Genomic DNA, 57,496 nt, shown 5'->3' with positions numbered 1-57,496 from the left:
CGGTGAAGGCACCGCGACCTTCCTGATGTTCGACGAGCACACCGAGGAGGTGTGCCAGCAGCTCGGCCTCAAGGTGGCGTTTCCGCCGGCGGCGCTGCGCTCGCGCATGGACAACAAGATCGAGACCGTACGCATCGGCAACAAGGTCGGCGTGCCCAGCGTGCCCAACGTGCTGGCCAAGGTCGACAGCTATGCCCACCTGCAGGAGGTCAGCGCCGAACTGGGCACCCAGGACCTGGTGATCCAGTCCGCCTACGGCGACTCCGGGCACACCACCTTCTTCGTCTCCAACGAGGACGAGTACTACAAGTATGCCGAGGAGATCGAGGCCGAGCCCGAGGTCAAGATCATGAAGCGCATCAACTGCCGCGGCTCGGCCATCGAGGCCTGCACCACCCGCTGCGGCACCGTGGTCGGGCCGCTGATGACCGAGCTGGTGGGCTTCAAGACCCTGACCCCCTACAAGGGCGGCTGGTGCGGCAACGAGATGTTCGCCGGCGCCTTCAGCCAGGAGGTGCGCGACAAGGCCCGCGAATACACCTTCAAGTTCGGCGAGGCGCTGCGCGACGAGGGCTATCGCGGCTACTTCGAGCTCGACTTCCTGATCGACATGGACACCGAGGAGGTCTTCCTCGGCGAACTCAACCCGCGGGTCACCGGGGCCAGCTCGCTGACCAACGTGGCCGCCTTCGCCCACTCCGACGTGCCGCTATTCCTGTTCCATCTGCTGGAGTTCTCCGACGTCGACTTCGATATCGATATCGCCGAGATCAACGAGCGCTGGGCGCATCCCGACAGCATCGACAGTTGGAGCCAGTTGGTCATCAAGCACACCGACGAGAGCATCGACCTGCTGACCCAGGCGCCGCAGTCCGGGGTATGGAAGATGGCCGCCGACGGCAGCATCGACTACGACCACTACAGCTATCACCCCCACGCCGCGGAGAGCGAGCAGGAGGCCTTTTTCGTGCGCATCAGCGGCGTCGGCGATTTCCGCTACGAGGGTGCCGACCTGGGTATCCTGATTACCCGCGGCCGGCTGATGGACGACGATTTCCAACTCAATGCACGCGCCAAGGCCTGGATAGAGGGCATTCGTGGCCAGTTCGCCGGCCAGGCGCTGCAGGACCCGGTCGTCGAGGAAGTCGCGGTCAGTCACGCCATCGGCGGTGGCAATTTCAAGATCCTGTAGGTGCCATGAACAAGCAGCTCGAGTTTCGTAGTGTCGTGGAGGCGCAGCCTGGCGCCAAGTGGCAGGCGCTGTTCGAGCACCACTGGCCGGCCTATGAGCACTGGTACCTGTCGGAGACGGAGCGCGAGCGCCCCGGCTATCTGGCCTGCTACAACGCGCTCAGCCGGCATATGCCGGAACTGCTGCCGACCTACGAGCGGCTATGCGATCTCGCCGGCGGCGGCGACCTGGCCTCGCGTATGCTCAGCCTCTACCGGCCGCCGGCCTATATCACCGGCTGCTCTCAGGCAGTGCTGGCCAACGCTCATGCCAACCTGCTGGTGCGCAACTACGACTATCCACCGGAGCTGTGTGAGGGCACCATCCTCTCGACCTGTTGGAACGGCCGCCGGGTGATCGCCATGAGCGATTGCCTGTGGGGCGTGCTCGACGGCATCAACGAGCAGGGGCTGACGGTGTCGCTGGCCTTCGGTGGGCGCACCGTGGTCGGCGACGGCTTCGGCGCACCGATCATCCTGCGCTATATCCTCGAGTTCTGCGACACCACCCCCGAAGCGGTGGAGGTACTGGCCCGGGTGCCCACCCACATGGCCTACAACATTACTGTCAGCGATGCCCGCGGCCGCTACGTCACGGCGATGATCTCGCCAGACCGCCCGGCTTCGATCCGCCGTGTGGCGGTGGCCACCAACCACCAGAAGAAGATCGAGTGGTACGCCCACGCGCTGGCCTCGGAGACGCTGATTCGCGAGCGCCAGCTATCGATCCTGGTCGCCGACGAGGCCACTACCGAGCAGCGCCTGGTATCGGCGTTCTTCGCCCCACCGCTGTTTCGCCGCGACTATCGGCGCGGTCTGGGCACCATCTATACCGCGGTCTATCACCCGGCGGAGGGGCGGGCCAGCTTCTTCTGGCCCGGGGCGACACTCTCGATGTCGTTCGCCGACTCGCGGGAGCAGCAGCTGACGATCCACTACGGCAGTCGCGCGGCGAGCGCAGCCGAGGGCAACAGGACGGGGTACCATCATGAGTGAGATAATCGAATCGGATACGCCGTATACGGCGTTGGGCTTCTACCACAAGATCTCGCAGCTGCGCGCCGACACCTGGAATGCCCTCAAGCGCGACCTGGGCAAGCTGGTGCGTCTGCGCGACGAGGGCCAGGCACGCAACCTGATCAAGGCGATCGACGTCAAGCTGACCCGCCTGGAGATCATCGAGGACTACCACGCCTTTCCGTCCAAGGAGGATTTCCGTCACCTCTGGTCGCTGTTCGACCGCGAGGAGTACTCACTGCTCGAGAAGGTGGTCAAGCGCCTGGTGCGGGCGCTGATCAGCGAGTCCTATCGCCGCCGCCACGTCGACCTCAGCGAGTCCGACGCTGGTGCCGAGGATCTCGAGGCGCTGGATGCGCTGGCCCAGCTGCGCCGCGGCCATCCGGCCTCCAACAGCTCATCGCAGCCCTACTTCGAGCTGCTGATCGTCGACGCCATGTCGGTGCAGGAAGAGGAGGTGGTGCGCGAGGCATTCCACAACCTGCGCCGCCCCGAGGACCGCTTCGTCTACGATGTGGTTACGGTACGCAGCTTCGAGGATGCGCTGATCGCGATCCTGGTCAATCCCAATATCCAGGCTTGCCTGATCCGCTACGAGTTCCCCTACAAGTCGAAGTACAACCTCAGTGCACTGCGCAACTACCTGGAGGGGCTCTCGGAGAGCGAGTTGGAGAGCAAGTCCGAGGCCGAGCGCAGCATCCTGCTCAGCTCGATGATTCGCGAAATCCGCCCGGAGATCGACCAGTTCCTGGTCACCAGCGGCGACGTGGAGGCGACCGCCAGCCAGGATATTCGCCACTTCAATCGGATCTTCTACCGCGAGACCGACTACATCGAGCAGCACCACACCATTTTGCGTGCCATCGACGATCGCTACCGCACGCCGTTCTTCGATGCCCTGCGCGAATATAGCAAGAAGCCCACCGGGGTCTTCCACGCCATGCCCATCTCGCGCGGCAAGTCGGTGACTCGCTCGCACTGGGCGGGGCATATGATCGACTTCTATGGCATCAATATCTTCCTCGCCGAGACCTCGGCGACCTCCGGCGGGCTCGACTCGCTGCTGCAGCCCTACGGGCCGATCAAGAAGGCCCAGGAGTATGCCGCGCGTGCCTTCGGGGCGCGCCAGAGTTTCTTCGTCACCAACGGCACCTCCACCGCCAACAAGATCGTGGTCCAGGCGCTGGTCAAGCCCCGCGACATCGTGCTGATCGACCGCGACTGCCACAAGTCGCACCACTACGGCATGGTGCTGGCCGGCGCCCACGTCGCCTACCTCGACTCCTACCCGCTCAACGACTACTCGATGTACGGCGCGGTGCCGCTCAAGGAGATCAAGAAGACGCTGCTGGCGCTCAAGCGCTCGGGCCAGCTGCACAAGGTCAAGATGCTGCTGCTCACCAACTGCACCTTCGACGGGGTGGTCTACAACGTGCGGCGGGTGATGGAGGAGTGCCTGGCGATCAAGCCCGACCTGGTGTTTCTGTGGGACGAGGCGTGGTTCGCCTTTGCCACCTTTAACCCTACCTACCGGCCGCGCACCGCGATGCACGCTGCTCGCACCCTGCTCGACCGCTACCGCAGCGCCGCCTATCGCGAGGAGTACGCCGCCTGGAAGGCCGAATTCGATCAGTGCGACCCGGACGACGACGCCACCTGGCTCGAGCAGCGCCTGCTGCCCGATCCGGACCTGGTGCGGGTGCGCGCCTATGCCACCCACTCGACCCACAAGACCCTGACCTCGCTGCGCCAGGGCTCGATGATCCATGTTCATGACCAGGACTTCCGCCAAAAGGTCGAGGGGCCGTTTCACGAGGCCTATATGACCCATACCTCGACCTCGCCCAACTACCAGATCGTGGCCTCGCTGGACGTAGGGCGGATGCAGGCCGAGATGGAGGGCTTCGAGCTGGTGCATGCCCAGGTCGAGACGGCGCTGTCGCTGCGCGAGCAGCTGTATACCAACCCGCTGCTGCTGAAGTACTTCCAGGTGTTGAAGAACAGCGACATGATCCCGTTGGAGTATCGCCAATCCGGGGTCGACACCTTCTACGACCCCAGCACCGGCTGGAACAAGATGGAGGAGGCCTGGGCGCATGACGAGTTCGTCGTCGACCCCAGCCGCGTGACCATGGCGATCGGCCAGACCGGGATCGACGGCGATACCTTCAAGAATGAATACCTGATGAACAAGTACGGTATTCAGATCAACAAGACCTCGCGCAATACCGTGCTGTTCATGACCAATATCGGCACCACCCGCGGCTCCATCGCCTACCTGCTCGACGTGCTGATCAAGATGGCCAAGTCCTTCGACCGGCGCTGGGAGGATAGCAGCCGGCCCGAGCGCAAGATCATCGAGCACCAGATCAAGTCGCTGACCCAGGACCTGCCGCCGCTGCCCGACTTCAGCCGCTTCCATGATGCCTTCCGGCCCTTGGTCGACAGCCCTGAAGGGGATATCCGCCGCGCCTACTTCCTCAGCTACGACGAGGAGAACACCGAATATCTGCGCTTCGACAACGGCGCGCTGCAGGCCGAGATGCAGGCAGGGCGCGACCTGGTCTCGGCGAGCTTCGTGATTCCCTACCCCCCGGGCTTTCCGGTGCTGGTGCCGGGGCAGGTGATCAGCGCCGAGATCCTGCGCTTCCTGCAGGCCCTCGACGTCACCGAGATCCACGGCTATCGCCCCGAGCTCGGCCTGATCGTGTTCACCGAGGCGGCGCTGGCGGATACCGAGCAGGGCGGCGACTGACAGAAAGTTCTGCCTCTCCCGGCGCGGAGACAAAAAAAACCGCATCCCTCGCGGCGGCGAACGAAAAGTCTCGCCGCCGCCTGGGCGTTACCCTGTAGGCATGCAGCGAGCGGCACCAGCCGCCTGCGCCATGTTTTGCCAATGCCGGGTGCGCCACCAAGCCGCCCCGGCGTATCAGGGGAGGTGTCCAATGACCCAGTCCATCAAGCTCGAAGATCCGCGCCTGTTTCGTCAGCACGCCTACATCGACGGCAAGTGGACCTACGGCGACGGTGGCCGCGACGAGGCGGTGACCGATCCTGCCACCGGCGAGGTACTGGGGCATATCCCGCTGCTCGAGGCCGATCAGATTCGCGGCGCGGTAGATGCCGCCGAGACCGCCTTCGTACACTGGCGTGCGCTGCGTGCCGACGAGCGCTGCGAGCGCCTGCTGGCCTGGTACGATCTGCTGCAGGCCCATCGCGAGGATCTGGCCACCATCATGACCCTCGAGCAGGGCAAACCGCTGCCCGACGCGCGTGGTGAGGTGGAGTACGGTGCCAGCTTCGTGCGCTGGTTCGCCGAGGAGGGCAAGCGTACCTTCGGCGAGACCATTCCCAGCCATATTCCCAACGCCGCACTCGGCACCCTCAAGGAGCCGGTGGGCATCGCCGCGCTGATCACGCCGTGGAACTTCCCGCTGGCGATGATCACCCGCAAGGCCGCGGCGGCGCTGGCCGCCGGCTGTACGGTGATCGTCAAGCCGGCCAACGAGACGCCGTTCTCGGCGCTGGCGCTGGCCGAGCTGGCCGAGCGCGCCGGGATTCCCGCCGGGGTCTTCAACGTGGTGCTCGGCGATCCGCCCGAGGTGTCGCGCATCCTGTGTGCCGAGGAGCGCGTCAAGGCACTGTCGTTTACCGGCTCGACGCGGGTCGGGCGGCTGCTGCTCGAACAGTGCGCCGGGACCGTCAAGCGTGTATCCCTGGAGCTGGGCGGCAATGCGCCCTTTATCGTCGGCCCCGATATGGACCCCAAGGAGGCGGCCTTCGCCGCGGTGGCGGCCAAGTTCCAGACCGCCGGCCAGGATTGCCTGGCGGCCAACCGCATCCTGGTCCACGAGTCGATCCACGATGAGTTCGTCGAACACTTTGCCGAGCGCATGGCGGCGCTGACCGTGGGCAACGGCCTGGAGAGCGAGGTCGATCTCGGGCCGCTGATTCACGGCCAGGCGGTGGACAAGGCCGCGAGCATCGTCGACGACGCCCTGTCGCGTGGTGCGACCCTGGTCGCCGGCGACCAGAATCAGGCGCCGGGCCCCAACTTCTTCATGCCGGTACTGCTCACCGGGGTGACGCCGCAGATGCAGGTGTGGCGCGAGGAGAACTTCGCGCCGGTGGCGGGGATCACTGCCTATGCCGACGACGACCAGGTCATCGAGATGGCCAACGATACCGAGTACGGCCTGGCGGCCTACGTCTACACCCACGATATCCGCCGCATCTGGAAGCTGCTACGCGCCCTGGAGTTCGGCATGGTCAGCGTCAACTCGGTGAAGATGACCGGTCCGCCGGTGCCGTTCGGCGGCGTCAAGCAGTCGGGCCTGGGCCGCGAGGGCGGTATCACCGGTATCGATGAGTATCTGGAAACCAAGTATTACTGCCTGGGTGCCTTGGGTTCGGTGTCGGGGAGCTAACGACGCTAGGAGACTGCCAGCGTATCCCCTCTCGCGATGCCCAAGAACGAAACCCTGACGCTGCGCTTGAGGACTGCGCGTCGGACCGGAACAAGGTCCCTCTTGCCGGTCCGCGGCGCTGGCGCCAGCGTCCTTGGGTATATATCGCTCGATGGCACACCCTGGCAGCTGGCTTCAGGCATTAGCAACACACATGTATACCCGCATGGGCGGGGATCAAAAAAAGAGAGAAGCGAGATGAGCCTGCACAAGGAATTGATCGACCGCGACCGTAAGGTCACTTTCCATGCCTCCACCCACCTGCGCGACTTCGCCCACGGCGACGCGCCGGGCCGGGTGATCAGCGGCGGCAAGGGCATCCATATCGTCGACAAGGACGGCCGCGAGTTCATCGACGGCTTCGCCGGGCTCTACTGCGTCAATATCGGCTACGGGCGCACCGAGGTGGCCGAGGCGATCTACCGCCAGGCGCTGGAGCTCTCCTACTACCACACCTACGTAGGGCACTCCAACGAGCCGCAGATCCAGCTCTCCGAGAAGATTCTCGAGCTGGCCGGGCCCGGCATGTCCAAGGTCTACTACGGTATGTCCGGCTCGGATGCCAACGAGACCCAGCTCAAGATCGTACGCTACTACAACAACGTACTGGGTCGTCCCGAGAAGAAGAAAGTGATCTCACGGATGCGCGGCTATCACGGCTCGGGTATCGCCTCCGGTTCGCTGACCGGCCTCAAGGCATTCCATGATCACTTCGATCTGCCCATCGAGACCATTCGCCACACCGAAGCGCCTTACTACTACCATCGCAGCGCCGAGCAGGCGGGGATGAGCGAGCGCGAGTTTTCGCAGTACTGTGCCACCAAGCTCGAGGAGATGATCCTCGCCGAAGGCCCCGATACCGTGGCCGCCTTTATCGGTGAGCCGGTGCTGGGCACCGGTGGCATCGTGCCGCCGCCGGAAGGCTACTGGGAGGCGATCCAGGCAGTGCTCACCAAGTACGACGTGCTGCTGATTGCCGACGAGGTGGTGTGCGGCTTCGGGCGCATCGGCACCGACTTCGGTAGCCACTTCTATGGCATCAAGCCCGATCTGATCACCGTCGCCAAGGGCCTGACCAGCGCCTACCAGCCGCTCTCCGGGGTGATCGTCGGCGACCGTGTATGGCAGGTGCTGGAGCAGGGGACCGGCGAGTTCGGCCCCATCGGCCACGGCTGGACCTACTCCGGCCACGCCCTGGGCTGTGCCGCGGGCCTGGCCAACCTCGAGATCATCGAGCGCGAGGGCCTGACCCAGAACGCCGCCGAGACCGGCGGCTACCTGCAGCAGGCCATGGCCCAGGCGTTCGGCGACCACCCCATCGTCGGCAACGTGCGCGGCGTTGGCATGCTGGCGGCACTGGAGTTCTCGCCGGATCCCGCCAAGCGCACCCAGTTCGACCCGGCCCTCAAGGTCGGCCCGCGCATCGCCGCGGCGGCCATGGACGAGAACCTGATCGCCCGGGCCATGCCACAGGGCGATATCCTCGGCTTTGCACCGCCGTTGATCACCACCCGTGCCGAGGTCGACGAGATCGTCGCCCGTGCCCGGCGGGCGGTGGATCGGGTGCTGGACGAGCTGGCCAATAACGAAGACCTCAAGTAAGCCACGCCACCGGCGTGACGTGCGCCCCCGCCCTCACCAAGGGTGGGGGCGCTGTGTTTTGTGCGCTAGCGAGTTGAGCGAGCGGCACCGCTGAGCCAAGCTGACAGCATCCACTCCCTACCGGTTGGCAAGGAGATGCACCGCATGGCAACACTACTGGCCTTCGACGTCTACGGCACCCTGATCGATACCCACGGCGTGATCGCAGAACTGGAGACGACCCTCGGCGACGGCGCTGCAGAATTCTCACGCCGCTGGCGTGACAAGCAGCTCGAGTACAGCTTTCGCCGCAGCTTGATGGGTGCCTATGCCGATTTCTCGGTATGCACCCAGGAGGCGCTGGAGTACACCGACCGCGCGCTGGGGACCCAGCTCTCGGAGACCGCCAAGGAGCACCTGATGGCCGCCTACGGCCAGCTGCCGGCCTTTGCCGAAGTGCCCGAGGCGCTGGAACGGCTGACTCGCAGCGGCATTACCTGTGTGGCCTTCTCCAACGGCACTCGCGAGGCGGTAGAGGGGCTATTGCGCCAGGCCGGCATCGACCAGCACTTCAGCGATATCGTCAGCGTCGATGAGGTCAAGCGCTTCAAGCCCGACCCTGTCGTCTACTCCCATTTGCGCACCCGGCTCGAGACCAGCGTTGCGGATACCTGGCTGATCTCGAGCAACGCCTTCGATGTGATCGGCGCAGGCCACGCCGGCCTGCACGCCGTCTGGGTACGGCGCAGCAGCGACGCGCCTTTCGACCCCTGGGGCGGCGAGCCGGACATGACGGTGAGTGACCTGCTCAGCCTGGCCGAGCGTTTCTAGAACGCTCTCTGCCAACCGGGCCCAACTCGATTACCTGACCTCCGGCGGCATCGGCGTCGTCTCGATCATGGGTGACCAGCAGGCTCGGCAGGCCGGCGGCATGCAGTTGGTCGAACACCAGCTGGCGCATCTCGTGACGCAACGCCATGTCGAGCTTGGAGAAGGGCTCGTCGAGCAGCACCGCCTTCGGCGCCGAGAGCAGCAGGCGCATCAGGGCAACTCGCGCCTGCTGGCCGCCGGACAGCGTGGCGGGGTCGCGCTGGCCGAAGCCGGCCAGGCCGATATCGGCCAGCGCAGCTTCCACCTTGGCGGCCTTGTCGGGCGTGGCCCGCGGTAGGCCGAAGCGCAGGTTGCCGGCCACCGAGAGGTGCGGGAACAGCAGCGGGTCCTGAAACAGCAGGCCGATGCCGCGCCGCTCTGCCGGCAGCGCGGTGATCTCCTGCCCGCCCAGCAGGATCTGCCCGGAGGCCTGGAAGGCCGGGGCCAGAAAGCCGGCGGCATAGGCCAGCAGGGTCGACTTCCCCGAGCCGGAGGGGCCCATCACGGTGAGCACCTCGCCGGGGGCGAGGCGCGCGTCGAGCTCGAGTAGCGTCCTGCCGTGCAGGGCAATATGCACCTGCTTGAACTCGAGGCTGGGAGCAGTCATGGCGTTCCTCGCATTCCGCGGCGGTTGGTCCAGAGTAGCCGCGGCAGGCCCACGGCAATAATAAAGCCCAGCAGCGGCAGGCTGGCCTGGGCCAGTGCCCAGACGCCGATCAGGCGGCGGCTGCCGCCGCTGGCCAGGGCTACCGCCTCGGTGGTCACGGTGGTGACGCGACCGGCACCGAGCAGTAGGGTCGGCAGATACTGACCGATGCTCACTGCCAGGCCCACCGCCATGGCGGTGAGCAGCGGTGCCAGCAGCATCGGCAGGCGCACCCGCCAGAAGGCGCCGTTGGGCGTGGCGCCGAGGGTCAGCGCAACCCGCGACCAGCGCGGATCGAAGCGCCGGTAGGCTTCCGACAGCGACAGGAACACATAGGGCAGCACGAACAGCAGATGGCCGAAGATCACCAGCCAGCGAGTGGGGCGCGTACCGAGGGCTTCTATGACCACCACCAGGCCGAACAGGAAGGCGATCTGCGGCACGATCAACGGCAGGTAGAGCAGGGTGAGTGCCGAAGCCAACTGCCCCTGGGCCGGCTGGCGCCCGCTGCGCTGCTCGTGCTCCAGGGCCGCCAGCACCAGTCCTGCGGCCAGCAGGGTGGCCACCACGGCGATCGACAGCGTGGTGGTGACGGGGCCGCCCAGCGCGGGCAGCGCGCGCTGCCAGTGCTGCAGCGTAAAGCTCTGGGGCAGGCCGTCGGGGAAGCGCCACACCCCAGCCAGGGAGTTGAGGGCCAGGCCGGTGATGCCGACCAGCGCGGTCGCTGCGGCCAGCAGAATCAGCGCCTTGCCGGCCAGGCGCAGCATTCGCTCGCCGCGCTGGCGCTGGCCGCCGGCCACCCAGCCACGGCCGAGGCGCCGTACCAGGCACTCCAGCCCCCACCAGCTGGCCAGCGCCGCCAGCGTCACCCCCAGCTGCAGCAGGGCGCCGGCCGAGGCCATGAAACGCCGCGATAGGTCCGGGTCGTTGAACCAGGTGAGGATCGATACCGCCAGCGTAGGCGGCAGGGTCGGGCCGAGGATCATCGCCACGTCGACCACCGAGGAGGCGTAGGCGATGACCGCGAACACCGGCAGGCGAATCAGCGGATAGAGCGATGGTACCACTACCTTAAGCCAGGCAATGGTCGGCCGGTAGCCCAGCGAGCGAGCCATCGCGACGCGTCGTTCGGCGTCGAGCTGGTGCAGGGCAGCCAGGCTCATCAGCAGCAGGAAGGGGATCTCCTTGATCACCAGCCCGGCCATCAGCGATAGCCCCCAGGGGTCGTTGACGATGAGCAGGTCCGGCGGCCGCTCCCAGCCGCTCAGACCCGGCGAGGCGAGTCGTGCCAGCAGCCCCGAGGGGGCGATCAGGAAGGCCAGGCCGAAGGCCGCCGCGGCGTGGGGGATCGACAGCAGTGGCGAGACCATGCGCCGGATCCAGCGATCCAGCCGGCTGCCCGAGGCCGCGGCCAGGAACAGCAGCACGACGGTCAGCGATACCACAGTGGCGGCCAGGCCGCTGGTGAAGCTGACTGCCACTGAGCGCGCCAGGCCCGGCTGGGTCATCAGTGCCCGCCATGGGTCGAGGCTGAAGGCGTCGCCGCCGAGCGCCGGCAGATAGCCGAAGGCGGGCAGGGCGGCCATGGCCAGCCCGGCCAGGATCGGTCCCACCAGCAGGGTGGCGATCAGCCAGGGGGCGAGTCTGAGCATCACGTCGTCAGTCGATCAGCGGCCAACGTAGCGGGCCTGCCAGGCATCCTGCAGTGCCTCCATCCAGCTCGGGTGCGGCTCAGGCAGGGTTCTCTCCAGGGCATCCGGCGCCAGCAGGGCGGGATTGTCTTCAACGCCTTCGAAACGTGCCGCCTGTTCATCATCAAGGCGCGTCACATCCAGCACGGTCGGATCGCCCCACACGGCGAGATCCTGCTTGCGGGCCTGGGCCTCGGGGGTCAGCAGAAAATCGGCGAGCAGCATGGCGGCGGCCTTGTGCGGCGAGTTGTAGGGTATCGCCACGAAATGCACGTTGCCCAGCGTGCCGCCCTCAAAGACATAGCTGCGGGTACTCGGTGGCAGAGCGGCATCGGCCACGGCCGCGGCGGGCTCGGCCGGGTTGAAGGTGAAGGCCAGCGACAGTTCGGCGTCACCCACCAGGCGTAGCATATCGGGCCCGCTGGCGGGGAACTGTCGTCCACTGCGCCACAGGTGCGGATGCAGCGCATCGAGGTAGTCCCATAGCGGTGCACTGATGGCGTCGAAGTCGCTCTCCTCGACCGGGGCATAGAGCGCTTGGTCGGCATCGCTGAGCTCGATCAGTGCCTGCTTGAGGAAGGTACTGCCGGTGAAGTCGGGGATACGCGGATAGCTGAAGCGCCCAGGATTGGCCTCGGCCCAGGCCTTGAGTTCGACGATGCTCATCGGGGGAGTATCGATCTCTTGGCTATCGTAATAGAAGGTGATCTGGGCCTTGCCCCAGGGCGACTCGAAACCGTCGGTGGGCAGCGTGAAGTCGGTGACCACCTCGGGATTGTGCTCAGGGTGGGTCAGCGCGAAGTGCGGCAGCTGCTCGGTGAAGGGGCCGAACAGCAAGTCGTTGGCCCGCATGGCGGCGAAGTTCTCACCGTTGATCCAGACCAGGTCGACGCTGCCCTCGTCATCGTTGCCGGCCTGTTTCTCGGCCAGCACCCGCGACACGGCCTCGCTGGTATCGCCGAGCTTGACGTGAATCACGTCGACGTCGTATTCGGCCTGCATGCGCTCGGCGACCCACTCGAGATAGCGGTTGGTGCGACTGTCGCCGCCCCAGGCGTGCCAGTAGACGCTTTGGCCGCGGGCCTCCTCGACCACTGCCTGCCAGTCCCCCGGCGGCGCGCCGGCCAGGCTGGTGGCGCTGCCGAGCAGCGCGATCATGGCAAGGCTGGCGGTGAGGCTGTGATGTGAGCGAGGCAGTGATATCACCATGGTGTTCCTTGTCATAGGCTGTCGTTAGCGCACTCGATGGCGCCGGCTTACCGCCCGTCTTGACCGCGACGGTGCTCAAGGGTGCCATGCTTGGCTTTCAATGCTCGAGAGCACGAACCATGATGGACCGGTAGGCGGCGTTTGCCCACTCCGCGACTGGCTGGTTGGCAGGCGCGGTCACATGCGTGGTCTAAGCCGAGTGAACGAACGTGCGCTCCAGGCATCACATCAGTAACGCTAACGTGAGGCACAGGGATCATGTTGACGAGCGAGCGCGTCTTCCGGCGGCGCTGGTTGCTATGGGCCAGCCTGCTGAGTCTACTGGTCGGCGCCCTGCTGGCCTGGCACTCCCAGGCTCAGGAGCAGCAGCGTACGGCACTGCTGATGACCATCGAGGGTGCCATCGGCCCCGCCACCAGCGACTACTTCCAGCGCGGCTTGCGCCAGGCAAGCGAAGATGGCGCCGAGCTGGTGATCGTGCAGCTCGATACCCCTGGCGGCCTCGACGCCTCGATGCGCGACATGATCCGCGCCATGCTTACCGCCGACGTGCCGGTGGCGATCTACGTCTCGCCCAGCGGCGCACGAGCCGCCAGCGCCGGCACCTACCTCACCTACGCCAGCCACGTGGCAGCCATGGCCCCGGCCACCCATCTCGGCTCGGCGACGCCGGTGCAGATGGGCGGTGGCGGCCTGCCGGGGATTGGCGGCGATGAGCCCGACGACGCCGAAGGCAGCCAGGACGATGAGGCCGCCAATGGCGCGGATGAAGCGGCCAACGGCAATGACGAGGCCGAACGCGAGCCGCGACGCGGCGAGTCCGCCATGGAGCGCAAGGTGCTCGAGGACGCGGTGTCCTACATCCGCGGTCTCGCCGAGCGCCACGGTCGCAACGCCGACTGGGCCGAGGAGGCGGTGCGCGAGGCGGTCAACCTCACCGCGCCTGAAGCGCTGGAGCGCAACGTCGTCGACGTGGTGGCCAGCGACGTCGACGACCTGCTGGCGCAGATCGACGGTCGCGAGGTGGTGATGGAGCGCGGCGAGCGCACCCTGGAGACCGCCGATCTGGCCATTGAACGCTACGACCCCGACTGGCGCACCCAACTGCTGTCGGTGATCACCAACCCCAACGTCGCCTATTTCCTGATGATCATCGGCTTCTACGGGCTGATCTTCGAGCTCTCCAGCCCCGGCAGCCTGGTGCCGGGCACCATCGGCATCATCTCGCTGCTGCTGGCGCTGTTCGCCTTCCAGGTACTGCCCATCAACTACGCCGGCCTGGCCTTGATTCTTGCCGGCCTGGCGCTGATTGTGGGAGAGGCGTTGATGCCGAGCTTCGGGGTGCTCGGCATTGGCGGAATCGTGGCTTTCGTAATCGGCTCGGTGATTCTGATGGACGCAGACAACCTGCAGGTATCCCTGCCACTGATCGGCGGCGTGGCGCTGGTCGCCGCGGTCTTCATGCTGTGGACCGTGACCCGCTTCATGGGGCTGCGCAAGACCCGGGTACGCACCGGTCAGGAGGAACTGGTCGGCGCACGCGCCGTGGCGCTGGAGGATTTCGAAGGAGCGGGGCGCGTCAGGCTGCACGGCGAGTCCTGGAAGGCCCATAGCCCCACGCCGGTGAGCAAGGGCCAGACGCTTACGGTCACGGCACTCGACGGCTTGACCGTCGAGGTGGCGCCGCGGGACGGGGCCGAGCCGCCTGGCTAACCACTTCGCCTATCAACCGCACGCAAGGAGAGTCAGCCATGATGATTTCCTATCTCGTACCGCTGGTATTGGTGGTGATGATACTGGCGGCATCCATCCGCATCCTGCCCGAATACAAGCGCGGGGTGGTGTTCTTTCTCGGCCGCTTTCAGTCGGTGAAGGGGCCAGGGCTGATCATCATCATCCCCGGCATCCAGAAGATGCAGGTGGTCGATCTGCGCGTGATCACCATGGACGTGCCGGAGCAGGACGTGATCTCCCAGGACAACGTCACCGTCAAGGTCAACGCGGTGCTCTACTTCCGGGTCGTCGACCCCGAGAAGGCGATCATCCAGGTCGAGAACTTCACCGTGGCCACCAGCCAGCTGGCCCAGACCACGCTGCGCTCGGTGCTCGGCAAGCACGACCTGGACGAGATGCTCTCCGAGCGCGACAAGCTCAACGACGATATCCAGGAGATCATCGACTCGCAGACCGAATCCTGGGGCATCAAGGTGGCCAACGTCGAGATCAAGCATGTCGACCTCGACGAGAGCATGATCCGCGCCATCGCCCGCCAAGCCGAGGCCGAGCGCGAGCGTCGCGCCAAGGTGATTCACGCCGAGGGCGAGCTGCAGGCCTCGCGCAAGCTGGTCGAGGCCGCCAACGTGATGGCCGAGAACTCCGCCGCGCTGCAGCTGCGCTACCTGCAGACCATGAGCGACATGAGCAACAAGAACGCCTCGACCATCGTCTTCCCGCTGCCGATGGACATCATGGAGGCCTTCAAGCAGATGAAGGCATCGCCTGCCGCCCAGGCGCGCACCCAGGCCTCCTCAGACCCCGAGGCGTGACCTCTCCGGCCTGCCGCCCCGGCAGGCCTCTTCCCCCGCCCCTTAGATGCAATGCAGCGTAAGCTCTGGTAGACTTCGCGGCTCGCATGTGGTCAGCGCTACTACCAAGGTCTAATGCCTCGGAGTCAACCGCGCGACCCCTTATCCGATTCGAGTAACGGACCCCTAGCCGTGACGACCCGCAGCACCCTCCAGGCCGGCGCCACGCCGCCCTAGCGCACTACCTCTCCTCGGCGATGCATCGCTATCGCCAGGCACTTCCGTGCCTGGGCAACCGCCCTGTTAGCCATCCGGCCGACATCCCTCGACTGATCGCAGCGCTGCACGAACCCGTGCCGATAGCACTCTGGCGCCTTCGGGCCTGATAACCACCCTCGACTGGACCGCAGAATGTTCGAAACAATGAAACAGAGTTGGTTCTCCAACCTCAAGGGCGACACCCTCGCCGGCATCGTCGTCGCACTGGCGCTGATTCCCGAGGCCATTGCCTTCTCGATCATCGCCGGGGTCGACCCCAAGGTCGGTCTCTACGCGTCCTTCTGCATCGCGGTGATCATTGCCTTTACCGGTGGTCGTCCCGGCATGATCTCCGCCGCCACCGGCGCCATGGCGCTGCTGATGGTGACCCTGGTGCGCGACCACGGCCTCGAGTACCTGCTCGCCGCTACCCTGCTCACCGGGGTGCTGCAGATCGTCGCCGGTTATCTCAAGCTCGCCGAGTTGATGCGCTTCGTATCGCGCTCGGTGGTCACCGGCTTCGTCAACGCCCTGGCGATCCTGATCTTCATGGCCCAACTGCCGGAACTGACCGGCGTCACCTGGCATGTCTACGCCATGACGGTGGCGGGCCTGGCGATCATCTACGGCTTTCCCTACCTGCCGGTGATCGGCAAGTCGATCCCCTCGCCGCTGGTGTGCATCGTGGTACTGACCGCGGTGTACATGATCAGCGGCATGGATATCCGTAGCGTGGGTGACATGGGCGAGCTGCCGGATACCCTGCCGGTATTCCTGTGGCCGGACGTGCCGCTCAACCTCGAGACGCTATGGATCGTGCTGCCCTATGCGCTGATGCTCACCGTGGTCGGCCTGCTGGAGTCGATGATGACCGCCACCATCGTCGACGACCTCACCGATACGCCCAGCGACAAGAACCGCGAGTGCAAGGGCCAGGGTATCGCCAATATCGGCTCCGGTCTGATGGGCGGCATGGCCGGTTGCGCGATGATTGGCCAGTCGGTGATCAATGTGAAGTCCGGCGGTCGCGGACGGTTGTCGACGCTGGTCGCTGGGGTGCTGTTGCTGATTCTGGTGGTGTTCCTCGCCGACTGGGTGTCGCAGATTCCCATGGCGGCGCTAGTGGCGGTGATGATCATGGTCTCCATCGGCACCTTCAGCTGGGCCTCGATTCGCGACCTCAAGAAGCACCCGATGAGCACCAATATCGTGATGCTGGCCACTGTGGCGGTCACCGTCTTCACCCATAACCTGGCCATTGGGGTATTCGTCGGCGTGCTGCTGGCGGCGATGTTCTTCGCCAACAAGGTCGGCAACATCCTGTATATCGGCTCCGCAGAGACCGACGGGGGCAGCCGTCGGATCTACCGGATCGTCGGCCAGGTGTTCTTCGCCTCCTCCGAGCGCTTCGGTAACGCCTTCGACTTCAAGGAAACCGTGGAGAAGGTCACCATCGACCTGTCCCGCGCCCACTTCTGGGACATTACCGCCGTGCAGACCCTGGACCGGGTGGTGATCAAGTTCCGCCGCGAAGGCACCGAGGTCGAGCTGGTGGGTCTCAACGAGGCCAGCGCCACCATCGTCGACCGCTATGCCGTTCACGATGACCCCGCTGCCGTCGAGAAACTGATGGGCGGACACTGAGTCGCCTTGGCCCGCATGGCGCTGTGCTAATCCGGGCCGATGGTGTAGAACGAGGTGTTATAGCTTGAGAGTAACGCTCGACGTCGAGCGCCAACCCACGCCAGTTCGGGACACGACACGATGACAGATCAGGTAATGGCCGCCATCGACGGCTCGCATTTTTCTGAGGGCGTTTGCGACTACGCCGCCTGGGCCAGCCAGGCGCTGACCGCACCGCTGACCTTCCTGCACGTGGTGGACAACCATCCGCAGGTCGCCGAGGCGGATCTCTCCGGCAACATCGGCCTGGGCTCGCGGGAGCACCTGCTGGAGGAGCTGGCCAACCTCGATGAGCAGCGCGCCAAGCTGGCCCAGGAACAGGGCCGGGTGATGCTGTCTGCGGCCAAGACCCGGGCGCTGGAAGCCGGTGTCGGCGAGCCGGCTACCCGCCAGCGCAACGGCACCCTGGTCGAGACGCTCAGCGAGCTGGAGAACGACATTCGCCTGCTGGTGATCGGCAAGCGCGGCGAGACCGCCCATCAGGCCGTCGACCACCTGGGCTCGAACCTCGAGCGGGTGGTGCGCACCCTGCATCGGCCGATCCTGATGGTGCCGGAATCCTTCCAGGCTCCCAGCCAGGTGCTGATCGCCTTCGACGGCAGCAAGACCACCCGCAAGGGCGTCGAGATGATCGCCAAGAGCCCGCTGTTCGAGGGCATTCCGGTCCACGTGGTGATCGTCGGCGCCGAGACCGGCGACAACCGCTCGCAGCTCGAGTGGGCGCTCAAGACCCTGCGCGACGCGGGGTTAGAGGCCGAGGGCGCGATTCGCGCCGGCGAGGTGGAGGAGACCCTGCGCGTCTACAAGGAGGAGCAGGGCATCGACCTGCTGGTGATGGGCGCCTACGGCCACTCGCGGATTCGTCACCTGCTGGTGGGCAGCACCACCACGGCGATGCTGCGTCGTGCCAGCGTGCCGGTGCTGCTGCTGCGCTGACCGCGCTCGGCACCGATAATGTTCATTTGAGAACGCAAGGAGAAACTTGCATGTCGATTACTCGTCACGACACCAAGGCGCGCATGAGCCGCGCGGTAATCCACAACGGTGTGGCCTGGCTGTGTGGCCAGGTGGCCGGGCCCGAGGCGCGCCACGGCGATATCACTGCCCAGACCGAGAGCATGCTGGCGCGGGTCGATGCGCTGCTCGCCGAGATCGGCTCCGACCGCGAGCACCTGCTGTCGGCGACGATCTACCTCAAGGATGGCCAGGACGTGGCGGCGATGAACGCGGTCTGGGATGCTTGGGTACCCGAGGGACATGCACCGGCGCGTACCTGCGTGTGCGCGCCGCTGCCGGCCGATGAGCTCAAGGTCGAGATCACCGTCACTGCCTTGGTGCCAGGCAGCAGCTGAGCAGCTAGTCGGCGGATTCGTCACCAGCCGCGGCCGGGCGCCGCGGCTGGTGGCGTAGAAACACTGCCATGCGTTCCGGCTCGCATTCGCCGACCTGGCATAGCTGCTCGGCGATCTCGGCGTACTGGCGCAGCACCGGGTCGATTAGGCCGAGGCGGGCGCTGTCGCCGCTGGCCTGCTCGGCTTCGCCGGCCAGCCATTCGAACAGCCGCGCGAGGCGCGAGATATTGGGGTCACCGCGGCCGCTGTTGCCGCGCATCGCATCGACGGCCAGGCAGCGCAGCACGCTGCGCTTGTTGGGATCGAGGCTCTCCTTGTCGAGTAGCGCCTCGGCCTGATGCACGAAGCGCTCCATCAACTGGGCAGCCTCGGCGGCGCGTAGCTGACGGCTCTGGGTCTCGAGGCTCTGATTGAGGGCTAGCTGCTGAGTACGCAAGCCGGAGACCAGGCTTGCTACCAGCGTCAGCAGGCAGATCAGCCCGGCCGCGGACAGGCCGTATACCGCCAGCGCTACCAGCTCCTGGGGCCCCAGCGGCAGGCGCAGTTCGCTCAGCGATAGGCCCAGGCCGGCCAAGGCAAGCACCACCACCACGATCAGCGCCAGCGTGGCGGCGCCCGGCGAAGACTTGACGTTCATCCGTGTGCTCCTGTCGACGCGCGGCGAGCATCGCCGCACGTTTTCTGACAGCACTATCGGCTTGCCGGAAGCGAACTTGAGCGCGCCGAGGCTCAATCCTCCTCGTCGATCTCTTCAGGATCGAGCTCCTCGGCCATTACCGTGCCGTCGTCATCCTCCGACGCCTCCTGTTCCTCGGCGTCTTCCTCGGTGGCATCGCTGTCGACCCGCAGCCACTGGCCGAGAAAGTCGCTCAGCGACTCATCGACCATTGGGCTGACCGATGAGAACACCACCTGCAGCTCGTCGCCGTTGGCGCCCTGGATCTCCATTTGCTGCCAGCCACTGGCATCGCCGCTCAGCAGCAGCTCGCCGAGCTGTGTCTCCAGGGGCGGTGCGCGGGGGCTGAAACGGGCCTGCCAGTCGTCGCTCTCGCCGGCCAGGGTGATGACGTAGTCCTCCTCGAGCGCCGCCCAGTTACCACCCAGCAGGTCGACCAGATGGCGGCTGAATTCGGCCCTGCCGGGCAGCAGTTCGTCAAGCAGCTCGCGGTCCGGCAGGCCCTCCTCCTCGACCTCGTCTCGGGGGCCAGGCAGGCGCTTCGGGAAGGCCAGGGTGGCCTCGCGCGGTGAAATGAATCGCCACACCAGCAGGCGCTCGCGCTGGTAGAGGAAGCGGCCGTCGCTGTGCAGCCGCGACTGCTGGTCTTCCAGCCAGTGGCGCTGTTCGAAGCTGCCCTGCAGCTGGGCGGGAGCGGCCAGCTGGCGTTGCAGCTCCTCACGCTCCAGGGCTTGGGCGCTGGTGCACAGCAGGCCGCTGCCCGCCAGGGCAGCCAACAGCCATCGAACGGGTAACGTATCGGGGAGCATGTGGACTCCGACGGGGAAACGGGATGCCTGGGCAGAGACCCATGATGCGCCAATCGGTTCCCGTCTAAAAGCCTATGGCATGGCGAGCCTATCTGCTGCGAGTGACTGCGAAAGCTCGAGGTGAGGAAGACTACGGATGACCATTGTCCTTTGCTGAGCGACAATCGTTACGGTCCATAATGGTGTCTGCCAGGTCCACGCATGATGTCTAGATATCGCATCTGTACTGTAGAGGCGAGTTGCAAAGAGATTTTTGGGTGAGTGTCCCGCAAGGCTAGCATGCTTGTATAGGGCCTCGTAGAGCGTCCAGGTCCGATAGAACGCCAATAATGGATTGGCAGAACCATGAATGGCCCAGCGAACCTGTGGGTGGGGTAGCTGATCGACGAGACCTGGCAGTCGTGTGAGATGCCTTGCTTGAGTGCCTTCAAGGTCGACGCCAACTGGAATATTGGCGAGACCGGCTATGACCATATCTTGACTGTGGCTTAGACAGGTCTGCCAGGGTGCGGGCAGGCCGGGGTGCCGGGGCGGCCCGCTCCCACGGGGTGACCAGCCATCGATGCTGCAGTTGAATTTTCGACGTGCAGCGAGCCGCGACAGCGACTCGCGTCCCAGCCGCGACAGACAAGCCCCGTTGCTGCCGGCGGGTGCTTGTATCAATAGAAGGTCAAGATAGGCTGTCATTCACTCAACGCAGGGTGACGACATCGCCACGCAGCGCCACTCCAGCCATCAACGCGCCGGCATGGCATTCGTACTCGGTACTCGATGCCATGACATTCTGCTTGTAGTAGCTTTCGATATTGATCACAGCATTGCCGCCTTCGGTCTTGACGCGATCCTGCAGGCTGATCAGTGTGGACAGCATGACCCACTTGCAGGCTTCCTCATCGCTCTTGTTGAAGGCATTGGTCTTCTTGTTGGTGACGAAATTGCCGTGTTCTGTAATGACCTCGTCGTGAGGAGCATCGGCAAAGAAGAAGCGTATGTTCGGATCGAGCCGCTCCCTGGCCTCAGGCGTGTTCATGGCCTCTTCGATGGAGAGCATGAGTGTGGTATCGCGTGCATGGCCCGTCGTGGCCAGCAGCAGGGCGCCGAGCAGTATAACGGCTGAAATCAATCCCCTGGTCATTCTAGTGTTCCTTCTTCTTGGTTGATGTTATGTGTCGGGGTACTACGGCACCATGGATAGCAAGGAATAGTGCCATCATGGCCAGCGCCGGAATATCAACGAGGTGTTGATGCCGCCGAAGGCGAAGTTGTTGCTCATCACGTACTCGCAGTCGATGTGGCGAGCTTCGCCGCATAGATAGTCGAGATTCGCGCAAGCGTTGTCGGGTCGCTCGAGGTTGGCCGTGGCATGAAACCAGCCTTCGCGCATCATCTCGATGGCGACCCAGGCTTCCAGTGCACCGCAGGCGCCCAGTGTATGGCCGGTAAAACTCTTGAAGGCGCTGATCGGTAGCCTGGAGCCGAACACGGCGTGGGTGGCGTGGCTTTCGGCGACATCGCCACGATCGGTGGCGGTGCCGTGGGCGCTGACGTAGCCGATCTGCTCCGGTCGTAGCCCGGCGTCATCGAGGGCTTGGCGAATGGCCAGTTCCATCATGCCGGCGTCGGGCTGAGTGACATGGCGGCCATCGCTATTGGTGCCGAAGCCCACCAGCTCGGCGTAGATGTCGGCACCGCGCGCCGTGGCGTGTTCGAGTTCCTCGAGGATCAAGGTGCCGGCACCTTCACCGATCACCAGCCCGTCGCGATCGGCATCGAAAGGGCGCGGGGAGGTGTGAGGGGCGTCGTTGCGGGTACTGGTGGCGAACAGCGTATCGAAGACGGCAGCCTCGGAGGCCGACAGCTCCTCGCAGCCGCCGGCGATCATCGCCGTCTGGCGACCGAAGCGAATCGCCTCATAGGCGTAGCCGATGCCCTGGCTGCCTGAGGTACAGGCACTGGAGGTGGTATGGATGCGCCCGCGCACGCCGAGGAACACACCGATGTTGACCGGGGCGGTATGGGCCATCATGCGGATATAGGAATTGGCGTTGAGCCCGTCGGTCGACTTGTTGATCAGCATATTGCCGAAGTCGGCCACGGCGTCGGGCTCACCCGCGGATGCGCCGTAGGCGATTCCCATCTGGCCGCTACCCAGTAACGGGGAGTCGTGCAATCCCGCATCCTCCAGTGCCAGCTCACTGGCTCGGGTGGCCATCTGTGCGCCCCGGCCCATGCTGCGCAGGGCCCGGCGGTTATAGTGGCCTGGGAGGCTGAAGTCAGTGACCGGCGCCCCCAGGCGGGTGTTGAGCCCCTCGTATTCGGACCAGTCGTCCATGTGGCGAATACCACTCTCAAGTCGTGCGAGGCGTGCCCGTATGCTTGGCCAGTCATTGCCGATCGGCGAGAAGCCGGTCATGCCGGTGACCACCACTCGACGGCCGAGTCCATCCTTGCGCAGCGTCTCGCCCGGCATCAGCACATTCCTCCATTGACGGCGAAGACCTGCCGGGTGATGTAGCCGGCGTCTTGCGAGCACAGGAAGCCTACCGTGGCGGCGACCTCCTCGCTGGTGCCGGTGCGACGCATGGGAACCAATTTGAGGGCTTCCTCGATGACTACGTCATCGGTCATGTCGGTGTCGATCAGCCCCGGAGCGACGCAGTTGACCGTGATTCGCCGCTTGGCCAATTCCACTGCGAGAGCCTTTGTCGCACCGATCAGGCCGGCCTTGGCGGCGCTGTAGTTGACCTGGCCACGATTGCCCATCAATCCCGATACCGAAGACATCACCACGATGCGGCCCGGCGCGCGACGGCGAATCATCGGCATGACCAAGGGTTTGACCACGTTGTAGAAGCCATCGAGATTGGTGTGGATGACGCTGTCCCAGTCCTCGTCGGAAAGGGCGGGAAAGGCGCCATCGGCGGTGATACCGGCATTGCAGACCACCCCATAGTAGGCGCCATGTGCATCGATATCGGCTTCGATGGCATGACGTGCCGTTTCACGGTCGGCGACATCGAAACACAATATGCGGGCGCTGCGCCCCAGGGCGCGGATGTCGTTGGCGACCGCTTCGGCGGCCTCCTTGCGATGGCGACAGTGCAGCACGATATCGAAACCATCCCGCGCCAGGCGCAGGGCAATGGCACGACCGATGCCGCGGCTCGAGCCGGTGACCAGAATGGTATCGGTCATTGGTTGCTCTCCTGTTGAATGGCTTCCAGCGCATCTCGCGACTCGGGCTGAAAGACGTTGAGCGTCGCGGTGGCGAGCTGCTGGCCCTCGCCGTCGAGCAGTCGTCCGCGAAAGGCGCCCAGGCCGTTGTCGGCACGAAAATCAAGCATGACCTCGATATGAATAGGTTGGCCGAACGGGAAGGTCGAAACCTGGCAGCGGTAGCGTCGGGTGCCGAGCAGAAAACCGATCTGCGGTGTACCGCCGCCTTCTACGGCCTGCACGCCGGCCCAGGCGGCAACGGCCTGGGCGAGCCATTCGAGACCCACCCAGCCGGGTATCCCATCGCGGTCGGCAAACAGGTCGTCGCGGCGGGGGGTGACCTCGGCATGCAGGTATTCGTCGCCCACCTCGAGCAGGGTATCGAGCAGACACATGCCATGTCGATGCGGTACGTAATGGGCGATGTCGCAAGGCAGCTCGAGCTTTTGGGATGTCAGAGCTTCAGTCATCGCAACGCTCCAGCAGCAGGGCAATGTTATTGCCGCCGAAAGCGAAGGCATTGCTGAGCGCTCGGCAAGCGTTATGTTTCCCGGCCGAGGCATAGCACAGTGGCGGCAGTTGCGGGTCGAGTTGTCCATCATGGACGTGAGGCGGTAACCGGCCGGCGTCTAGGGTCATCCAGCAGAATGCCGCTTCCAGTGCGCCACAGGCCCCCAGGGTATGGCCGGTCAGAGCCTTGGTCGAGCTGCATGGCAGCGTGTCGTCGAAGAGCTGGGAGATGGCCAAGGCTTCCATGCTGTCATTCTGTCGGGTCGCGGTACCGTGCAGGTTGAGGTAATCGATGGTCGTAGCCGGCAGTCGAGCCATGTCCAGTGCCGTCTGAATGGCGGCGATGGCGCCCTGGCCGTCGGGCCGCGGGGCTGAAATATGGTAGGCATCGCTGGTCTCGCCGTAACCACTGAGCTGGATGCCGCCGGTTTCGGCAGTGACCAGGAACAGTGCCGCAGCTTCGCCCAGATTGATGCCGTCACGATTGATCGAGAAGGGCTGGCAGGGGGCATCGCTGAGCGCCTCGAGGGAGGCGAAGCCGTTGACGGTCAGGCCGCACAGACTATCGGCACCGCCAGCGATCACCGCATCGCAGGCGCCACTTGCCAACAGGCGCTTGGCACTGGCCAGGGCTCGGGCACTCGACGTGCAGGCAGTGGACAGGGTGTAAGCCGGACCATCGAGGCCGAGCCACTCGGCGACGAAGCAGGCCGGAGAGCCGATCTCATGACGCTGATAGTGAAAGTCGGCGGGCCAGGCACCTTCTCTTTGGCGCTGGGCCAGGGCAACTTCGGTTTCCCCAATACCCGAGGTGCTGGTGCCTAGCACCACTCCGATGCGCGCCTGGGGACAGCGTAAGCGATAAGCCTCGAGAGTCGGTGCGAGACGCTCTAGTGCCGCGGCTAGCAACTGGTTATTTCGCGAGCGATGAACTGCCGTCAAGCGGCTGGGATCGGGCAGAAGGCAGCTCACCCGTCCCAGTGGCAAGGGGCGGCCCGGGGTAAAGGCATCGTCGTGGACCAGGCCACGGCGACCGCTGAAGAGAGCATTCGCGATCGTCTCCAGGTCGTCGCCTAGCGGGCAGACCAGCGCCGGAGGCAGGAGACGACAGGGCTGTTCCTGTATGGGACTCAATCGGCTGGGCATAGGGCTTTCGTCCGCTCGGTTGGGTCGTCAAGGGGTGCGATGGTCAAGCGATAGTTACCCACAATGTCATCAATGACCCGGCATTCCGCACTGCCGGTGACGTGAGCGATGTCTTCGTTCCGGTAGCGGATGGTACGCCCCTCACCGTCTTCCACCAAAGCCCAGTCAGTCCCGGCAAAGGCCTGGGCCAATGCCGACGACGGCCACAGGCTCCAGGCCAGACGATTGGCAAGCCATTCAGCCGTGAACGGTGGGTCGAACGATGCACCGGCAAGAAAACGCGCACCCTGGTCGTCTTGTACCAAGGTCAGCAGGCGTTGTCCTTGGGGGCTCAGCAAGGCCAGGCGCAGCGATCGTTCGTCATGGCGCAGAGCGCCGATCAGTTCGTGGCGTCGGTCCTGCTGGAGGAATGTCAGGCGCTGCATGCGCGTGGCCAGCTCGGGAAGGGCTGCCAGCTTGGGTAGCGGTGCATCGACTGGCCGCCCGGCACAGCCTATCAACAGCACAAGAGCAACGAGCAAAAGCGCTCGGCATAGAAGGGAGTGTTGCACCTAGCCAACCTCACTGATGGCAGGCGTGGCATCGCCGCCGCACGCCTCGGCCAGACTGTTCAGACGGCGGCGGCTGGCGGCGACGAAAGGATTGTTCTCATCCCAGGCATAGCCGGCAAGCACTGAACTGATCATTGCGCGGATACGCGGTGTCTGCTGTTCATTGAAGATGATGCGTGGCAGGCGCCCGTCATACCAGGCATCGACGAACTCGCGGAAGGTGGCCACACCGCGTCTAAGCGGCTGCTCGAACTCTTGGTCCCAGTCGACGATATCTCCGGCGAGCTGGCGCTCGACCAGGGGGACGGCACGTAGCGCCGAGTCCAGGGCGATGGTGACCCCCGAGGAAAAGACCGGATCGAGGAATTCACCGGCGTTGCCCAACAGGGCAAAACCGGGGCCATGCAAGCGCCGGACATCGGCGGAATAGCCTTCCAGGCAGCCGATGTCACGGATGGCCGCGGCATTGGTCAGCAACCCGGCAAGCCGGGGCTCGGCATGCACGAAATGCCAGAGGCGTTCGCCGTCATCGGCACCGGCGGCCTCGAGCGTCGCTCGGTCACCGACCACGCCGAGCGAGGCGCGCCCTCGCTGGAAGGGGATCAGCCAATACCAGATGCCCGGATGCGTCGGATGCAGGCCGATCAGGATCTTCTCACGGTCATGCTTCGGACAGTCGATGCGATCCTCGACGTGGGTGAATAGGGCACAGCGCGATTCCAGGGTAGAGGGCTGGGCAAGGTCGGCGAGTCTTGCCAGGACGCGACCATAGCCGCTGGCATCGAGCACGAACTGGGCTCTTAGCGAACGTCGCTCGCCATTGGGGCCGACCAGTGTCAGGCTGGGTCGCTTGGCATCGGCGACGAAAGCCTCGACGCGAGTGTCGAATTCGACCACGGCGCCGGCCTGGCGAGCCCCCTCGATCAAGCGTTGGTCGAAATCGGCGCGCTCGACCTGCCAGGTGGCGCCGGGGCCAGGACTGAACTTGTCACGAAAATCGATGGCGGTGTCCCGGCCGCGCCAAGTGAAGGCCGCGCCGTTCTTGGGCTGAAAGCCACCGGCCTGTGCCGCCTCGAGCAGGCCACAGGCCTCGAGATGCACCATGCATTGCGGCAGCAGGCTTTCACCGATGGAAAAGCGTGGAAAGCGGCTGCGCTCGATGACCCGGACTCGCAGGCCGCGCCGGGCTAGCCAGGCGGCCGCGGCGGCTCCGGCAGGGCCAGCGCCGATGATGGCGACATCGGTAGTGTCATACGATTCCATGCAATCATGTCTCCTGTTGGCCATCACGGCTGTGGTCGGGCTCGGAAATGCGCCGATCGGTCTCCGCCCTGGCGAAGGGCACCAGGGCCCAGGTCGCCGCGAGGCCGATGAGGCAGGTCAGGCCCAGATAGTGCAATGCCGGTGTGGCGCTGAAGGACAGCAAGCCGAAGGCAAGCAGACTCGACGCACAGGACAGGGTTATCGCCAGCCAGGCCGCTAGGCTGTCGGGGTGTTCGGTGCTGAAAATACCGGCGTCGAGGCCAATGCCCAGCACCAGCAGCAGTCCCAGTAGATGAAACAGCGTCAGGTCGATGTTCAGCGCGCTGAACAGCGCCAGCGTTGCAACCACCGCCCCCAGCGGGGGCAGCAGTATACGCCAGGCTCGAAGCCTATAGCGCCAGCCGAACAGTAGCGTCAACCCCACCACGGCAACCGCCAACCATAGGGCGATCTGGTCGCGGAGCCGTGCCAAATGCTCCGAGAGCGTTGCCACCCGATCCTGATACTGGACATGTGCTGATGCCGCGAGCCGGCTGAGCGCTTGCTGTGCGACCTCATCGGCATCTCCCAGTGCGACCAGGGCGGCCAGTTGGGGCGTTGCATCGTCTTGTGTGGAGTCATCGCCGAGCCACAGCGTGTTATCGGCACGTCCCGCTGGCATCTTTAGCCAAGTATCGAGAGTCAGCTGCGGTACCGCGCGTAGCGGTTCGAGGGCGGACTCCCGCAGCGTCGGGGGCAGGCCGGCCTGGGCGACCAACTCGGGTAGGGCAGTGACATAGGCTTGACGCACCCGTTCCAGATTGGCTCGTTGGGTCGCTGGAGAGGGTACCGCCTGGGCGAGATGCCGATAATGGGACAAGTGCCCCAGTGCCTGTAGCTCCACGAGGGGGGCTTCCAGGGCTTCCAGTCGCTCCAGCAACTCGGCTTCGTGTTCGGCGGTGACGACGAGGTAGCGGTTGCCGGATGGGCGTTCGAGCAAGGTCTGTACACGCTGCTGCTCGGCGATCAGCCCGGCGGGCGAAGGGTTGAGCTGACGTAGGTCGTCGTTGGCTGCCAAGCGTGTAAGGATCAATATCCCTGCGGCTAACCCCAGCATGGCCAGCAGGCACCAGCGATAGGGCGCTCGAGACGGCAGCCGCAACCTGTTCAGCCGAGTCGCTATGGTTACTGTCATGGGATGAGGATGCGGGGAAAACCACGGTAGCCACAGCCGCACGGTCAGCCACGCGCCGATCAATCCCAGCACGGCGAAAGTGGCCATCTGGCGTAGCCCCGGCATGGGGGTGGCTAGCTGGGCGAGATAGGCGGCCAGGCTGGACACCAGGCCCAGCAATAGACCGGGCCAGAGGCGTGCCAGCGGTTGCTTGGGCGTCAATTGGCGAGCGCACTGCAGGTGCAGGGCGTAGTCGACCGCGATGCCGATCAAACTGGCTCCGAACGCCAACGTCAGCAGGTTGAGCGTGCCGAACAGCAGCCAGGTCAGTGGCAGCGCGAACAGCACGCCGCAGGCGACCGGCAGCAATAGGCTGGCGAGGATTGCAGCGCGTCGAAACGCGACCCATAGCAGCAAGCCGATACCCAACAGGGACCCCAGCCCGATGGTGGAGATTTCCCATTTGGCCTGGCCCGCTCCGGCGGCGGCATGGAACACCAGACCGCTGCGCAACAGCTCGGCCTCGGGGTGAGCATCGCGAAAGCTAGACAGCGCCGTGACAAGCCGCCGTTGCAGGGCCATGTCGTAAGGGCTGGCGGAGAGCTGGCCGCTGACGACGAACCAGTGTTTCCCGCCATCGCTGATGGCAGGCAGGCCATCGATCAAGCGGATGGAACTGTCGAAGCGCTGTTCCAGCCAAGTATCGAGCAGGCCGAAAGGATCGCGCCGCGGATTGGCCTCGCTGCCAGGGGTGAATAGCCGTGTCAGGCCGCGCCGTACCCAGGCTTCGCTATCGGCACTGGCGAGGGGCTCGGCCAGCAGGCGGTAACGGTACGGCGCCAAGGCGCTGTCGGGTCGCTCGAGGTTGGCATCATCGAAGCTGCTGACGCTGGTGGAATCCCATAGGCGGGCCTTCAGATCACTGACCAGCCGATCTGGAGACTCGCCGCTGACCAGCAGCACGAAGCGATTCTCGACGGCCTGGATCAAGCGCTGCTCGGCCCGTTCGATCAGAGCCGCCTGGTGGGTTTCTGGCAGTAGCGCAGTGATGCGTGTATCCAGCGGCCTCCCCTGGCTCAGTAAGCCGGCCAGTAGAATGGCGCACCCCAGCAGCAGCCCGGCCCAACCCCAGGCGGCGAGCCATTCGATTCGATTGGGACGTTGCGCATCGCTCACGGCCTAGAATCACCCTCATCGAGGCTCTCGCAAGCGGTCTGTGTCAGGGTCAGGTCGAGCCGGTCGCCGTCGGTGAACTCGAGCTCGACCCGTTCCACCTGCCGGGAACCGCTCACCCGCAGTTGCGTGAGTCGTTCGGCCACCGCCGTCTCGTTGGGTGTCAGGTTGGCCTGCCACTCTTCCAGCTCGCCGCTGAGTTCGATCGTGAAGTGCCGCTCCAAGGCCCGCCAGTCGCCGGATACGAGACCGGAAAAGACCGGGGCGACGACCTGGAAGCCGCGCGGCAGATCGTCGTTGTCTTCACTCAGGACCACGCGATCATTCACTGGCGCGATCGTTTGCCAGACGAGGCCATCTTCGCGGCGTTGGAAATGGCCGCGGCTATCCAGTTGTGTCTCGAGATCGGCCAGCCAGCGAGACTGCTCGAAGCGGCCGCATTGCGGGGCATGAGCGGCCAGGCGTTCGGCAAGCGCAGCGTCATTTGGTGTCGCCCCTAGCGCGGCGGGGGCGGTCAGGCACAGGGCGACACACATTCTCAGTGAGAGACGCATCACGGGTTGGCCTCCTGCCAGGCGAGCAGTCGCTCGACCAGCGGTGGTGGCGACACCAGGCGCATCTCGTGGTCGTCCAGCCCCACTGCGACCTGTACGCTCCACGCCCGGGTCAGGCGCTTGCGCGACTCGGCATCGCGGATGGTGTAGTCGATCTTGAGTCGATGTTCCCACTCGCTCATGCGTGCTTCGATGACGATCCGCTGAGCGAGGGTTATCGGGGCGGCATAGCGCAGGCGCAGGTCGATCACTGGCCAGGCGAACCCCGAGGCCTGCATTTGTGGATAGTTGTAATCGATGGCATCGAGCAACTCGCAGCGGGCGATTTCCAGATACCGTACATAGTGGCCGTGCCAGGCCACCTGCATCATGTCGACATCATGGAAGGGGATCGTCAGCTCGGTTTCGCAGCGCGGCAACGGGCGGTCGTCAGGCGTCATACAGGCTCCAGCGGCGTTGGCGAATCAGGTCACACAGGATGCGCAGTTCGGATTCCAGGGCACGATCTTCGCCCAAGGCCGGAAAAATCTCCCGACAGGCATCGAGAAAACCGGCCAGGCGTTCGGGGAGCGAGGTCGAATCGGCAAGATGACTGCGCAGTTCGGTAGCCTGGCAGGCGGCATGGAGGGCTGCGGCGGCGACCTGTTCGACGAGGGTCAGTACACGCAGGGCATCGCGAGCGGCGATGGTGCCCATGCTGACCTTGTCCTGATTATGGCATTCGGTGGAGCGCGAGAAGACGCTGGCCGGGATGGTCAGTTTGAGCGCCTCGGCAGTCCACGCCGAAGCGCCGATCTGCACGGCCTTGTAGCCATGGTTGAGGCTGGCCCGCTCGGGTCTGGCACCACTCAGGTTACTGGGCAGGCCATGGTTGAAGCGGGTGTCGACCAGCAGCGCCAGCTGGCGGTCGAGCAGATCGGCCAGGTTGGCGCAGGCTTGCTTTAGGCTGTCCATGACGAAGGCGACGTGGCCGCCGTAGAAATGACCGCCGTGCATGACCTTACCGTGCTCGGCATCGACCAGCGGATTGTCGTTGGCGCTGTTGAGCTCGTTCTCGAGGAACTGGCGCCACCAGGGCAGGGCATCTTCCACCACGCCGATCACGTGCGGTGCGCAGCGTGTCGAGTAACGGTCCTGCAGGCGGGGCGAGTTGCGTGGCGTCTCGGGAGCATGCAGGTCGTTGCGCAGGCGTTCCGCCACGCGATTCTGGCCGGGGTGCGGCTTGGCGGCGAACAGGTCGGCATCGAAGTGGTAGGGATTGCCGTCCAGTGCATGCACCGATAGTGCCGTGATGCGTGTGGCAAGCTGCGCCAGATAGGTAGCGCGGGCGAAAGCGAACACGCCCAGCGCGGTCATGACCGCGGTTCCGTTCATCAGCGCCAGGCCTTCCTTGGGCTTCAGCCGATAGGGCGCCAGGCCGCGTTCGGCAAAGACCTCGGAGGTCGCGCGGCGTTGGCCTTGGTCGAACACCTCGCGCTCACCGCAAAGTACCGCGGCTAAGTACGACAGCGGCGTCAGATCGCCGCTGGCCCCTACCGAGCCCTCCTCGGGAATGACCGGCACGACATCGTGCTCGAGCAGCCAGGCCAGCCGTTCCAGGAGCTCGACGCTGACCCCCGAGACACCGCGACACAACGATACCAGGCGCACCATGATCACGGCTCGTGCGGCTTCCACCGACAGTACCTCGCCCAGACCACAGCCGTGGAAGGTGTACAGCTGGCGCGGTAGCTGTTCCAGGTCGGAGGTCGGCACTTCGCGGGTGCAGGAGTCGCCGTAGCCGGTGGTGACGCCATAGACGACACCATCTTCCTCCAGCAGGCGTTCGAGAAACGCATTGCCGCGGGCGATACGATCACGGAATTCGGGGGCTGACGACAGCACGACGCGACGTCGGCCTTCGGCAACGGCCAGTACGTCCTCGAGAGTGACGGTCGAGCCATCCAGCGTGAGCGGTTCGCCGGTGATGGGCCCGGCAAGCGGGTCATGGAGTGTCGTCATGTAGTCATCCAGTGTCGTTCAACCAGAACGGATAGAAATTGAACCATTGCAGGGGATGACGCCGAACGCGCTCGGCCAAGTGGTCGGCATGGCGCTGCATGGTGTCGGCAATCCAGGCCTCGCGCTGGCGGCGTGGCAGTTCCCCGGTGTCATCGAGGGCCTCGAAGTCGATCCGGAACCTGTCACCCTCGCGTACGCAGGCGAGGGTGTACAGCGGGCAGCGCAGCAACGTGGCAAGCCAGAACGGACCTTCGGGGAACCGGGCGCGTTCGCCGAGAAAATCGAGAAGCCGCGTTCTCCCCTCCGACAGGGAAAGACGGTCGGCGGCGATGACCACGTAGCCGCCGGTGTGAATGCGTTCGGCCAGCGCCTGGGCGGTGGCCGGAGTGATCTCGCTGACTTCGAGCACATGCGGGCGGGGTCGGCCGGTGACACGCTCGAGCAGCGCATTGAACTTGCGTGCGTTGCGGGTATGCATCATCACCGTCAGTTCGAGCCCCGGGTGCCGCTCGGCGATGGCGTTGACTACGTCGAGATTACCGTGATGAGCGACCAGGATCAGGCCGCCCCGGCCGCCTTCGATGGCGGCGCTGAATCGTTCGATGCCCGTGCCGGTCAGGCGCTCGTCGGCGATATCCCCGCTCCACGCCGCGACCTTGTCCATCAGCGTATCGCCGAAGGCGAGAAAGTGGCGATAGCTGTGCCACCAGCGGGCCAGCGGACGTTGTCCGAGATGAGGATAAAGGCGCTGCAGATAAGACTGGGAGGCGCCTCGTGCCGTGGCATGCGCCAGGAAGTACCACAGCATGACCGGCCATAGCACGAGCCGGAAGGGCCAGCGCCCCAGGTGGCGCTGTATCGCCACCATCAATGTCATGCCGGCGATGGTGCCGCGTTCGCCGATCTGAGCCCAATGACGGTTCATGAACCCACCTCTGCGGGTTGCCTTCGCAGGCGTCGGGCCAGCAGGCGGGGCAGGCGCAGCAGCATGCCGAAGAACAGGCGGGTATGCATCATGGAGATCTGGCGATTGTCGCGCCACAGTGCGAAGTGGCTGATGCCATCGCGTGGGTAATGCACACGTACCGGTCGCTGAGTCAGGGCGCCACCAGACCAGTGCCAGCGCACCAGCACTTCGGTGTCGAAGGTCATGCGGTTGCCACAGGGGTAGCGTGCCAGCAGGCGGTTGAGCGCTGCGACTGGGTAGAGCCTGACGCCGCACATGGAATCACGAATTTCCAGGGACAGGGTGTTGATCCATACCCACACATGAGTCGCGTAACGGCCATAGAAGCGTGCCCGTGGAACGCTGGTGTCGTAGCGCGGGTAACCGACCACCAACGCCTCGGGGGCCGACTCCAGTTCGGCGAGAAAGGCCGGCAGGTCCTCGCGGTCATGCTGACCGTCGGCATCCACCTGCAGGACATGCGTGTACTCCAGGCGCTGGGCCTGCTCGAGTCCGGCTCGTACCGCAGCACCCTTGCCCTGGTTGGTGGGCAGGCGCAGCAGGTGGTGTCCCATCCCGGCGAGGCGGTCGAGTTCGGCTGCACATTCGACATCACAGCCATCGTCCACCAGCAGCAGCGGTAGTCCCAGGGCAGCTAGTTCGTCACAGAGTGGGCCGATCGTGGTGGGGTGGTTATAGACCGGAATCAGGATGCAGGGACGCGCCTCAGCCATGGCCCCCTCCGTGCCGGGTCAGCAGGCGCACCTGCCCGGCGCAATGCCGGCCCTCATGTGAGTCGATGGCGAAAGCGATGCCGTCATCGCGACGCGTCAACTGCAGCGTGAAGCGCGAGCCCGGGCGTAACACACGCTGAAACTTTAAGCGCTCGATACCCTGGAACTCGCCTGTCTCACCGAAGCTGTCGTTGGCGAGTTCGATGGCCCATTGCACCATGACCACGCCTGGCACCAGCGGGTACTCTTCGAAGTGTCCTTCGAGAAAGACCAACCGTTCCGGCACTTCCAGGGTCAAGAGGCAGGTAGCGGGATCCGGGCGGCGCTCGCCCAGCCAGCGTGGTGCCTTGTTGTCGTCGAGATCGGCGAACAGTCGGTCGACCAGGCTACGGTCGAGCTTGCCCTGGGCATTGCTCGGCAGGGCATCGACGAAGCGCCAGTAGCGCGGAATGGCGACACGCTCCAGATGATGTGACAAATGCGTCCGCAGACGCTGGATCAGCTCATGGCGGGTATCGTGTCGGTGTGGCATGCGTTCGTCGTGCAGCGTAACCACGGCCCCCAGGCGTCCATCGGTGCGACCGAGATCGATACAACGGGCCTCACTGACTTCTGGCAAGGCGGTGAGGCTCAGCTCGATATGATCCAGCGAGACGCGTTTGCCAGCGATCTTTACCAGCCGATCGACGCGGCCCAGCAACTCGAAGCCAGCGGTTGCCGGCGCCACGCGGTCGGGTTGTTGCCACCCGCTTTGCGGGTCCTCCAGGAACGGCGAGCGCAGCGTCAGGCTCCCATCCATGATCGATAATTCCACACCGGGCAGGGCCTGCCAGGTGGAGCCCTGCGTTTGCCGGCGCTGGGCGATTCCGCCGGTCTCGGTACTGCCATAAATCTCGATCACAGGCGCGTGCAGCAGGCTCTCGGTGCGCTGGGCATGCTCTGCCGCGAGTGGAGCGCCGGAGGAGAACACGCGGCGGGGGCGGGGCAAGTCGTGCCACGACAGATGTTCCGGCAGTCGTGACAATTGAGCGGGAGAGCTCACCACCACTGGAGCTAGGCCGGCGTCGCCGGCCTCCTGAAGGCGAGCCGCCAGCACTTCCGGGTACCGGCACTCGTCGCCACAGAAAGGAGCGCCGGTACCTAAGGGGTGCAGCACGCCGGTAAGCAGGCCATAGATGTGCTGGTGGCTGACCTGCGAGATGATACAGCCATCGGCCAAGGGCCACAGTTCGGCATGGGCGGCCAGTTCCGCATCGAGCTGGTCGAAGCGCTTGGCCAGGCGTATGGGATCGCCGGTGGAACCGGAGGTGTAAAGGACGACCGCCGTGGCCGATGGGTTGAGCGACTCGGGATATGCAGGAGTGGTAGGGTGGTTGGCGCTCTGCTCGTCAGGAGTCTCGGGCAGCGTGCCGTCGAGCTCTGCGGCAAGCCGGGCCAGGGTTTCGGGGCGATCGTCGGCCGGCAGCACTGCGACACGACCGCTTTCCCACAGCGCAGCCAGGGCCGCGCAGAATTCCCCAGGGTGACGTCGGTAGAGTAGCCAGTGACCAGCGGGTTGGCCGGCCAGCCAACGACGCCAAGCATCGATACGCTGGGTAAGCGAGAACGGATCGACCCAGTGCCGCGGGAGTGAGTGCTGATGCGTGATTGCTCTACGCCAGGGCAATCGAGTTAGCGGAACGAATGTCACGACAAGCTCCTTCGCAACCGGTGGCGCAGCAGCCATTCACCGGCAAACATCATGGCGATCAGGGCGTAGCTGATAACGCCGTTGTATAACGTCCAGGTCGCCAGGTCGGCATATAACGCTGTCCAGCAGGCGATGGTTCCGTTGAAGACGAAGAAACCGCACCATGCCCAGGTGACCCGGCGGGTATAGCGTATTCCGGCCGGTGGCAGATCGGGGTCGTGCAGGCGCGCCAGACGCTCGACGATCGGCATACCCCGCCACAGGCTGGACAGAAAAACGGCCAGCATGACGATGCTGACGGCGACGGGGTAGGCACGCATGCCGAGTTCGGCATGCCCCAAGCCCCCCAGGGCCAGCAATAGTGCCGCCGCCAAGGTGGCCAGATATCGAGCCTGTGGCATTCGCCAGGCGAGCAGCAAGGCGCCGATCGCCAATAGAGGCCAGCTACCCAGGCGGTCATGCAGGACGAAGACCAGTACAGGCCAGGCTAGCGCCATGCAGACGCCGAGCCACTTGAGCGCTTGTCTCGGCATCTCTCAGCGGTGCATCAAACGTTCGACAGCATTGACGACGTCATCGATAGTGCGCACCGATTTGAAGTCGTCGGGGTTGATGCGCCGGCCGGTAAACTGCTTGAGTTCGACGACTAGATCCACGGCATCGATGCTGTCGATATCCAGGTCTTCGTAGAGTCGCGCTTCGGGGGTGATGTCAGCGGTATCGAGGTCGAACAACTCAACCAGTGTCTTGCGCACGTGAGCCAATATTTCGGGGCGATTCTCGGCGACGGTATCAGTTGACACGGCGGGCCTCCACGAGAGAATGCAGGGCATTCAAGTTGGAAAAATGGTGGCGGGTTTCCTCGGCTTCGGCGTCAAGCTTGATGCCGTAGTGCTTTTGCAGTGCCAAGCCGAGCTCGAGGGCATCGATGGAATCGAGCCCGAGTCCATCGCCGAACAGCGGGGCTTCAGGATCGATGTCGCTGGGAGTGATGTCCTCGAGTTCCAGCGTGTCGATAATCAGGCGCTTGAGTTCAAGCGTCAGGTCGCATGTTTGGTTCATGGTCAAATCGTTCCAGTTCCCTGTTGAAGTGATCGCTCAGCCGTTTTGTCAGTTGTCTGGCGAGCTGCCCGGTCGGCTGTTGGTTATCGTCGTTGAAGGGCAGGTCGTGGAGGACACGCAGTTCCATACGCACCTTGCCCGCCGGGATATGGTACCAAGGCTCGCCCTTGGTCAGTGTGGTGGGATTGCAGCGTATTAATACGGGGGTGATCGCCGTTCCCGTCCGCAAAGCGATGTTGGCGCCACCGCGCCTGAACTTGATGGGTTGATGCGGCTTGGTGCGGGTGCCTTCTGGAAAGAGGATCAGCGAATGGCCTTTCCTGAGGCTATCCTCGGCGGCCTCCAAAACCGCTTCGGGCTCGTTGTTGGTAATATAGCCTGCTGCGCGAATCGGGCCGCGTGTGAACGGGTTGTTGGCCAGCCGTCCCTTGACGATGCAGTTGGCATGGGGCATATGAGCCAGCAGAAAAACGACATCGATCAACGAGGGATGGTTGGCTAGGACCAGCAAGCCGGAGCGTTGCAGTCGATCCTGGTGATCGAATTGATAGTCGAGTACGCCCAGGCCCCGCATCATGCGAATGAAAGCCCGGAAGCAGCGTTGGATAAGGCGTCTTGCCAGACAATGTCGTCGCTCGTTGTCGCGCACGCATATGGACAACAGTGGGGCGACCACCAGACCGATGAAAAGGCCGCCGATGCCAAAGGCGATAAAGGAAAGAGCGGTGCCCAGTCCTCGCAACCATCTGTTCAGGCTCATTCAGCCCCCAGTTGCCACCGATGTCGGCCAGCAAGAAAAGGGGTGTCTCCGCTGAGCCAACCCATTACCTCGAGAGGGCTCGGATGGCCGCTGCGCACCGGACCAGAGGCCTTGAGCCTTCGCCCCGGGTCCAGCGTTAACCGCATACCTACGGCACAGGCGGTACCAGGGTGCTCTGTGTGCCCATGGTAAGCCGAGGGAAGCGGTCCTTCCGAAAAAATTGCCACGACGGCTCTGTGACCTTCCATGAGATACCCCTGAGCTTCGTGAAGAATCGCATCGAATTCGTCACCACAGGCCCCCAGAGCCTGCATGGGGCGACGTTGAGTGCACGCAATGGAGTGAACGCCCAGAACCGCGTTGTGAACCGACATGGAGAAGCGCGTTGGGGAGATGGGCTCGCCGCCCTCCAGGGCTTCGAGCATACCCAGAGTGTGCGTGGTATCGCCATGGCGAGAAGCATGTACCAACGGCAAGTCCGCTTCAGGATCCAGTGCGCTGAGGATCTCGCAGGTGGCGCGCCCGGTATCGTCGAGGCGCCGTCGCAACATGGCCGGCAAAGCGTTGCCTGGTGGGGAGGAGATACGATATCTCGGGTCGCAGGTGAGCATTCCCTCGTTCGCAAGCCATCCTCGCCAATCTTCGAGATGTAATGAGAAGGGCATGATTGCCGCTCGGCCAGGGTAAAAGGGACGCAATGTTAACGTAGTTGGATGGCTAATAAAAAGTCATACTTTCCTGTGTTTACGTATAGCTTATGTACAGGGTGTGGGCCTCTGATTTCCTGCGTCGGTAGCAGGTAAACATACGCATGAATCTGTAAAATCTGATATAACGCTTTTGCGGATGTCGCCGCTAGGGGGGGGTAGGTAGTTGCCAAGAGTGACGAGCCTGGATGAACCTTAAGCGCCCAATATTATTATAAACCAGAAAATGGAGGTCTTATCTTGATGCGCCATACATACGCAGGGGTACTTGTGGCTGCCTTGCTTATTTTGCTTTCGGGGTGTGCAACTAGCCGAAGCGAGATATTGTTATCGCTGCCAGAGGCGGGTTCAGGCCAATATAGTGGTACTGGGCAAGGTGTCGTGATAGGTGAAGTGATTGATCGGCGTGTCTTCGAGGAGTCTCCGCGTGAGCCAAGCACTCCCTCGCTCGGATCCGGTGGGGTTAGCCAGGCCACGGATGAGGTGAAGGCGAGAGCTGTTGGCAGGAAGCGCAATGGATATGGTAAAGCCATGGGTGATGTCCTGCTAGAAGGGGGGCTAACAGTAGAAGAGGTTGTACGCAGTAGCCTCACCGTTGCACTACAGGAGGCCGGCTACGTTGTGTACCACGAGCCAGTTGATCCTGGAAGTGATGCGCTTGTCATGGACGTCTATATCGATGAGTTCTGGGCATGGTTCAATCCAGGATTCTGGGCGATTACGCTGAATACCAAGATTGCTACTGATTTGAGGCTGAATTCGGGGGGCGTCAACGAGTTAGTGACCATTCATGCGAAGGAGCGTCGCCAAGTGGCTACCGATGGGGCCTGGATCGAGATAATTGAAAAGGCGCTGCAAGACTATCGTAATGAGGTCATGAAGAAAGTGCCGAAATTGCTCTGATAATAGGATGGTAGCCGCATAGCGATTGTGAATAGAGCGATCAAATGCCTTTCACGGTTTCCTCGGGGCCCCTTTCTTCAGCTCGCACTTCGTTATCCGCCAGTGTCAGCTGAATAATTGCCCGTTTGATGAATGCTGGCAGGCTGTTTGGCCTGCCAGTAGTTCGTTTGCGTCAAGGCTGCCCAGGAGCGGGGAAGCGCGTCGCCTGGAGGCTATCCTTTATCTTCTTGAGATGGATCAGAAAATCCTCGCCGCGGCGCAGGGTGACGCCGGTGGCCAGTACGTCGATCAGTGCCAGGTGGATCATCCGCGAGGTCATCGGCATGTAGACATCGGTGTCCTCCGGCGTGGTCACCTCGAGGGTCTCGGTGCACTCGCCGGCCAGCGGTGAGCCGGGGGCGGTGATGCCCAGCACCACCGCGCCGTTCTCCCGCGCCAGACGGGCGATCTCGACCAGTTCACGGGTGCGCCCGGTGTAGGAGATGATCACCACAACGTCGCCGGTGTGGCAGGCAGCGGCGACCATGCGCTGCATCAGCACGTCCTCGTAGGCCATCACCGGCATGTTGAAACGGAAGAACTTGTGTTGGGCGTCCTGGGCTACCGGCCCCGAGGCGCCAAGGCCGAAGAAGTGGATCTGCTTGGCCTGGATCAGGTAATCGACGGCACGCTCGACGCGCTTGGCATCCAGCGCCCGGCGCGCCTCGTCGAGGGCGGCGATGGTGGCGCCAAAGATCTTGTCGCCGTAGCCGGCGGCGTCGTCGTCACGCTCTACGCTGCGGCTGACATAGGGCGTGCCGCCGGCCAGGCTCTGGGCCAGCTTGATCTTGAAGTCGGGATAGCCCTTGGCATCGAAGTTGCGGCAGAAGCGGTTGACCGTGGGTTCACTGACCGAGGAGGCCTGGGCCAGGGTGGCGATGCTCATGCCGGTAGCCGAGGCCGGGTCGGCGAGTATCACGTCGGCGACCTTGCGCTCGGAGCGGTTGAGCTCGTCCAGTCGGTTGCGAATGCGTTCGATCAGGTCATGGCTGGACATGGGGGCTAGACTCTTGGGTAGCTGAGGCCGTCGCCGTGTTGCGGCGCCGGCTCTTGATGCATGGCGGCCGATGATGTAGTGATTTAACTACATGGTGTTGGTTATCCTAGCCTGGGGTTGTCTGGATGACCATATCCGTCTCGACGATGCTGCATCTTTGGTAGTAAAATTACAGATAAATGTTGCTTTATCCGTCGGCGAAAACGTATTTTATCGGTAAGTTAACCAAATTTCAGGGGGCAAGGCATGAGTCAGCACAGCGCAATGCCGAGCGTTGCCGACACCGAGATCGATCTGGCGCTGTTCGGCGCGCTGGGCGATCTGGCGCTGCGCAAGCTGTTTCCGGCGCTCTATCACCTCGACCGCGAGGGGCTGCTGCCCGAGGGGACCCGGCTGGTCGGCCTGGCGCGGCAGGATCTCGACGGTGAGGCGTTCCGCCAGCAGGTCGCCGATGCCCTGCAGCGGCGGGTCAAGAGTAGCGAGCAGGACAAGACCAGCCTCAAGCGTTTCATGGCGCGTCTCGACTACCTCAAGCTGGATTTCGCCAGCGTCGAGGGCTATGAGGCGATCCGCGCCTGGCGCGAAGGGTCGCCGCGGCCGATGGTGGTCTACCTCTCGGTACCGGCCAGCATCTACGGAGATATCTGCCGTAACCTGCAGGCCAGCGGCAGCCTCGACGACAGCGCCCGGGTGGTGGTGGAGAAACCGATCGGCTACGACCTCGAGTCATCGCAGCAGATCAACGACGTGATCGGCGAGGTGTTCCCCGAGTCGCGGATCTACCGCATCGACCACTATCTGGGCAAGGAGACGGTGCAGAACCTGATCGCGCTGCGCTTCGCCAACCCGCTGTTTGGTACCCAGTGGAACCAGAACCATATCTCCCACGTCGAGATCACCGTCGCCGAGCAGGTCGGCATCGAGGGCCGCTGGGGCTACTTCGACCAGGCCGGCCAGCTGCGCGACATGGTGCAGAACCACCTGCTGCAGCTGCTGTGCCTGATCGCCATGGACCCACCGTCGAACCTCGACGCCGACGCCATTCGCGACGAGAAGGTCAAGGTGCTCAAGGCGCTCAAGCCGTTCGTCGGCGAGGCGTTGGGGCGCGACGTGGTGCGCGGCCAGTACACCGCCGGCACCAGCGAGGGCAACAGCGTGCCCGGCTATCTCGAGGAGGAGGGCGCCAACACCGATAGCCACACTGAGACCTTCGTCGCCATGAAGACCGAGGTCGCCAACTGGCGCTGGGCGGGGGTGCCATTCTACCTGCGTACCGGCAAGCGCATGCCCGAGAAGCTGTCGCAGATCGTCATCCACTTCCGCCAGCAGCCGCACTATATCTTCGACCCGGACCAGCGCAGCCTGGCTGCCAACAAGCTGATCATTCGCCTGCAGCCGGAGGAGGGCATTGCGCTGCAGGTGCTGACCAAGGATAGCGGGCTCGACAAGGGCATGCGCCTGCGCCCCGGGCCGCTGCACCTGGATTTCAACAACGCCTTCCCCAAGTCGCGGATTCCCGATGCCTACGAGCGGCTGTTGCTGGAGGTCATGAAGGGCCAGCAGTACCTGTTCGTACGTCGCGACGAGGTCGAGCACGCCTGGCGCTGGTGCGATCAGCTGATCGCCGGCTGGGAAGCGCGCGAGATGCCGCCGCGGCGCTACCCGGCCGGCTCCTGGGGGCCGGTCGCATCGATAGCCATGATCACCCAGGACGGTCGCAGCTGGTATGAGGACTACTGACATGAGCCAGGCTCGCCAACAACTCGCCGTGCAGCTCGCCGAGGCGGTCGCCGAAGCGCTGCGCAGCGACCTCGACGCGCAGCAGAGAGTGCTGCTGGTGGTGTCCGGCGGCTCGACCCCGGTGCCGTTCTTTCAAGCCCTGGCCGCCTATGACCTGCCGTGGTCGCGGATCGACGTGACCCTCGCCGACGAGCGCTGGGTGGCCGACGACAGTCCCGACAGCAATGCCCGGCTGGTGCGCGAGCATCTGCTGCAGGGGCCGGCCGCGGCGGCCAATTTCGTGGCGCTGACCAGTGCCGCGGGAACCCCCGAGCAGGGCGTTGCCGATGTCAGTGAACGGGTTGAGTCGCTGGCCTGGCCGGCCAGCGTGGTCATCCTCGGCATGGGTGGCGACGGGCATACCGCTTCGCTGTTTCCCGACAGCCGCGAGCTCGATCTGGCGCTGTCCAGCGACGAGCCGCTGGTGGCGGTGCGCACGCCCAGCCAGCCGCAGCCGCGGATCACCTTCAGCGCCGGCCGTCTGCATCAGGCGCGCCGCCATATGCTGCATATCAACGGCGACGACAAGCGCAGCGTACTGGCCGCGGCGCTGGGGGGCGACGACGTGCGTGCGCTGCCTATCCGCGCTTTTCTGGCCTGTCCGCTGGCGATCTACTGGGCGCCCTGACCTTTTCTGGAGACTCTGATCATGACTATCGACAAGCAGCTGCCATCCACGCGCACCACTGAGCTCGACAGCATCTGCCTCAAGGCCGAAGTGATCCCGGTGATTACCATCGAAAGGCTCGAGGACGCGGTGCCGATGGGCCGTGCCCTGGTCGAGGGTGGCCTGAGCGTGCTCGAGGTGACGCTGCGCACCGACTGTGCCCTGGAGGCGATCAAGCGCATGCGCGACGCCTTGCCGGGTGCCAGCATCGGGGTTGGTACGGTATTGACCCCGGCCCAGTACCGTCAGGCCGAGGAGGTCGGTGCCGACTTCGTGGTCACCCCGGGGGCTACCGAGGCGCTCTACCGCTACGGTGTCGAGAGCCCGGTGCCAATGCTGCCCGGTGTATCGACCATCTCCGAACTGATGACCGGCTGGCAATATGGCTACCGGCGTTTCAAGTTCTTCCCCGCCGAGTCGAGCGGTGGTGCCAAGGCGATCAAGGCCTTCGGCGCGCCGATTCCCGAGGCGCGCTTCTGCCCCACCGGTGGGATCAGCGTTGACAACGCCGACGAGTACCTGGCGCTGCCCAATGTGATGTGCGTGGGGGGCTCCTGGTTGACCCCCAAGGCGCTGGTCGAGGCCGAGGACTGGGATGCCATCCGCGAGCTGGCGCGCCAGGCGGCGGAGCGCTTCCACCACTGAGGCGGCCCTGAATACGATCTCTCTCGACAGCCCGTGCTGTTGTTCGACCCGTTCCCCGTGAGCGGGTCTTTTTTTGTAACCAGGGGGGCAGGTGACGGACAAAAGAAAGCGCGCCGGTCATCGGGAGATAGCCGGCCGCGCACAAGCGAGTTGCACTGAAGGCGTCATCCAGGCGTGGGCACCATTGCCCGTTGCCTGATGGCGTTGGTCTCACCCGCGTCCGGCGGGGCCGGTGCTGGTGAAGACCGAGGCAGTATAGGGGCTCGGTCTTTGCGGAATAAGTGGGTACAATCGAAAACTAGTGTTTCCAAAATGGAAACCTTTGCTCGATCCATCACACAACCGCTATGAGGCATGACATGGCGACCCTGGATGCGCTCAAGGTCTTCGTCGAGGTGGTGCGCAGCGGCAGCTTCACCGCTGCGGCGCGGCGCCTGGGCATCTCCAAGTCGCTGGCGTCCAAGCGCGTCGCGGCGCTGGAGGATGAGCTGGGCGTGAGCCTGCTAAACCGCTCGACGCGCTCGCTGCGGCTCACCGAGTCGGGGCAGATCTACTACGAGCACGGTCTGCGCATTCGCGAGGAGCTGGCCTCCGCCGAGGCCCAGGTGCAGTCGGTGACGGCGCGGCCCCGCGGCCAGCTCAAGGTCAGTGCCCAGGTCAGCTTCGGCTTCATGTACCTGGCCGCGCCGACCACCGCCTTCATGCGTCGCTATCCCGACGTGGCCGTGGAGATTCTGCTCGAGGACCAGCGCTTCGAGCCCATCGACGACGCCGTCGACTTGGCGATCCGCATGGGGCCGCTGCCGCCCTCGAGCCTGGTGTCGCGGCCGCTGTGCAAGGTGGTCTACGGGCTCTACGCGGCACCGGAGTACCTGGCTCGCGTCAACCGTCCCCAGCATCCCCGCGACATCCGCGAGCACGACAGCGTGTTCTACGGCAACTACGACCTCGGCGCCCACTGGCGCTTCTCACTCAACGGCCAGCCGTTGGATATCGAGCCCAGCTCACGGCTGGTGATCAACAATCTGCTGGGGGTGGTGGAGGCCGCCAAGGCCGGCTTCGGGCTGGCCTACCTGCCAACCTTCGCCGCCCGCCAGGCGGTAGCCGAGGGGCTGCTGGTACCGCTGCTGCAGCCCTACTGGAACGAGCACGGCAGCATGCTGGTGCTGTTTCGCTCGCGCAAGTACCTGCCCGACAAGACCCGCGCCTATCTTGACTTCATTACCGACTGGTTTCGCGAGCACCTGGCGTTGTAATCCGCTAGTGGACGCTGGGGGGCTGGCGGTGATTCCCCGGCTGATGGGCGGCGGGGGAGTGCGTATAATGCCGGCAAGCTTCTCGACCCAAGGATTGCAGCAGATGACCGTACGCACGCGCATCGCCCCGTCGCCGACCGGCGACCCCCATGTCGGCACCGCCTATATCGCGCTGTTCAACCTGTGCTTCGCTCGCCAGCACGGCGGCCAGTTCGTGCTGCGCATCGAGGACACCGACCGGGTGCGCTCGACGCCGGAGTCCGAGCAGATGATCCTCGACTCGCTGCGCTGGCTGGGCCTCGACTGGGACGAAGGGCCTGACGTGGGCGGCCCTCACGGGCCCTATCGCCAGAGCGAGCGCGGCGAGATCTACGCCGAGCATGCCCAGCGGCTGCTCGATGCCGGCCACGCCTTCAAGTGCTACCGCACCAGCGAGGAGCTCGACGAGCTGCGCGAGGCGCGCAAGGCCGCTGGCCTGCAGATGGCACTCAAGCCCGTCGACCTGGCGCTGCCCGACGACGAGCAGGCGCGTCGCGAGCAGGAGGGCTGGCCCTACGTGGTGCGCATGCAGGTACCCAGCGAAGGCACCTGTGTGGTCAACGACATGCTGCGTGGCGAGATCGAGGTCGATTGGGCCCAAGTCGATGCGCAGATTCTGCTCAAGTCCGACGGCATGCCCACCTACCACCTGGCCAACGTGGTCGACGACCACCTGATGGGCATCAGCCACGTGCTGCGTGGCGAGGAGTGGATCAACTCGGCGCCCAAGCACCAGCTGCTCTACGAGTACTTCGGCTGGCAGATGCCGCAACTCTGCCATATGCCGCTGCTGCGCAACCCGGACAAGTCCAAGCTCTCCAAGCGCAAGAACCCGACCTCGATCAACTACTACCGGCGCATGGGGTTCCTGCCCCAGGCGGTGACCAACTACCTGGGCCGCATGGGCTGGTCGATGCCCGACGACCGCGAGAAGTTCTCCCTCGACGAGATGATGGCCAGTTTCGATATCCAGCGCGTGTCGCTGGGCGGGCCGGTGTTCGACCTGGACAAGCTGACCTGGCTCAACGGCGTCTATATCCGCGAGGATCTCGACGATGCGGCGTTTCTCCAGGCGCTGCGCGACTGGGCCTTCAACGAAGCCTACGTCAACCAGATCCTGCCCCAGGTACGCCCGCGGGTGGATACCCTGTCCCAGGTCGCGCCGCTGGCCGGGCACTTCTTCTCCGGCTTGCCGGCCATCGACGAAGCGAGCTTCGCCGACGTCAAGCTTGAGCGCGAGACGCTGCTCAAGCTGCTGCAGTTCCTGGTCTGGCGCCTGGAAGGCGTGTCGCGCTGGGACAAGGAGGTGCTGTTGGCCGAGGTCAAGGTGCTGGGCGAACACTTCGAGCTCAAGATGAAGGCCTTGCTGGCGCCGGTATTCATCGCCGTGACCGGCTCGGCCACCTCCACCTCGGTGATGGATGCGATGGTGATCCTCGGCTCCGACATGACCCGCGCACGGCTGCGCCATGCCATCGAGGTGCTCGGCGGCGTGTCCAAGAAGCAGGCCAAGCGTTTCGAGAAGGAATTCCGCGAGCTGTGAGGCGAGGCGCGAAAAGCGGTTGACGAAGAATGAGGCGCCGGGTAGTATACGCCTCGTTCTTGAGGGACGGGGCCTTAGCTCAGCTGGGAGAGCGCAACACTGGCAGTGTTGAGGTCAGCGGTTCGATCCCGCTAGGCTCCACCATCTCGGAACGCTGCGTCCCATTCGTCTAGTGGTCCAGGACACCGCCCTTTCACGGCGGTAACAGGGGTTCGAACCCCCTATGGGACGCCACCTACTTTACCAAGAGACGCCCTTGCGGCGTCTCTTTTCGTTAGTGCACCCGCACGGCGATATGACGCGCAAGCACATGGCGTTGTCTGCTTTTCTGCCCCTTACGTATGAGCCATAAATCGGCCTTTCAGGCTTGACATATCCCCTGAGTTGTCCACGGGCGCTATGCGGCGTTGACGGCTTGTGCACAACCCTGATGTAAGCTGGGGCTGTTCGGAAAAATTCCGTTTAATCGTTATAAATCAATGACATAGAATTGCTCAAAATTTGAGCAATCTAACTGTAGCCCGCTTGTCATGGTAACTTGTGCGGCTTATCTCGAGGTTGCTCACAGTGTTATCCACAGATTGTGTGGAAAACCCATGACAGTCCCTCGGGAGGCGAGGAGTCGTCGGGGTTCGCCGTGGTGCAGCATGCTGCGCACAGGCGCAGCTTGCTGCTGCCAGCGGCGGGAGGGGCTTGTACAAGGCCTGTAATCGGTGGCGGGATGCCGGCAAGAAACGCAGCGGGCCACCCTCAGGGTGGCCCGCGCAGTGACAGACGGTGGTGCCTGTCGGGTGGTGACGGTGGGGCTACTTGGCCGGGTAGTCGCGCTCGGTGTGGCCGGTGTAGAGCTGGCGCGGGCGACTGATCTTGTAGTTGCTGCTGATCATCTCGTTCCAGTGCGAGATCCAGCCGATGGTGCGCGACACGGCGAACACCACGGTGAACATATTGGTGGGAATACCGATCGCCTTGAGGATGATGCCGGAGTAGAAGTCGACGTTGGGATAGAGCTTGCGCTCGATGAAGTACTCGTCTTCGAGGGCAATCTGCTCGAGGCGCTTGGCGATCTTGAGCTGTGGGTCGTCGGCCATGCCCAGTTCGGCCAGCACTTCGTCGCAGGTCTCCTTCATGACCTTGGCGCGCGGGTCGAAGTTGCGATATACCCGGTGGCCGAAGCCCATCAGCTTGAACGGGTCGCTCTTGTCCTTGGCGCGGTCGACGAAGCGCTGGATGTTCTCCTCGGACTCGTCGCCGATCTCGTCGAGCATGTTCAGCACGGCCTCGTTGGCGCCACCGTGGGCCGGCCCCCACAGCGCTGCAATGCCGGCGCTGATACAGGCGAAGGGGTTGGCGCCGGTGGAGCCGGCCAGGCGCACCGTGGAGGTGGAGGCGTTCTGCTCGTGGTCGGCGTGGAGCATGAAGATGCGATCCATGGCCTTGGCGAACACCGGGTTGACCTTGAACTCCTCGCAGGGGTTGCTGAACATCATGTAGAGGAAGTTCTCGGCGTAGCTCAGGTCGTTGCGGGGATAGTTGAACGGCTGGCCGATGTTGTACTTGTAGCACATCGACGCCAGGGTCGGCATCTTGGCGATCAGGCGGATCGCGCTGATGGTCCGATCCTCCTCCTTGGTGATGTCGAGATGGTCGTGGTAGAAGGCCGCCAGGCCGCCGACCACGCCGCACAGGATCGACATGGGGTGGGCGTCACGGCGGAAGCCCTTGAAAAAATTGGCTAGCTGCTCGTGCACCATGGTGTGATTGCGGATGGTGCGCTCGAACTTGTTGAACTCCTCGTCGTTGGGCAGCTCGCCAAACAGCAGGGCGTAGCTCAGCTCGACGAAGTTGGAGTTCTCAGCCAGTTGGCCGATGGGATAGCCGCGGTGCAGCAGTACGCCCTTGCCGCCGTCGATGAAGGTGATCGCCGACTCGGTGGAAGAGGTGGCCATGAAGCCCGGGTCGTGGGTGAACAGCCCCTCGGCGCTCAGAGTGCGCACGTCGATGACGTCCGGGCCCATGCTGCCAGAATAGACCGGAAATTCGATCGTCTTGTCGAGCCCGTCTACGGTCAATCTTGCTTTTCTGTCAGCCATGTCGGCCTCCTCTCCAGTTTTGTCGTCAGACGATAAGTCGTTGTCCCGCTTGCCAAGCCGGCGAAAAAGGTTCGCCCACTATAGAAGCGTGCCGGGGATTGTCAATTAGCCCATGGCGACCCGCTGTTGTGCGGGCTTTCTGTTTCTATACAGGCCTTGTATAGTTATTGGTGCTTTGCACCATTGTCCGCGCTGGCGGCGAAGGGTCAAGGCCTACACCATGGTCGCAAGCGGTCGTCGACAATTTGTCATGGTGGGCCCCAGTCCCTATAATCCACCCCGCGCGACTGGCAGGAACTGGAGGTCGTGCCGACTTGGCAGCCGGCCGAGCCCTTCCTCAAAACCACCGCCCGCTCGGGCCATGCCCGAAGCACAGAGCGGGCCAAGAGAGTGTGTATAGAGCCGTGAATAGCAAACGACCCGTTAATCTCGATATCTCCACCATCAAGCTACCGCTACCCGCCCTGACGTCGATCACTCACCGCATCACCGGCATTATCCTGTTCGTCGGCCTGATTTTTGCCTTCTGGGCGCTGGACAAGTCGCTGTCGTCCCCGGCGGGCTTCTATGCGGTGCAGGACGCCCTGGCCAACAACCTGCTGGCCAAGCTGGTTGCTTGGGGGCTGCTGTCGGCATTGGCCTTCCACTTCGTGGCCGGCATCAAGCACCTGCTGATGGATCTCAACATCGGCGTGACCCTCGAAAGCGGCATGCGCAAGGCACAGATCACCGTGGTGGTCAGTGCGGTTCTGGTGATTCTCGCAGGAGTCTGGGTATGGTAACCAATATTACGAACTTCGGTCGCAGCGGCCTATCCGACTGGCTGATCCAGCGCTTCTCGGCGGTCATCCTGGCACTCTACACGCTCTTCATCGTTGCCTACCTGCTGCTTAACCCGGGCCTCGACTACGCCACCTGGAGCGGCCTGTTCGCCCAGACCTGGATGCGCATCTTCTCGCTGCTGGCGTTCGTCTCGATTGCTGCCCACGCCTGGATCGGGCTATGGACCGTGACCACCGACTATCTCAAGCCGACCGGCATTCGCCTGGCGGTGCAGAGCGCCATCATCCTGGCCATCTTCGTGTTCCTGGTCTGGGGCATTCAAATTCTGTGGGGAGCCTGATCCATGTCCAACATGCGTAGCCTGTCCTTCGACGCCATCATCATCGGCGGGGGTGGCTCCGGCCTGCGTGCCGCGCTCGAGCTGGCCAAGTCCGGCAAGAAGACCGCGGTGCTCTCCAAGGTCTTCCCGACCCGCTCGCACACCGTCTCTGCCCAGGGCGGTATCACCTGTGCCATCGCCTCGGCCGATCCCAACGACGACTGGCGCTGGCACATGTATGACACCGTCAAGGGCGGCGACTATATCGCCGACCAGGACGCCGCCGAGTACATGTGCTCCGAGGGCCCCAAGGCGGTCTTCGAGCTCGAGCACATGGGGCTGCCGTTCTCGCGTTTCGATAACGGCCGCATCTATCAGCGTCCGTTCGGCGGCCAGTCCAAGAACTTCGGCGAGGGCGGCCAGGCGGCGCGCACCTGTGCCGCGGCCGACCGCACCGGCCATGCCCTGCTGCACACCCTTTACCAGAACAACCTGAAGAACAATACCACCTTCCTCAACGAGTGGTATGCGGTGGATCTGGTCAAGAATGCCAACGGCGACGTGGTCGGCTGCATCGCGCTGGACATCGAGACCGGCGAAGTGGTGCACGTCAAGTCCAAGGCCACGGTGCTGGCCACCGGCGGTGCCGGGCGCATCTACGCCTCGACCACCAATGCCCTGATCAACACCGGGGACGGCATCGGCATGGCGCTGCGTGCCGGCTTCCCGATGCAGGACATGGAGATGTGGCAGTTCCACCCCACCGGTATCTACGGCGCCGGTACCCTGGTCACCGAGGGCTGTCGCGGTGAGGGCGGCTACCTGGTCAACAAGGACGGCGAGCGTTTCATGGAGCGCTATGCGCCCAACGCCAAGGATCTGGCCGGCCGCGATGTGGTAGCGCGCTCGATGGTCATGGAGATCCTCGAGGGGCGCGGCTGCGGCGAGAAGGGCGACCACGTCTTCCTCAAGCTCGACCATCTCGGCGAAGAGGTGCTGGGCAAGCGTCTGCCGGGCATCGTCGAGCTGTCCAAGACCTTTGCTCACGCCGACCCGGCCAAGGAGCCGATCCCGGTGGTGCCGACCTGTCACTACATGATGGGCGGGATCCCCACCAACGTGCACGGCCAGGCGATCATGCAGGACGCCGACGGCAACGACCAGATCGTCAACGGCCTGTTCGCCTGCGGCGAGGCGGCCTGCGTGTCGGTGCACGGCGCCAACCGCCTGGGTGGCAACTCGCTGCTCGATCTGGTGGTGTTCGGCCGTGCGGCCGGGATGTTCATCGAGGGTGCGCTCAACGAGGGCATCGATTACCTCGACGCCTCTGAATCCGACGTCGATGCGGCGATGAAGCGCATGAGCCGTTGGAACGAGTCCAGCGGCGGCGAGAGCGTGCCGGAGCTCAAGGCCGAGCTGCAGGACATCATGCAGAACGCCTTCGGCGTGTTCCGCCAGGAAGACAACATGCAGGAGGGCGTCAAGAAGCTCGCCGACCTGCGCGAGCGAATCGCCAATGCCAGCATGGGTGACAAGTCCAACGCCTTCAACACCGCGCGTGTCGAAGCGCTGGAACTCGATAACCTGATGGAAGTGGCCGAGGCCACCGCAATCTCGGCACTGGAGCGCAAGGAGAGTCGCGGCGCGCACTCCCGCTACGACTATCCGGATCGTGACGACGTCAACTGGCTGAAGCACTCGCTCTACTTCCCCGCTGACAAGACACTGGGCAAGCGCGACGTCAACTTCACGCCGAAGACCGTCGATACCTTCGAGCCGAAAGTCCGTACTTATTAAGGGGGTCACGATGTCCACGCTTCAGGTATCCGTATACCGCTACAACCCGGAAACCGACTCCGCGCCGTATATGCAGGAGTTCCAGGTCGACACCAAGGGGCGCGACCTGATGGTGCTCGACGTGCTGCACCTGACCAAGGAGCAGGACAGCTCCATGGCCTATCGCCGCAGCTGCCGCGAGGGAGTTTGCGGCTCCGACGGCATGAACATGAACGGCAAGAACGGCCTGGCCTGCATTACGCCGCTGTCGGAAGTGGTCAAGAACAACAAGCTGGTGCTGCGCCCGCTGCCCGGTCTGCCGGTGATCCGCGACCTGGTGGTCGACATGGGGATCTTCTACAAGCAGTACGAGCGCATCCAGCCGTATCTGCAGAACGACACCCCGGCACCGGCCATCGAGCGCCTGCAGTCGCCGGAAGAGCGCGACAAGCTCGACGGCCTCTACGAGTGTATCCTGTGCGCTTGCTGTTCGACCGCGTGTCCGTCGTTCTGGTGGAACCCGGACAAGTTCGTTGGCCCTGCCGGCCTGCTGCAGTCCTACCGCTTCCTGGCCGATTCGCGTGACGAAGCGACCCAGGCGCGCCTGGCCGATCTCGAGGATCCGTTCAGCGTATTCCGCTGCCGCGGGATCATGAATTGCGTGTCGGTATGTCCCAAGGGCCTCAATCCGACCCGGGCGATCGGCAAGATCCGCGAGATGCTGTTGGCCAATGCCACTTAAATCGCGGCCCCAGGCTTGCTATCATGTAGCCCGGTTTTGGGCTGTGACCGAGTGTCGCAGTCCATCACGGCCCTGATCGCAGAGAGCCGGTGCCCGTGGCACCGGCTTTCGACGATCATTGGCCAGGCCGAGGCTCAGGCAACGCAGCCTGTCCAGGCATGCCGGACAGCATGACTGCCCCGCCGGCAGGGCACCAGAAACGCCGATGCGGCGACGTCGTATCAGGCGCCGACAACACCCCATCAGTGCAGGGTGACCGAGAGATGCAAGAAGGCATAATGGAGTTGATGTGGCGTACTTCTCACGTGAGTGGTGGCAATGCCCACTACGTAGAAGCGCTCTACGAGCAGTACCTCGTTGATCCCAATGCTGTCCCCGACGAATGGCGCAACTACTTCGACCAGTTGCCGCGTCCTGAAGGCAGTACCTCCCACGATGTTCCGCTAAGCCCGATTCGCGACCAGTTCTATCAGCTCGGCAAGTCACGCCGCAGCACCCAGGCCGTCAGCGCCGCCGACAGCGGCGAGAACAAGAAACAGGTCAAGGTGCTGCAGCTGATCAACGCCTACCGCTTCCGCGGGCACCAGAAGGCCGATATCGATCCGCTCGACCTGCGTAGCCCGGTTCCGGTTCCCGACCTCGACCTCTCCTTCCACCAGTTGACCAATGCCGACCTGGACACCGAATTCCAGACCGGCTCGTTCTTCCTGGGCAAGGACAAGGCGCCGCTCAAGGAGATCGTCCAGGCGCTGGACGAGACCTACTGCCGGTCGATCGGCTGCGAGATCATGCATATCGTCGACACCGAAGAGAAGCGCTGGCTGCAGCAGCGCTTCGAGTCGGTGCGTTCGAAGCCCAAGTTCAGCCCCGAGGTGCGCAAGCACGTGCTGGAACGGCTCAGCGCCGCGGAAGGGCTCGAGAACTACCTGGCCTCGAAGTACCCGGGCACCAAGCGTTTCGGTCTCGAGGGCGGCGAGTCCTTCATTCCCATGATGGACGAGATCATCCAGCGCGCCGGTGGCTATGGCACCAAGGAAGTGGTGATCGGCATGGCCCACCGCGGCCGCCTCAACCTGCTGGTCAATATCCTCGGCAAGAGCCCCTCCGAGCTGATCGAGGAGTTCGACGGCAAGAAGGTCATCGAACGCGGCTCCGGCGACGTCAAATATCACCAGGGCTTCAGCTCCAACGTCATGACCCCGGGGGGCGAAGTCCACCTGGCACTGGCCTTCAACCCGTCGCACCTGGAGATCGTGGCGCCGGTGGTGGAGGGCTCGGTGCGCGCCCGTCAGGATCGTCGCGACGACCCGGCGGGGGACAAGGTACTGCCGATCAACGTTCACGGTGACGCGGCGTTCGCCGGCCAGGGCGTGGTCATGGAGACCTTCCAGATGTCCCAGACCCGTGCCTACAAGACCGGCGGCACGCTGCACATCGTGATCAACAACCAGGTCGGTTTCACCACCTCGCATCCCGACGACACCCGCTCCACCGAGTACTGCACCGATATCGCCAAGATGGTTCAGGCGCCGATCTTCCACGTCAACGGCGACGACCCGGATGCGGTACTGCACGCCACCCAGGTGGCCATCGACTATCGTCAGCAGTTCAAGCGTGACGTGGTCATCGACCTGGTCTGCTACCGCCGTCGTGGCCACAACGAGGCCGACGAGCCGTCCGGCACCCAGCCGATGATGTACTCGAAGATCAAGAACCACCCTTCGGCGCGGGCGCTGTATGCCAAGCGACTGGTCGAGGAGGGGGTGCTCTCCGAGGATGACGCCAAGGCGATGGGCGAGACCTATCGCGAAGACCTGATGGCCGGCAACCATGTGGCCAACGCCCTGGTCAAGGAGCCCAACACCGAGCTATTCGTCGACTGGGGACCTTACCTGGGCCATGAGTGGACCGGCGATGCCGATACCACCTTCGACATGAAGCGCATGCAGCAGCTCGCCGCCAAGATGTGCGAGGTGCCCGACGGCGTTCAGGTGCAGCGTCAGGTGGCCAAGATTTACGAAGATCGTCGCAAGATGCAGGCCGGCGGCATGGGACTCAACTGGGGCTTTGCCGAGACCCTGGCCTACGCCACTCTGCTCGACCAGGGACACCCGATCCGCATCACCGGTCAGGACTCTGGGCGCGGCACCTTCTCCCACCGCCATGCGGTGGTGCACAACCAGAAGGACGGCAGCACCTATGTGCCGCTGCAGCATATGGCCGACGGCCAGCCGCGCTTCACCATTCACGACTCCTTCCTTTCGGAAGAGGCGGTGCTGGCGTTCGAGTACGGCTATTCGACGACGGCACCCAACCACCTGGTGGTCTGGGAGGCGCAGTTCGGCGACTTCTTCAACGGTGCCCAGGTGGTGGTCGACCAGTTCATCTCCTCTGGCGAGACCAAGTGGGGCCGGCTGTGCGGTCTGACCATGCTGCTGCCCCACGGCTACGAAGGGCAGGGCCCCGAGCACTCCTCGGCGCGCCTGGAGCGCTTCCTGCAGATGTGCGCCGAGCACAACATGCAGGTCTGCGTGCCGACGACACCGGCACAGATCTATCATCTGCTGCGTCGCCAGGTCATCCGGCCGCTACGCAAGCCGCTGGTGGTGATGTCGCCCAAGAGCCTGCTGCGCCACAAGGAGGCGACCTCGACCCTCGAGGAGCTGGCCCACGGCAAGTTCCACATGGTGCTGGCGGACCAGGGCAAGCTCGACGCCGAGAAGGTCAAACGCGTGGTGCTGTGCGCCGGCAAGGTCTACTACGACCTGGCCGCTTATCGCAGCGAGCATGAGCGCGAAGACACCGCGGTGGTGCGTCTCGAGCAGCTCTATCCCTTCCCCAAGGAGGAGCTCTACGAAGCGCTCAAGGGCTATACCAACCTCGAACAGATTGTGTGGTGTCAGGAAGAACCGCTCAACCAGGGCGCCTGGTACCAGAGCCAGCACCATATGCGGGTAGTTGCCGACATGCTGCACAACGGCCTGGGTCGCGAGCTCAAATTCGCTGGCCGCCCGGCATCGGCTGCCCCCGCCGCGGGCTATATGTCCGTACACGTCGAACAGCAGCGCCAACTGGTAGACGACGCCTTCAATGCATGAGGCGTCCTGCCGGACGAGAGAGAACACACAAGGAAACGACATGGCTACCGAGATCAAAGCGCCAACCTTTCCAGAGTCCGTTGCCGAAGGCAGCGTGGCGGCCTGGCACAAGAAGCCCGGCGATAGCGTTGAGCGCGACGAATTGATCGTCGAAATCGAGACCGACAAGGTGGTGCTCGAAGTGGTGGCGCCGGAAGCCGGCACCCTGAGCGAAATCAACGCCGAGGAAGGCGATACCGTGCAGTCCGAGCAGGTGCTGGGCATTCTCGGCGCGGCGGGCGACAAGGCCAAGGCTGCCGACAAGGGGGGCAAGGCCGAGGACGCCAAGGCCGAGGCGCCCAAGTCTGATGCCAAGCCCGCCGCCGCTGGCGGCAAGCAGCACGACGTCAAGGCGCCGACCTTCCCCGAGTCGATTCAGGAAGGCACTGTGGCCAGCTGGAACAAGCAGGTTGGCGAGGCGGTCAAGCGTGACGAAGTGCTGGCCGAGATCGAAACCGACAAGGTGGTGCTCGAAGTCGTGGCACCGGCCGACGGCGCACTCGCCGAGATCAAGGCGAAAGAGGGTAGCCAGGTCGCCTCCGAAGAGGTACTGGCGATCTTCAGTGAAGGCGCCGGCGGCGATAGCGCTGGCAGCGAGGCGGCTCCCGCCGAAAGCGCCAAGTCCGATGCCGGCGACGACGAGAAAGTCGGCGACAAGATCCTCGCCCCGGCGGCGCGCAAGCTGGTCGCCGAGCATGACCTCGACGTCAGCAAGATCGAGGGCACCGGCAAGGGCGGCCGTATCCTCAAGGAGGACGTCCAGAAGGCCGTGAAGGAGGGCTCCGCGAAGAAGGCCGCCAAGCCGGCCAGCGCGCCCAAGCAGGCCGCCGCCGCAGCACCGGTCGTCGAGGGCGAGCGCCCCGAGAAGCGCGTGCCGATGAGCCGTCTGCGCCAGACCATCGCCAAGCGCCTGGTCCAGGCCCAGCAGACCGCCGCCATGCTGACCACCTATAATGAGGTCGACATGGGCGCGGTGATGGCGCTGCGCGCCCAGTACAAGGAGACCTTCCTCAAGGCCCACGACACCAAGCTCGGCTTCATGGGCTTCTTCGTCAAGGCGGCTTCCGAGGCCCTCAAGCGCTTCCCCGACGTCAATGCCTCCATCGACGGCAGCGATATCGTCTATCACGGCTACCAGGACATCGGCGTGGCGGTGTCCACCGACCGTGGCCTGGTGGTGCCGGTGCTGCGTGATACCGACAGCATGAAGATCGCCGACGTCGAGAAGACCATCGTCGACTTCGGCAAGCGCGCCCGCGACGGCAAGCTGGGCATCGACGAGATGCAGGGCGGCACCTTCACCATCACCAACGGTGGCATCTTCGGCTCGCTGATGTCGACGCCGATCATCAACCCGCCGCAGACCGCCATCCTGGGCATGCACAAGATCCAGGAGCGCCCCATGGCGGTCAATGGCAAGGTCGAGATCCGCCCGATGATGTATCTGGCGGTCTCCTACGACCACCGCATGATCGATGGCAAGGACGCGGTGCAGTTCCTGGTCACCATCAAGGAACTGCTCGAGGATCCGGCACGCCTGCTGCTGGACGTATAACGCGACTGCCAACGACTAACGCGCAACCTATACAGGAAACGTATTCATGGCCGATAAATTCGATGTGATCGTGATTGGTGCGGGCCCCGGCGGCTACGTGGCCGCCATCCGTGCCGCCCAGCTGGGCCTGAAGACCGCCTGCGTCGAGAAGTGGGTTAACAAGGAAGGCAAGACGGTACACGGCGGCACCTGCCTCAACGTGGGCTGCATCCCGTCCAAGGCGCTCCTCGAGTCCTCACACAAGTTCGTTGAGGCACGCGATCATTTCGCCGAAGTGGGTATCAACGTTGGTGACGTCAGCGCTGATATCCCCAAGATGCTCGAGTTCAAGAATCAGGTCATTGCCAAGAACGTTGGCGGTATCAGCGCTCTGTTCAAGGCCAACGGTGTGACCGCCCTGGAAGGCGCCGGCAAGGTGCTCTCCAGCAAGCAGGTCGAGGTCAGCAAGGATGGCGACAAGGCCGTCTATGAGGCCGAGCACATCGTCATCGCCTCCGGCTCGGTGCCGGTCGAGATCCCGCCGACGCCGCTTACCGAAGGCCTGATCGTTGACTCCACCGGCGCGCTGGAGTTCGAAGAGACGCCCAAGCGCCTGGGCGTGATCGGTGCCGGCGTCATCGGCCTCGAGCTGGGCAGCGTGTGGAGCCGCCTGGGCTCCGAGGTGACGGTGCTCGAGGCCATGGACTCGTTCCTGCCGATGGTCGACTCGGCCATCGCCAAGGAGACCCAGAAGCTGCTCAAGAAGCAGGGCCTGGACATCAAGATGGGCGCCCGCGTCACTGGCTCAGAGACCAACGGCAAGGAAGTCACCGTCAAGTACACCGACGCCAAGGGCGAGCAGGAGCAGGTGTTCGACAAGCTGATCGTGTGCGTTGGCCGGCGTCCCTACACCCAGGGCCTGCTGGGAGAGGACGCCGGGGTCAAGCTCGACGAGCGCGGCTTCATCTTCGTCGACGACCAGTGCCGCACCAGCGTGCCGGGCGTCTACGCCATCGGTGACTGCGTGCGCGGCCCGATGCTGGCGCACAAGGCCTCGGAAGAGGGGGTAATGGTCGCCGATATCATCGCCGGCCATAAAGCCGAGATGAACTACGATGCCATTCCCAGCGTGATCTACACTTCGCCGGAAGTCGCCTGGGTCGGCATCACCGAGCAGGACGCCAAGGCCGCCGGCATCGAGATTAAGACCGGCAGCTTCCCGTTTTCGGCCAACGGTCGTGCACTGGCTAATCATGCATCGGAAGGGATGGCTAAGATCATCGCCGATGCCGAGACCGACCGCATCCTGGGCATGCATATCGTTGGCCAGCACGCTGGCGAACTGATTGCCCAGGGCGTGATCGCCATGGAGTTCGGCTCCAGCGCCGAGGATCTGGCGCTGACCTGCTATGCGCATCCGACTACCGCGGAAGCCGTCCATGAAGCGGCTCTGGCAGTGGATGGTCATGCCATCCATATGGCCAATCGCAAGAAGCGCAAGTAAGACAACAAGCGCCGCCTGCGGGCGGCGCAGTGCTTCCGGCGACGTACCGGAAGCAGACGGGGGTGACCCGGGAACGCACTAAGTGTCCGCGGTCATCGTTCGAGTCACATGCAACCAATGGCATGAATCGATGAACCTTCACGAATATCAAGGCAAGCAGCTGTTTGCCGACTATGGTCTGCCGGTGTCCAAGGGTTTCGCCGTGGACACGCCCGAAGAAGCCGCTGAAGCATGTAAAAAGATCGGCGGCGACATGTGGGT

Annotated in this window: 51 protein-coding genes and 2 tRNA genes (2 of these 53 cut by a window edge); 27 read left to right on the top strand and 26 right to left on the bottom strand. The window is 64.1% G+C overall.

Annotation, left to right across the window (positions count from 1 at the left end):
- From CK498_RS05270 to CK498_RS05245, 6 genes are all read left to right on the top strand, one after another.
- A protein-coding gene (locus CK498_RS05270; protein WP_095619815.1) for a biotin carboxylase crosses the window boundary here: on the top strand, positions 1-1,192 show its 3' portion. 275 nt of this gene lie to the left of the window's left edge; only the last 1,192 of its 1,467 coding nucleotides appear in the window; its start codon lies off the left edge, out of view; its stop codon occupies positions 1,190-1,192.
- A gap of 5 nt (positions 1,193-1,197) precedes the next feature.
- Complete coding sequence (locus CK498_RS05265; RefSeq protein ID WP_095619814.1) at positions 1,198-2,226, top strand: C45 family autoproteolytic acyltransferase/hydolase; 1,029 nt, start codon at positions 1,198-1,200, stop codon at positions 2,224-2,226.
- A complete protein-coding gene (locus tag CK498_RS05260; RefSeq protein WP_095619813.1) occupies positions 2,219-5,002 on the top strand; it encodes an aminotransferase class I/II-fold pyridoxal phosphate-dependent enzyme in 2,784 nt (927 codons plus the stop codon). Before CK498_RS05265 ends, CK498_RS05260 begins: the two co-directional genes overlap by 8 nt.
- A gap of 190 nt (positions 5,003-5,192) precedes the next feature.
- The gene (locus tag CK498_RS05255; RefSeq protein WP_095619812.1) at positions 5,193-6,674 is read left to right on the top strand and encodes an NAD-dependent succinate-semialdehyde dehydrogenase; all 1,482 of its coding nucleotides are present in this window, start codon (positions 5,193-5,195) and stop codon (positions 6,672-6,674) included.
- A 237-nt stretch (positions 6,675-6,911) separates the two neighbouring features.
- Entirely contained in the window at positions 6,912-8,315 is a 1,404-nt protein-coding gene (locus CK498_RS05250) for an aspartate aminotransferase family protein (RefSeq protein WP_095619811.1), read from the top strand.
- A gap of 144 nt (positions 8,316-8,459) precedes the next feature.
- Positions 8,460-9,125: a haloacid dehalogenase type II gene (locus CK498_RS05245; protein ID WP_095619810.1), complete on the top strand. Its 666-nt coding sequence runs from the start codon at positions 8,460-8,462 to the stop codon at positions 9,123-9,125.
- Here CK498_RS05245 and CK498_RS05240 read toward each other — a convergent pair.
- Genes CK498_RS05240 through CK498_RS05230 form a run of 3 tightly spaced genes read right to left on the bottom strand, consistent with a single transcriptional unit; the run spans position 9,103 to position 12,710 of the window.
- Entirely contained in the window at positions 9,103-9,771 is a 669-nt protein-coding gene (locus CK498_RS05240) for an ATP-binding cassette domain-containing protein (protein ID WP_095619809.1), read from the bottom strand. The two genes, CK498_RS05245 and CK498_RS05240, sit on opposite strands and share 23 nt — an antisense overlap.
- Entirely contained in the window at positions 9,768-11,462 is a 1,695-nt protein-coding gene (locus CK498_RS05235) for an ABC transporter permease (protein WP_095619808.1), read from the bottom strand. The genes CK498_RS05240 and CK498_RS05235 overlap by 4 nt, the downstream gene beginning before the upstream one ends.
- A 15-nt stretch (positions 11,463-11,477) precedes the next feature.
- On the bottom strand, positions 11,478-12,710 hold the full coding sequence (locus CK498_RS05230) for an ABC transporter substrate-binding protein (protein WP_095619807.1): 1,233 nt from the start codon (positions 12,708-12,710) through the stop codon (positions 11,478-11,480).
- Between the two features lie 258 nt (positions 12,711-12,968).
- Between CK498_RS05230 and CK498_RS05225 the strand changes: the two genes are divergently transcribed.
- From CK498_RS05225 to CK498_RS05205, 5 genes are all read left to right on the top strand, one after another.
- Positions 12,969-14,423 carry an NfeD family protein gene (locus tag CK498_RS05225; RefSeq protein WP_095619806.1) on the top strand — a complete coding sequence of 485 codons (1,455 nt, stop codon included), beginning with the start codon at positions 12,969-12,971 and terminating at the stop codon, positions 14,421-14,423.
- A gap of 38 nt (positions 14,424-14,461) precedes the next feature.
- A complete protein-coding gene (locus CK498_RS05220; protein ID WP_095619805.1) occupies positions 14,462-15,256 on the top strand; it encodes a slipin family protein in 795 nt (264 codons plus the stop codon).
- Between the two features lie 390 nt (positions 15,257-15,646).
- Entirely contained in the window at positions 15,647-17,137 is a 1,491-nt protein-coding gene (locus CK498_RS05215; RefSeq protein WP_095619804.1) for a SulP family inorganic anion transporter, read from the top strand.
- A 120-nt stretch (positions 17,138-17,257) separates the two neighbouring features.
- Positions 17,258-18,112 carry a universal stress protein gene (locus CK498_RS05210; RefSeq protein ID WP_095619803.1) on the top strand — a complete coding sequence of 285 codons (855 nt, stop codon included), beginning with the start codon at positions 17,258-17,260 and terminating at the stop codon, positions 18,110-18,112.
- A 50-nt stretch (positions 18,113-18,162) separates the two neighbouring features.
- On the top strand, positions 18,163-18,528 hold the full coding sequence (locus CK498_RS05205; RefSeq protein ID WP_095619802.1) for a RidA family protein: 366 nt from the start codon (positions 18,163-18,165) through the stop codon (positions 18,526-18,528).
- 4 nt (positions 18,529-18,532) lie between these two features.
- Here the strand turns inward: CK498_RS05205 and CK498_RS05200 are convergent, their stop codons facing one another.
- From CK498_RS05200 to CK498_RS05095, 21 genes are all read right to left on the bottom strand, one after another.
- Positions 18,533-19,165 (bottom strand): hypothetical protein, encoded by a 633-nt coding sequence (locus tag CK498_RS05200; RefSeq protein WP_095619801.1) that lies wholly within the window; start codon positions 19,163-19,165, stop codon positions 18,533-18,535.
- 92 nt (positions 19,166-19,257) lie between these two features.
- Positions 19,258-20,013, bottom strand: a complete 756-nt coding sequence (locus CK498_RS05195; protein ID WP_095619800.1) for a LolA family protein — start codon at positions 20,011-20,013, stop codon at positions 19,258-19,260.
- A gap of 691 nt (positions 20,014-20,704) precedes the next feature.
- Positions 20,705-21,148: an excinuclease ATPase subunit gene (locus CK498_RS05185; RefSeq protein WP_095619798.1), complete on the bottom strand. Its 444-nt coding sequence runs from the start codon at positions 21,146-21,148 to the stop codon at positions 20,705-20,707.
- A gap of 75 nt (positions 21,149-21,223) precedes the next feature.
- Positions 21,224-22,483: a beta-ketoacyl-ACP synthase gene (locus CK498_RS05180; protein ID WP_095619797.1), complete on the bottom strand. Its 1,260-nt coding sequence runs from the start codon at positions 22,481-22,483 to the stop codon at positions 21,224-21,226.
- Positions 22,483-23,208 (bottom strand): 3-oxoacyl-ACP reductase FabG, encoded by a 726-nt coding sequence (fabG, locus tag CK498_RS05175; protein WP_095619796.1) that lies wholly within the window; start codon positions 23,206-23,208, stop codon positions 22,483-22,485. The genes CK498_RS05180 and fabG overlap by 1 nt, the downstream gene beginning before the upstream one ends.
- A complete protein-coding gene (locus CK498_RS05170) occupies positions 23,205-23,699 on the bottom strand; it encodes an ApeP family dehydratase (protein WP_095619795.1) in 495 nt (164 codons plus the stop codon). The genes fabG and CK498_RS05170 overlap by 4 nt, the downstream gene beginning before the upstream one ends.
- Positions 23,692-24,885, bottom strand: coding sequence for a beta-ketoacyl-ACP synthase (locus tag CK498_RS05165; RefSeq protein WP_095619794.1), 1,194 nt, complete (start codon positions 24,883-24,885; stop codon positions 23,692-23,694). The genes CK498_RS05170 and CK498_RS05165 overlap by 8 nt, the downstream gene beginning before the upstream one ends.
- Positions 24,870-25,310 carry a DUF3261 domain-containing protein gene (locus CK498_RS05160; RefSeq protein ID WP_229358969.1) on the bottom strand — a complete coding sequence of 147 codons (441 nt, stop codon included), beginning with the start codon at positions 25,308-25,310 and terminating at the stop codon, positions 24,870-24,872. The genes CK498_RS05165 and CK498_RS05160 overlap by 16 nt, the downstream gene beginning before the upstream one ends.
- Before the next feature lie 126 nt (positions 25,311-25,436).
- Positions 25,437-26,699, bottom strand: a complete 1,263-nt coding sequence (locus tag CK498_RS05155; RefSeq protein ID WP_229358968.1) for an NAD(P)/FAD-dependent oxidoreductase — start codon at positions 26,697-26,699, stop codon at positions 25,437-25,439.
- Positions 26,700-26,703: 4 nt separating this feature from the next.
- Entirely contained in the window at positions 26,704-29,028 is a 2,325-nt protein-coding gene (locus CK498_RS05150; protein WP_095619791.1) for an MMPL family transporter, read from the bottom strand.
- Positions 29,025-29,579 carry a LolA family protein gene (locus CK498_RS05145; protein WP_229359001.1) on the bottom strand — a complete coding sequence of 185 codons (555 nt, stop codon included), beginning with the start codon at positions 29,577-29,579 and terminating at the stop codon, positions 29,025-29,027. Before CK498_RS05145 ends, CK498_RS05150 begins: the two co-directional genes overlap by 4 nt.
- Entirely contained in the window at positions 29,579-30,019 is a 441-nt protein-coding gene (locus tag CK498_RS05140) for an acyl-CoA thioesterase (protein WP_095619789.1), read from the bottom strand. The genes CK498_RS05145 and CK498_RS05140 overlap by 1 nt, the downstream gene beginning before the upstream one ends.
- Positions 30,009-31,580 carry an HAL/PAL/TAL family ammonia-lyase gene (locus CK498_RS05135; RefSeq protein ID WP_095619788.1) on the bottom strand — a complete coding sequence of 524 codons (1,572 nt, stop codon included), beginning with the start codon at positions 31,578-31,580 and terminating at the stop codon, positions 30,009-30,011. The genes CK498_RS05140 and CK498_RS05135 overlap by 11 nt, the downstream gene beginning before the upstream one ends.
- 4 nt (positions 31,581-31,584) lie before the next feature.
- Complete coding sequence (locus CK498_RS05130) at positions 31,585-32,505, bottom strand: LpxL/LpxP family acyltransferase (protein WP_095619787.1); 921 nt, start codon at positions 32,503-32,505, stop codon at positions 31,585-31,587.
- Positions 32,502-33,260, bottom strand: coding sequence for a glycosyltransferase family 2 protein (locus CK498_RS05125; protein ID WP_095619786.1), 759 nt, complete (start codon positions 33,258-33,260; stop codon positions 32,502-32,504). The genes CK498_RS05130 and CK498_RS05125 overlap by 4 nt, the downstream gene beginning before the upstream one ends.
- A complete protein-coding gene (locus CK498_RS05120; protein ID WP_095619785.1) occupies positions 33,253-34,950 on the bottom strand; it encodes an AMP-binding protein in 1,698 nt (565 codons plus the stop codon). The genes CK498_RS05125 and CK498_RS05120 overlap by 8 nt, the downstream gene beginning before the upstream one ends.
- On the bottom strand, positions 34,947-35,447 hold the full coding sequence (locus CK498_RS05115) for a COG4648 family protein (RefSeq protein WP_229358967.1): 501 nt from the start codon (positions 35,445-35,447) through the stop codon (positions 34,947-34,949). The genes CK498_RS05120 and CK498_RS05115 overlap by 4 nt, the downstream gene beginning before the upstream one ends.
- Positions 35,448-35,486: 39 nt before the next feature.
- Positions 35,487-35,753, bottom strand: coding sequence for an acyl carrier protein (locus CK498_RS05110; RefSeq protein ID WP_229358966.1), 267 nt, complete (start codon positions 35,751-35,753; stop codon positions 35,487-35,489).
- Positions 35,743-36,012 (bottom strand): phosphopantetheine-binding protein, encoded by a 270-nt coding sequence (locus CK498_RS05105; RefSeq protein ID WP_095619782.1) that lies wholly within the window; start codon positions 36,010-36,012, stop codon positions 35,743-35,745. Before CK498_RS05105 ends, CK498_RS05110 begins: the two co-directional genes overlap by 11 nt.
- The gene (locus CK498_RS05100) at positions 35,984-36,772 is read right to left on the bottom strand and encodes a lysophospholipid acyltransferase family protein (RefSeq protein ID WP_095619781.1); all 789 of its coding nucleotides are present in this window, start codon (positions 36,770-36,772) and stop codon (positions 35,984-35,986) included. The genes CK498_RS05105 and CK498_RS05100 overlap by 29 nt, the downstream gene beginning before the upstream one ends.
- Complete coding sequence (locus CK498_RS05095) at positions 36,769-37,383, bottom strand: beta-ketoacyl synthase chain length factor (protein WP_229359000.1); 615 nt, start codon at positions 37,381-37,383, stop codon at positions 36,769-36,771. The genes CK498_RS05100 and CK498_RS05095 overlap by 4 nt, the downstream gene beginning before the upstream one ends.
- Before the next feature lie 339 nt (positions 37,384-37,722).
- Here CK498_RS05095 and CK498_RS25670 point away from each other — a divergent pair, with 339 nt between their 5' ends.
- Complete coding sequence (locus CK498_RS25670; protein WP_141246913.1) at positions 37,723-38,382, top strand: flagellar biosynthesis protein; 660 nt, start codon at positions 37,723-37,725, stop codon at positions 38,380-38,382.
- A 172-nt stretch (positions 38,383-38,554) separates the two neighbouring features.
- On the opposite strand, the gene CK498_RS05085 is transcribed toward CK498_RS25670, so the two are convergent.
- Positions 38,555-39,418 carry a MurR/RpiR family transcriptional regulator gene (locus tag CK498_RS05085; RefSeq protein ID WP_095619778.1) on the bottom strand — a complete coding sequence of 288 codons (864 nt, stop codon included), beginning with the start codon at positions 39,416-39,418 and terminating at the stop codon, positions 38,555-38,557.
- Between the two features lie 246 nt (positions 39,419-39,664).
- On the opposite strand from CK498_RS05085, the gene zwf reads away from it, so the two are divergent.
- From zwf to CK498_RS05050, 7 genes are all read left to right on the top strand, one after another.
- On the top strand, positions 39,665-41,158 hold the full coding sequence (gene zwf, locus CK498_RS05080; protein WP_095619777.1) for a glucose-6-phosphate dehydrogenase: 1,494 nt from the start codon (positions 39,665-39,667) through the stop codon (positions 41,156-41,158).
- 1 nt (position 41,159) lies between these two features.
- On the top strand, positions 41,160-41,825 hold the full coding sequence (gene pgl, locus CK498_RS05075; protein ID WP_095619776.1) for a 6-phosphogluconolactonase: 666 nt from the start codon (positions 41,160-41,162) through the stop codon (positions 41,823-41,825).
- Between the two features lie 21 nt (positions 41,826-41,846).
- Complete coding sequence (locus CK498_RS05070; protein ID WP_095619775.1) at positions 41,847-42,509, top strand: bifunctional 4-hydroxy-2-oxoglutarate aldolase/2-dehydro-3-deoxy-phosphogluconate aldolase; 663 nt, start codon at positions 41,847-41,849, stop codon at positions 42,507-42,509.
- A 359-nt stretch (positions 42,510-42,868) separates the two neighbouring features.
- Positions 42,869-43,765 carry a LysR family transcriptional regulator gene (locus CK498_RS05065; protein ID WP_095619774.1) on the top strand — a complete coding sequence of 299 codons (897 nt, stop codon included), beginning with the start codon at positions 42,869-42,871 and terminating at the stop codon, positions 43,763-43,765.
- 103 nt (positions 43,766-43,868) lie between these two features.
- Positions 43,869-45,347, top strand: coding sequence for a glutamate--tRNA ligase (gene gltX / locus CK498_RS05060; protein WP_095619773.1), 1,479 nt, complete (start codon positions 43,869-43,871; stop codon positions 45,345-45,347).
- Between the two features lie 68 nt (positions 45,348-45,415).
- A tRNA-Ala gene (locus CK498_RS05055) sits at positions 45,416-45,491 on the top strand.
- 14 nt (positions 45,492-45,505) lie between these two features.
- Positions 45,506-45,581 (top strand) — tRNA-Glu (locus tag CK498_RS05050).
- A gap of 572 nt (positions 45,582-46,153) precedes the next feature.
- Here CK498_RS05050 and gltA read toward each other — a convergent pair.
- On the bottom strand, positions 46,154-47,440 hold the full coding sequence (gltA, locus tag CK498_RS05045) for a citrate synthase (RefSeq protein WP_095619772.1): 1,287 nt from the start codon (positions 47,438-47,440) through the stop codon (positions 46,154-46,156).
- A gap of 404 nt (positions 47,441-47,844) precedes the next feature.
- Between gltA and sdhC the strand changes: the two genes are divergently transcribed.
- The 8 genes from sdhC to sucC all read left to right on the top strand — a co-directional run.
- Positions 47,845-48,222, top strand: coding sequence for a succinate dehydrogenase, cytochrome b556 subunit (sdhC, locus tag CK498_RS05040; protein WP_198034486.1), 378 nt, complete (start codon positions 47,845-47,847; stop codon positions 48,220-48,222).
- Positions 48,216-48,563: a succinate dehydrogenase, hydrophobic membrane anchor protein gene (sdhD, locus tag CK498_RS05035; protein ID WP_089657670.1), complete on the top strand. Its 348-nt coding sequence runs from the start codon at positions 48,216-48,218 to the stop codon at positions 48,561-48,563. The genes sdhC and sdhD overlap by 7 nt, the downstream gene beginning before the upstream one ends.
- A gap of 3 nt (positions 48,564-48,566) precedes the next feature.
- Positions 48,567-50,339 (top strand): succinate dehydrogenase flavoprotein subunit, encoded by a 1,773-nt coding sequence (gene sdhA, locus CK498_RS05030; protein ID WP_095619771.1) that lies wholly within the window; start codon positions 48,567-48,569, stop codon positions 50,337-50,339.
- Positions 50,340-50,349: 10 nt separating this feature from the next.
- Complete coding sequence (locus CK498_RS05025; protein ID WP_095619770.1) at positions 50,350-51,060, top strand: succinate dehydrogenase iron-sulfur subunit; 711 nt, start codon at positions 50,350-50,352, stop codon at positions 51,058-51,060.
- Positions 51,061-51,323: 263 nt separating this feature from the next.
- Positions 51,324-54,158 carry a 2-oxoglutarate dehydrogenase E1 component gene (locus CK498_RS05020; RefSeq protein ID WP_095619769.1) on the top strand — a complete coding sequence of 945 codons (2,835 nt, stop codon included), beginning with the start codon at positions 51,324-51,326 and terminating at the stop codon, positions 54,156-54,158.
- Positions 54,159-54,198: 40 nt separating this feature from the next.
- Positions 54,199-55,752, top strand: a complete 1,554-nt coding sequence (odhB, locus tag CK498_RS05015; protein ID WP_095619768.1) for a 2-oxoglutarate dehydrogenase complex dihydrolipoyllysine-residue succinyltransferase — start codon at positions 54,199-54,201, stop codon at positions 55,750-55,752.
- A 46-nt stretch (positions 55,753-55,798) separates the two neighbouring features.
- Positions 55,799-57,235, top strand: coding sequence for a dihydrolipoyl dehydrogenase (gene lpdA, locus CK498_RS05010; RefSeq protein WP_095619767.1), 1,437 nt, complete (start codon positions 55,799-55,801; stop codon positions 57,233-57,235).
- 130 nt (positions 57,236-57,365) lie between these two features.
- Positions 57,366-57,496, top strand: partial view of an ADP-forming succinate--CoA ligase subunit beta gene (gene sucC, locus CK498_RS05005; protein WP_095619766.1) — the 5' portion only. The gene runs 1,036 nt beyond the window's last position; 131 of the gene's 1,167 nt are visible here — the first part of the coding sequence; its start codon is at positions 57,366-57,368; its stop codon lies off the right edge, out of view.

It is taken from the genome of Halomonas salipaludis, assembly GCF_002286975.1.
Taxonomy (GTDB): domain Bacteria; phylum Pseudomonadota; class Gammaproteobacteria; order Pseudomonadales; family Halomonadaceae; genus Franzmannia; species Franzmannia salipaludis.
This window is presented reverse-complemented; position numbering and strand designations above follow the sequence as displayed.

Bases quoted from the DNA above. Each gene is read 5' to 3' on its own strand.
- CK498_RS05265 (WP_095619814.1), top strand. From the start codon at position 1,198: ATGAACAAGCAGCTCGAGTTTCGTAGTGTCGTGGAGGCGCAGCCTGGC.
- CK498_RS05260 (WP_095619813.1), top strand. From the start codon at position 2,219: ATGAGTGAGATAATCGAATCGGATACGCCGTATACGGCGTTGGGCTTC.
- CK498_RS05255 (WP_095619812.1), top strand. From the start codon at position 5,193: ATGACCCAGTCCATCAAGCTCGAAGATCCGCGCCTGTTTCGTCAGCAC.
- CK498_RS05250 (WP_095619811.1), top strand. From the start codon at position 6,912: ATGAGCCTGCACAAGGAATTGATCGACCGCGACCGTAAGGTCACTTTC.
- CK498_RS05245 (WP_095619810.1), top strand. From the start codon at position 8,460: ATGGCAACACTACTGGCCTTCGACGTCTACGGCACCCTGATCGATACC.
- CK498_RS05240 (WP_095619809.1), bottom strand. From the start codon at position 9,771: ATGACTGCTCCCAGCCTCGAGTTCAAGCAGGTGCATATTGCCCTGCAC.
- CK498_RS05235 (WP_095619808.1), bottom strand. From the start codon at position 11,462: ATGCTCAGACTCGCCCCCTGGCTGATCGCCACCCTGCTGGTGGGACCG.
- CK498_RS05230 (WP_095619807.1), bottom strand. From the start codon at position 12,710: ATGGTGATATCACTGCCTCGCTCACATCACAGCCTCACCGCCAGCCTT.
- CK498_RS05225 (WP_095619806.1), top strand. From the start codon at position 12,969: ATGTTGACGAGCGAGCGCGTCTTCCGGCGGCGCTGGTTGCTATGGGCC.
- CK498_RS05220 (WP_095619805.1), top strand. From the start codon at position 14,462: ATGATGATTTCCTATCTCGTACCGCTGGTATTGGTGGTGATGATACTG.
- CK498_RS05215 (WP_095619804.1), top strand. From the start codon at position 15,647: ATGTTCGAAACAATGAAACAGAGTTGGTTCTCCAACCTCAAGGGCGAC.
- CK498_RS05210 (WP_095619803.1), top strand. From the start codon at position 17,258: ATGACAGATCAGGTAATGGCCGCCATCGACGGCTCGCATTTTTCTGAG.
- CK498_RS05205 (WP_095619802.1), top strand. From the start codon at position 18,163: ATGTCGATTACTCGTCACGACACCAAGGCGCGCATGAGCCGCGCGGTA.
- CK498_RS05200 (WP_095619801.1), bottom strand. From the start codon at position 19,165: ATGAACGTCAAGTCTTCGCCGGGCGCCGCCACGCTGGCGCTGATCGTG.
- CK498_RS05195 (WP_095619800.1), bottom strand. From the start codon at position 20,013: ATGCTCCCCGATACGTTACCCGTTCGATGGCTGTTGGCTGCCCTGGCG.
- CK498_RS05185 (WP_095619798.1), bottom strand. From the start codon at position 21,148: ATGACCAGGGGATTGATTTCAGCCGTTATACTGCTCGGCGCCCTGCTG.
- CK498_RS05180 (WP_095619797.1), bottom strand. From the start codon at position 22,483: ATGCCGGGCGAGACGCTGCGCAAGGATGGACTCGGCCGTCGAGTGGTG.
- fabG (WP_095619796.1), bottom strand. From the start codon at position 23,208: ATGACCGATACCATTCTGGTCACCGGCTCGAGCCGCGGCATCGGTCGT.
- CK498_RS05170 (WP_095619795.1), bottom strand. From the start codon at position 23,699: ATGACTGAAGCTCTGACATCCCAAAAGCTCGAGCTGCCTTGCGACATC.
- CK498_RS05165 (WP_095619794.1), bottom strand. From the start codon at position 24,885: ATGCCCAGCCGATTGAGTCCCATACAGGAACAGCCCTGTCGTCTCCTG.
- CK498_RS05160 (WP_229358969.1), bottom strand. From the start codon at position 25,310: ATGCAGCGCCTGACATTCCTCCAGCAGGACCGACGCCACGAACTGATC.
- CK498_RS05155 (WP_229358968.1), bottom strand. From the start codon at position 26,699: ATGGAATCGTATGACACTACCGATGTCGCCATCATCGGCGCTGGCCCT.
- CK498_RS05145 (WP_229359001.1), bottom strand. From the start codon at position 29,579: ATGCGTCTCTCACTGAGAATGTGTGTCGCCCTGTGCCTGACCGCCCCC.
- CK498_RS05140 (WP_095619789.1), bottom strand. From the start codon at position 30,019: ATGACGCCTGACGACCGCCCGTTGCCGCGCTGCGAAACCGAGCTGACG.
- CK498_RS05135 (WP_095619788.1), bottom strand. From the start codon at position 31,580: ATGACGACACTCCATGACCCGCTTGCCGGGCCCATCACCGGCGAACCG.
- CK498_RS05130 (WP_095619787.1), bottom strand. From the start codon at position 32,505: ATGAACCGTCATTGGGCTCAGATCGGCGAACGCGGCACCATCGCCGGC.
- CK498_RS05125 (WP_095619786.1), bottom strand. From the start codon at position 33,260: ATGGCTGAGGCGCGTCCCTGCATCCTGATTCCGGTCTATAACCACCCC.
- CK498_RS05115 (WP_229358967.1), bottom strand. From the start codon at position 35,447: ATGGCGCTAGCCTGGCCTGTACTGGTCTTCGTCCTGCATGACCGCCTG.
- CK498_RS05105 (WP_095619782.1), bottom strand. From the start codon at position 36,012: ATGAACCAAACATGCGACCTGACGCTTGAACTCAAGCGCCTGATTATC.
- CK498_RS05100 (WP_095619781.1), bottom strand. From the start codon at position 36,772: ATGAGCCTGAACAGATGGTTGCGAGGACTGGGCACCGCTCTTTCCTTT.
- CK498_RS05095 (WP_229359000.1), bottom strand. From the start codon at position 37,383: ATGCTCACCTGCGACCCGAGATATCGTATCTCCTCCCCACCAGGCAAC.
- CK498_RS25670 (WP_141246913.1), top strand. From the start codon at position 37,723: ATGCGCCATACATACGCAGGGGTACTTGTGGCTGCCTTGCTTATTTTG.
- CK498_RS05085 (WP_095619778.1), bottom strand. From the start codon at position 39,418: ATGTCCAGCCATGACCTGATCGAACGCATTCGCAACCGACTGGACGAG.
- zwf (WP_095619777.1), top strand. From the start codon at position 39,665: ATGAGTCAGCACAGCGCAATGCCGAGCGTTGCCGACACCGAGATCGAT.
- pgl (WP_095619776.1), top strand. From the start codon at position 41,160: ATGAGCCAGGCTCGCCAACAACTCGCCGTGCAGCTCGCCGAGGCGGTC.
- CK498_RS05070 (WP_095619775.1), top strand. From the start codon at position 41,847: ATGACTATCGACAAGCAGCTGCCATCCACGCGCACCACTGAGCTCGAC.
- CK498_RS05065 (WP_095619774.1), top strand. From the start codon at position 42,869: ATGGCGACCCTGGATGCGCTCAAGGTCTTCGTCGAGGTGGTGCGCAGC.
- gltX (WP_095619773.1), top strand. From the start codon at position 43,869: ATGACCGTACGCACGCGCATCGCCCCGTCGCCGACCGGCGACCCCCAT.
- gltA (WP_095619772.1), bottom strand. From the start codon at position 47,440: ATGGCTGACAGAAAAGCAAGATTGACCGTAGACGGGCTCGACAAGACG.
- sdhD (WP_089657670.1), top strand. From the start codon at position 48,216: ATGGTAACCAATATTACGAACTTCGGTCGCAGCGGCCTATCCGACTGG.
- sdhA (WP_095619771.1), top strand. From the start codon at position 48,567: ATGTCCAACATGCGTAGCCTGTCCTTCGACGCCATCATCATCGGCGGG.
- CK498_RS05025 (WP_095619770.1), top strand. From the start codon at position 50,350: ATGTCCACGCTTCAGGTATCCGTATACCGCTACAACCCGGAAACCGAC.
- CK498_RS05020 (WP_095619769.1), top strand. From the start codon at position 51,324: ATGCAAGAAGGCATAATGGAGTTGATGTGGCGTACTTCTCACGTGAGT.
- odhB (WP_095619768.1), top strand. From the start codon at position 54,199: ATGGCTACCGAGATCAAAGCGCCAACCTTTCCAGAGTCCGTTGCCGAA.
- lpdA (WP_095619767.1), top strand. From the start codon at position 55,799: ATGGCCGATAAATTCGATGTGATCGTGATTGGTGCGGGCCCCGGCGGC.